Source organism: Helicobacter sp., assembly GCF_022770205.1.
Classification (GTDB): domain Bacteria; phylum Campylobacterota; class Campylobacteria; order Campylobacterales; family Helicobacteraceae; genus Helicobacter_D.
Genome location: NZ_JALEIK010000019.1, coordinates 1 through 57,671, shown reverse-complemented (window position 1 = coordinate 57,671; position 57,671 = coordinate 1). Strand labels below are relative to the sequence as shown.

53 protein-coding genes and 1 tRNA gene (1 of these 54 running past the window's edge) are annotated in these 57,671 nt (G+C 37.5%); 23 read left to right on the top strand and 31 right to left on the bottom strand.

Annotation, left to right across the window (positions count from 1 at the left end):
- The 3 genes in view from MRZ19_RS03975 to MRZ19_RS03965 are tightly spaced (each overlapping or abutting the next) and all read right to left on the bottom strand, a layout consistent with a single transcriptional unit that may run on beyond the window.
- Positions 1-268: the 5' end (the start) of a TlyA family RNA methyltransferase gene (locus MRZ19_RS03975; RefSeq protein ID WP_291030564.1), read on the bottom strand. It extends 476 nt beyond the left edge of the window; 268 of the gene's 744 nt are visible here — the first part of the coding sequence; it begins with the start codon at positions 266-268; the stop codon falls past the left edge of the window.
- Positions 268-801: a hypothetical protein gene (locus tag MRZ19_RS03970; RefSeq protein WP_291030562.1), complete on the bottom strand. Its 534-nt coding sequence runs from the start codon at positions 799-801 to the stop codon at positions 268-270. The genes MRZ19_RS03975 and MRZ19_RS03970 overlap by 1 nt, the downstream gene beginning before the upstream one ends.
- Positions 795-2,123: a UDP-glucose/GDP-mannose dehydrogenase family protein gene (locus MRZ19_RS03965; RefSeq protein WP_291030560.1), complete on the bottom strand. Its 1,329-nt coding sequence runs from the start codon at positions 2,121-2,123 to the stop codon at positions 795-797. The genes MRZ19_RS03970 and MRZ19_RS03965 overlap by 7 nt, the downstream gene beginning before the upstream one ends.
- Before the next feature lie 112 nt (positions 2,124-2,235).
- Between MRZ19_RS03965 and MRZ19_RS03960 the strand changes: the two genes are divergently transcribed.
- The 4 genes from MRZ19_RS03960 to murI all read left to right on the top strand — a co-directional run bounded on the left by MRZ19_RS03960 (position 2,236) and on the right by murI (position 6,081).
- Positions 2,236-3,159 (top strand): aspartate carbamoyltransferase catalytic subunit, encoded by a 924-nt coding sequence (locus MRZ19_RS03960; protein WP_291030558.1) that lies wholly within the window; start codon positions 2,236-2,238, stop codon positions 3,157-3,159.
- Between the two features lie 40 nt (positions 3,160-3,199).
- Complete coding sequence (locus tag MRZ19_RS03955; RefSeq protein ID WP_291030556.1) at positions 3,200-3,850, top strand: LysE family translocator; 651 nt, start codon at positions 3,200-3,202, stop codon at positions 3,848-3,850.
- Positions 3,851-3,998: 148 nt separating this feature from the next.
- Positions 3,999-5,324: a transcription termination factor Rho gene (rho, locus tag MRZ19_RS03950; RefSeq protein WP_291030554.1), complete on the top strand. Its 1,326-nt coding sequence runs from the start codon at positions 3,999-4,001 to the stop codon at positions 5,322-5,324.
- Positions 5,305-6,081, top strand: coding sequence for a glutamate racemase (murI, locus tag MRZ19_RS03945; protein ID WP_291030552.1), 777 nt, complete (start codon positions 5,305-5,307; stop codon positions 6,079-6,081). Before rho ends, murI begins: the two co-directional genes overlap by 20 nt.
- A gap of 154 nt (positions 6,082-6,235) precedes the next feature.
- Here murI and MRZ19_RS03940 read toward each other — a convergent pair whose 3' ends face one another.
- The 8 genes from MRZ19_RS03940 to MRZ19_RS03905 form a co-directional block, all read right to left on the bottom strand.
- A complete protein-coding gene (locus tag MRZ19_RS03940; RefSeq protein ID WP_291030551.1) occupies positions 6,236-6,826 on the bottom strand; it encodes a YigZ family protein in 591 nt (196 codons plus the stop codon).
- A complete protein-coding gene (locus tag MRZ19_RS03935; protein ID WP_291030550.1) occupies positions 6,826-7,485 on the bottom strand; it encodes a CheB methylesterase domain-containing protein in 660 nt (219 codons plus the stop codon). The genes MRZ19_RS03940 and MRZ19_RS03935 overlap by 1 nt, the downstream gene beginning before the upstream one ends.
- Before the next feature lies 1 nt (position 7,486).
- Positions 7,487-8,317: a CheR family methyltransferase gene (locus MRZ19_RS03930; protein WP_291030548.1), complete on the bottom strand. Its 831-nt coding sequence runs from the start codon at positions 8,315-8,317 to the stop codon at positions 7,487-7,489.
- Entirely contained in the window at positions 8,301-10,286 is a 1,986-nt protein-coding gene (ciaB, locus tag MRZ19_RS03925; RefSeq protein WP_291030546.1) for an invasion protein CiaB, read from the bottom strand. The genes MRZ19_RS03930 and ciaB overlap by 17 nt, the downstream gene beginning before the upstream one ends.
- Positions 10,273-11,109, bottom strand: coding sequence for a TerB family tellurite resistance protein (locus MRZ19_RS03920; RefSeq protein ID WP_291030544.1), 837 nt, complete (start codon positions 11,107-11,109; stop codon positions 10,273-10,275). The genes ciaB and MRZ19_RS03920 overlap by 14 nt, the downstream gene beginning before the upstream one ends.
- Before the next feature lie 5 nt (positions 11,110-11,114).
- Complete coding sequence (locus MRZ19_RS03915) at positions 11,115-11,342, bottom strand: heavy metal-associated domain-containing protein (RefSeq protein WP_291030542.1); 228 nt, start codon at positions 11,340-11,342, stop codon at positions 11,115-11,117.
- Positions 11,343-11,379: 37 nt separating this feature from the next.
- A tRNA-Ile gene (locus MRZ19_RS03910) sits at positions 11,380-11,456 on the bottom strand.
- Positions 11,434-12,561, bottom strand: coding sequence for an FtsW/RodA/SpoVE family cell cycle protein (locus MRZ19_RS03905; RefSeq protein ID WP_291030540.1), 1,128 nt, complete (start codon positions 12,559-12,561; stop codon positions 11,434-11,436). Before MRZ19_RS03905 ends, MRZ19_RS03910 begins: the two co-directional genes overlap by 23 nt.
- Positions 12,562-12,617: 56 nt before the next feature.
- On the opposite strand from MRZ19_RS03905, the gene MRZ19_RS03900 reads away from it, so the two are divergent.
- The 11 genes from MRZ19_RS03900 to MRZ19_RS03850 all read left to right on the top strand — a co-directional run bounded on the left by MRZ19_RS03900 (position 12,618) and on the right by MRZ19_RS03850 (position 23,119).
- Entirely contained in the window at positions 12,618-13,679 is a 1,062-nt protein-coding gene (locus tag MRZ19_RS03900; protein ID WP_291030538.1) for an RluA family pseudouridine synthase, read from the top strand.
- Between the two features lie 67 nt (positions 13,680-13,746).
- Positions 13,747-14,985 (top strand): hypothetical protein, encoded by a 1,239-nt coding sequence (locus tag MRZ19_RS03895; protein ID WP_291030536.1) that lies wholly within the window; start codon positions 13,747-13,749, stop codon positions 14,983-14,985.
- A 2-nt stretch (positions 14,986-14,987) separates the two neighbouring features.
- Positions 14,988-16,223: a tRNA (guanosine(46)-N7)-methyltransferase TrmB gene (trmB, locus tag MRZ19_RS03890; protein WP_291030534.1), complete on the top strand. Its 1,236-nt coding sequence runs from the start codon at positions 14,988-14,990 to the stop codon at positions 16,221-16,223.
- Entirely contained in the window at positions 16,220-16,888 is a 669-nt protein-coding gene (locus tag MRZ19_RS03885) for an ABC transporter ATP-binding protein (protein WP_291030532.1), read from the top strand. Before trmB ends, MRZ19_RS03885 begins: the two co-directional genes overlap by 4 nt.
- Complete coding sequence (locus tag MRZ19_RS03880) at positions 16,875-17,681, top strand: FtsX-like permease family protein (protein WP_291030530.1); 807 nt, start codon at positions 16,875-16,877, stop codon at positions 17,679-17,681. The genes MRZ19_RS03885 and MRZ19_RS03880 overlap by 14 nt, the downstream gene beginning before the upstream one ends.
- 10 nt (positions 17,682-17,691) lie before the next feature.
- Entirely contained in the window at positions 17,692-18,996 is a 1,305-nt protein-coding gene (locus MRZ19_RS03875; protein WP_291030528.1) for a peptidoglycan DD-metalloendopeptidase family protein, read from the top strand.
- Positions 18,997-19,099: 103 nt separating this feature from the next.
- Positions 19,100-19,465 carry a FlaG family protein gene (locus MRZ19_RS03870; protein WP_291030526.1) on the top strand — a complete coding sequence of 122 codons (366 nt, stop codon included), beginning with the start codon at positions 19,100-19,102 and terminating at the stop codon, positions 19,463-19,465.
- A 15-nt stretch (positions 19,466-19,480) separates the two neighbouring features.
- Positions 19,481-21,547 carry a flagellar filament capping protein FliD gene (gene fliD, locus MRZ19_RS03865; protein WP_291030524.1) on the top strand — a complete coding sequence of 689 codons (2,067 nt, stop codon included), beginning with the start codon at positions 19,481-19,483 and terminating at the stop codon, positions 21,545-21,547.
- 10 nt (positions 21,548-21,557) lie between these two features.
- Positions 21,558-21,935, top strand: coding sequence for a flagellar export chaperone FliS (gene fliS / locus MRZ19_RS03860; protein ID WP_291030522.1), 378 nt, complete (start codon positions 21,558-21,560; stop codon positions 21,933-21,935).
- Entirely contained in the window at positions 21,922-22,173 is a 252-nt protein-coding gene (locus MRZ19_RS03855; protein ID WP_291030520.1) for a hypothetical protein, read from the top strand. Before fliS ends, MRZ19_RS03855 begins: the two co-directional genes overlap by 14 nt.
- 40 nt (positions 22,174-22,213) lie before the next feature.
- Positions 22,214-23,119: a phosphatidylglycerol lysyltransferase domain-containing protein gene (locus MRZ19_RS03850; protein ID WP_291030518.1), complete on the top strand. Its 906-nt coding sequence runs from the start codon at positions 22,214-22,216 to the stop codon at positions 23,117-23,119.
- Here MRZ19_RS03850 and MRZ19_RS03845 read toward each other — a convergent pair.
- Entirely contained in the window at positions 23,111-25,147 is a 2,037-nt protein-coding gene (locus MRZ19_RS03845) for a hypothetical protein (RefSeq protein WP_291030516.1), read from the bottom strand. The genes MRZ19_RS03850 and MRZ19_RS03845 overlap by 9 nt on opposite strands.
- A 181-nt stretch (positions 25,148-25,328) precedes the next feature.
- Entirely contained in the window at positions 25,329-27,875 is a 2,547-nt protein-coding gene (gene acnB / locus MRZ19_RS03840; protein WP_291030514.1) for a bifunctional aconitate hydratase 2/2-methylisocitrate dehydratase, read from the bottom strand.
- A gap of 234 nt (positions 27,876-28,109) precedes the next feature.
- On the opposite strand from acnB, the gene cysK reads away from it, so the two are divergent.
- The 3 genes from cysK to MRZ19_RS03825 all read left to right on the top strand — a co-directional run bounded on the left by cysK (position 28,110) and on the right by MRZ19_RS03825 (position 31,569).
- Positions 28,110-29,027: a cysteine synthase A gene (cysK, locus tag MRZ19_RS03835; RefSeq protein WP_291030512.1), complete on the top strand. Its 918-nt coding sequence runs from the start codon at positions 28,110-28,112 to the stop codon at positions 29,025-29,027.
- Between the two features lie 83 nt (positions 29,028-29,110).
- The gene (thiC, locus tag MRZ19_RS03830; protein ID WP_291030509.1) at positions 29,111-30,457 is read left to right on the top strand and encodes a phosphomethylpyrimidine synthase ThiC; all 1,347 of its coding nucleotides are present in this window, start codon (positions 29,111-29,113) and stop codon (positions 30,455-30,457) included.
- Entirely contained in the window at positions 30,454-31,569 is a 1,116-nt protein-coding gene (locus tag MRZ19_RS03825; RefSeq protein WP_291030507.1) for an Mrp/NBP35 family ATP-binding protein, read from the top strand. The genes thiC and MRZ19_RS03825 overlap by 4 nt, the downstream gene beginning before the upstream one ends.
- A gap of 26 nt (positions 31,570-31,595) precedes the next feature.
- Here MRZ19_RS03825 and MRZ19_RS03820 read toward each other — a convergent pair whose 3' ends face one another.
- Genes MRZ19_RS03820 through MRZ19_RS03795 form a run of 6 tightly spaced genes read right to left on the bottom strand, consistent with a single transcriptional unit; the run spans position 31,596 to position 38,122 of the window.
- Complete coding sequence (locus MRZ19_RS03820; protein WP_291030505.1) at positions 31,596-32,075, bottom strand: low molecular weight protein-tyrosine-phosphatase; 480 nt, start codon at positions 32,073-32,075, stop codon at positions 31,596-31,598.
- On the bottom strand, positions 32,068-33,099 hold the full coding sequence (locus MRZ19_RS03815) for an aspartate-semialdehyde dehydrogenase (RefSeq protein ID WP_291030503.1): 1,032 nt from the start codon (positions 33,097-33,099) through the stop codon (positions 32,068-32,070). Before MRZ19_RS03815 ends, MRZ19_RS03820 begins: the two co-directional genes overlap by 8 nt.
- A 9-nt stretch (positions 33,100-33,108) precedes the next feature.
- Positions 33,109-34,410: a sigma-54 dependent transcriptional regulator gene (locus MRZ19_RS03810; protein WP_291030501.1), complete on the bottom strand. Its 1,302-nt coding sequence runs from the start codon at positions 34,408-34,410 to the stop codon at positions 33,109-33,111.
- Positions 34,407-34,844, bottom strand: a complete 438-nt coding sequence (locus MRZ19_RS03805) for a hypothetical protein (RefSeq protein WP_291030499.1) — start codon at positions 34,842-34,844, stop codon at positions 34,407-34,409. The genes MRZ19_RS03810 and MRZ19_RS03805 overlap by 4 nt, the downstream gene beginning before the upstream one ends.
- The gene (gyrA, locus tag MRZ19_RS03800) at positions 34,844-37,318 is read right to left on the bottom strand and encodes a DNA topoisomerase (ATP-hydrolyzing) subunit A (protein WP_291030497.1); all 2,475 of its coding nucleotides are present in this window, start codon (positions 37,316-37,318) and stop codon (positions 34,844-34,846) included. The genes MRZ19_RS03805 and gyrA overlap by 1 nt, the downstream gene beginning before the upstream one ends.
- 60 nt (positions 37,319-37,378) lie before the next feature.
- The gene (locus MRZ19_RS03795) at positions 37,379-38,122 is read right to left on the bottom strand and encodes a hypothetical protein (RefSeq protein ID WP_291030495.1); all 744 of its coding nucleotides are present in this window, start codon (positions 38,120-38,122) and stop codon (positions 37,379-37,381) included.
- 76 nt (positions 38,123-38,198) lie between these two features.
- On the opposite strand from MRZ19_RS03795, the gene MRZ19_RS03790 reads away from it, so the two are divergent.
- Genes MRZ19_RS03790 through MRZ19_RS03780 form a run of 3 tightly spaced genes read left to right on the top strand, consistent with a single transcriptional unit; the run spans position 38,199 to position 42,694 of the window.
- Positions 38,199-38,672 carry a peptidylprolyl isomerase gene (locus MRZ19_RS03790; protein ID WP_291030493.1) on the top strand — a complete coding sequence of 158 codons (474 nt, stop codon included), beginning with the start codon at positions 38,199-38,201 and terminating at the stop codon, positions 38,670-38,672.
- A 7-nt stretch (positions 38,673-38,679) separates the two neighbouring features.
- Positions 38,680-39,237, top strand: a complete 558-nt coding sequence (locus MRZ19_RS03785) for a DedA family protein (protein WP_291030491.1) — start codon at positions 38,680-38,682, stop codon at positions 39,235-39,237.
- A gap of 10 nt (positions 39,238-39,247) precedes the next feature.
- Positions 39,248-42,694, top strand: a complete 3,447-nt coding sequence (locus MRZ19_RS03780; RefSeq protein WP_291030489.1) for a homocysteine S-methyltransferase family protein — start codon at positions 39,248-39,250, stop codon at positions 42,692-42,694.
- On the opposite strand, the gene MRZ19_RS03775 is transcribed toward MRZ19_RS03780, so the two are convergent.
- The 12 genes from MRZ19_RS03775 to MRZ19_RS03720 form a co-directional block, all read right to left on the bottom strand.
- A complete protein-coding gene (locus MRZ19_RS03775; RefSeq protein WP_291030487.1) occupies positions 42,691-43,263 on the bottom strand; it encodes a flagellar FLiS export co-chaperone in 573 nt (190 codons plus the stop codon). The genes MRZ19_RS03780 and MRZ19_RS03775 overlap by 4 nt on opposite strands.
- 60 nt (positions 43,264-43,323) lie before the next feature.
- Complete coding sequence (lhgO, locus tag MRZ19_RS03770) at positions 43,324-44,526, bottom strand: L-2-hydroxyglutarate oxidase (RefSeq protein ID WP_291030485.1); 1,203 nt, start codon at positions 44,524-44,526, stop codon at positions 43,324-43,326.
- Positions 44,527-44,536: 10 nt separating this feature from the next.
- Positions 44,537-45,493 (bottom strand): glutarate dioxygenase GlaH, encoded by a 957-nt coding sequence (gene glaH / locus MRZ19_RS03765; protein WP_291030483.1) that lies wholly within the window; start codon positions 45,491-45,493, stop codon positions 44,537-44,539.
- Between the two features lie 60 nt (positions 45,494-45,553).
- The gene (locus tag MRZ19_RS03760) at positions 45,554-46,855 is read right to left on the bottom strand and encodes an aromatic amino acid transport family protein (RefSeq protein WP_291030481.1); all 1,302 of its coding nucleotides are present in this window, start codon (positions 46,853-46,855) and stop codon (positions 45,554-45,556) included.
- Positions 46,856-46,857: 2 nt separating this feature from the next.
- Entirely contained in the window at positions 46,858-48,207 is a 1,350-nt protein-coding gene (locus MRZ19_RS03755; RefSeq protein ID WP_291030479.1) for a hypothetical protein, read from the bottom strand.
- Between the two features lie 35 nt (positions 48,208-48,242).
- Positions 48,243-49,673 carry an NAD-dependent succinate-semialdehyde dehydrogenase gene (locus tag MRZ19_RS03750; RefSeq protein ID WP_291030477.1) on the bottom strand — a complete coding sequence of 477 codons (1,431 nt, stop codon included), beginning with the start codon at positions 49,671-49,673 and terminating at the stop codon, positions 48,243-48,245.
- Entirely contained in the window at positions 49,670-50,938 is a 1,269-nt protein-coding gene (gabT, locus tag MRZ19_RS03745; RefSeq protein WP_291030476.1) for a 4-aminobutyrate--2-oxoglutarate transaminase, read from the bottom strand. Before gabT ends, MRZ19_RS03750 begins: the two co-directional genes overlap by 4 nt.
- Positions 50,939-51,214: 276 nt before the next feature.
- Positions 51,215-52,330: a cytochrome d ubiquinol oxidase subunit II gene (gene cydB, locus MRZ19_RS03740; RefSeq protein WP_291030474.1), complete on the bottom strand. Its 1,116-nt coding sequence runs from the start codon at positions 52,328-52,330 to the stop codon at positions 51,215-51,217.
- A gap of 13 nt (positions 52,331-52,343) precedes the next feature.
- Complete coding sequence (locus MRZ19_RS03735) at positions 52,344-53,861, bottom strand: cytochrome ubiquinol oxidase subunit I (RefSeq protein WP_291030472.1); 1,518 nt, start codon at positions 53,859-53,861, stop codon at positions 52,344-52,346.
- 1 nt (position 53,862) lies between these two features.
- Positions 53,863-54,105, bottom strand: coding sequence for a DUF4492 domain-containing protein (locus MRZ19_RS03730; RefSeq protein WP_291030895.1), 243 nt, complete (start codon positions 54,103-54,105; stop codon positions 53,863-53,865).
- 33 nt (positions 54,106-54,138) lie between these two features.
- Positions 54,139-54,774: a disulfide bond formation protein B gene (locus MRZ19_RS03725; RefSeq protein WP_291030471.1), complete on the bottom strand. Its 636-nt coding sequence runs from the start codon at positions 54,772-54,774 to the stop codon at positions 54,139-54,141.
- A 15-nt stretch (positions 54,775-54,789) separates the two neighbouring features.
- A complete protein-coding gene (locus tag MRZ19_RS03720) occupies positions 54,790-55,695 on the bottom strand; it encodes a DMT family transporter (protein WP_291030469.1) in 906 nt (301 codons plus the stop codon).
- 139 nt (positions 55,696-55,834) lie between these two features.
- Between MRZ19_RS03720 and moaC the strand changes: the two genes are divergently transcribed.
- Positions 55,835-56,314 carry a cyclic pyranopterin monophosphate synthase MoaC gene (gene moaC / locus MRZ19_RS03715; RefSeq protein ID WP_291030467.1) on the top strand — a complete coding sequence of 160 codons (480 nt, stop codon included), beginning with the start codon at positions 55,835-55,837 and terminating at the stop codon, positions 56,312-56,314.
- 120 nt (positions 56,315-56,434) lie between these two features.
- Positions 56,435-57,502 (top strand): Cj0069 family protein, encoded by a 1,068-nt coding sequence (locus MRZ19_RS03710; protein ID WP_291030465.1) that lies wholly within the window; start codon positions 56,435-56,437, stop codon positions 57,500-57,502.
- The last annotated feature ends 169 nt before the right edge of the window (positions 57,503-57,671 follow it).

Below are 57,671 nucleotides of genomic sequence, written 5' to 3'. Positions count from 1 at the left end.
ATGCGTTTTTACCCTTAAAATCAAAAATAGGATTTGCCCTTAAAAAACAATGCAACTTCTCTCCTGCACGGCTTACAAACATTTTAGATTCCAACTTTGTGATTTTATCTTTTAATCCCAGCACATAAGCATTTTTCACACAAGGGATTCCATTGACACACACCCTACCCTTTTTAATTAAAGCGTGTGCTTTATTGCGCGTTGGTGCGATTTTAAGCTTCACACAAGCCAAATCTAAGCGCAAATTTGTAAGCTCTAAAATTTGCATTAGCGTTTATCCTTTAACGCTTCTTTATTTAAAGGCTTAAAGCCAAAGTTAAGAGAATTCTCTCCAAATTCCTTATGGCGCAAAAAAAGTTGCAAGGAATTTTGCGTGCGTTTATCCTGTGGCATAAACTCTACTAAATAATACTCCCCCCAAGGTGTCGCACTCTTGCGCATTAAGCCCTCCATTTGCTCTTTTTGAAGTGGCGTAATTTTTATTGGAGTTTCCCCATTGTCAAGCGTTAAATGGAATCCATTTTCAAAAAACCCCCTAGGATTCTCTACCCCGTGCTGAAAACTTTGATAAACATCCACAAAAAACACTTCACCTTTTTCTTGCGGATATTTTTCCCCATTAAAAGCATTTAAATGCGTGGCAATTAGCACCACTTGCACTCTATCTTGTGTGATTAATTCTGTCTTTCTTGTGGCTTGAATATAAGCTTCTTCTTGCTTTTGTGGAACAACCACAGACTTCACACTCTCACAGCCTAAAAAACACAGCAAAATCGCACTAAAAATGATTCCCTTTAGCATTGAACTCCAATTTGATAATAAGTAAAACCAAGCTCCTTAAGACGCTTTGGATTGTATTGATTGCGTCCATCAAAAATTATAGGTAGCTGCAAACGCTCTTTAATCTCTAAAAAATCCGGACTTCTAAACTCTTTCCACTCTGTTACCAACACCATTGCCACACAACCATTTAACGCATCGTATTTATTGCTAGCATAAGCAACATTTAACATTCCTTTAAGATAAAACTTTTGTGCTTCCTCCATAGCTTTAGGATCATACACGCTAACTTCCGCCCCACGCTCTAAAAGCTCTTGAATTAACACAAGCGAAGTTGCCTCACGCATATCATCTGTTCCGGGCTTAAAACTAAGCCCCCACACTCCAATACGCTTACCCTTTAAACTCTCCCCAAAATGCTGAAGGATTTTTTCCCCCAAAACCCTTTTTTGTTTCTCATTAACTTGCGCTGTGGCTTGCAACATTTTAGCTTCCACGCCATTATCTTGTGCGATTTTTTCTAACGCCTTAACATCTTTTGGAAAGCAACTCCCCCCATATCCACAGCCTGGATAAATAAAGCTATATCCAATGCGTTTATCACTTCCAATTCCAATCCTTACTTGATTCACATCAGCTCCTACAACTTCACAAATCCTTGCAATCTCATTAATAAAGCTAATCTTTGTCGCAAGCATAGCATTTGCCGCATATTTTGTCATCTCCGCACTTTTAATATCCATTACAATTAATCTATCATAACTCCGCAAAAATGGCGCATACACTTCCTTTAAAATCTCTTTTACCCACCCTTCTTCTATGCCAATCACCACCCTATCAGGTCTTAAAAAATTATTAATCGCATCGCCTTCTTTTAAAAACTCCGGATTGCTAGCCACACTAAAGGGAATTGCGACTTTGCGTTTTTGTAATTGCTCTTGTATCATCGCCTTAATCTTATATGCAGTGCCAACAGGTGCTGTGGATTTATTCACAATTAGCATTTTAGATTCCATTGTTTTGCCAATTTCTCTTGCTGCTTGTAACACATATTGCAAATCCGCACTTCCATCTTCTCCCATAGGTGTCCCAACAGCAATAAACACAATTTCAGCTTTTTGTAAAGCTTCCTTTAAAGAAGTCGTAAAGCGTAAATTTCCAACTCCCTTATTTCTCTCCACAATCTCTTGTAATCCGGGTTCAAAAATAGGAATCTCTCCTGCATTTAAACGCTCAATTTTAGATTCCATAATATCCACACAAGTTACAGCATTCCCCATATCCGCTAAACACGCACCACTCACTAGCCCAACATAACCCGTCCCAATCATTGCTATATTCATCACACAACCCTAATTTTTTTTGCAATTCTAACATATTCTCTAAACACAGAAAACAAAGCAAACTTAAAGAGAAATTAATCTATAATGTTGCTATTTTGTAATAAGGTTCAAAATGGCGCGACATTTACTAGAAACCAAGGATTTTAACAAAGAAGAAGTAGAGAAAATCTTAGAATTAGCCCAAAGCTATTTGGATTCCAAAAACACATTCAACGACAAAAATACACTTGCTGGACATACCATTATCACAATATTTTTTGAAAACTCCACACGCACACTCTCAAGCTTTGAAGTTGCCACCAAACGCTTAGGTGGCAATGTTGTGCGCCTAGATGTCTCAAAAAGCTCTACGGCAAAGGGAGAAACACTTTTTGATACTGCGACTAACTTAAATGCGATGCAACCAAGTGCAATTATTATGCGACACAAGAATTCTGGCGTGCCAAACATTCTTGCTAAATATGTTACCTGCTCCATCATAAATGGTGGTGATGGAGCGCACGCTCACCCCACACAAGCACTTTTAGACTTGCTAACTTTACGCAAACATTTAGGCAATGTTGAAGGTAAGAAAATTGCCATTGTAGGCGACATTCGCAACTCACGCGTGGCAAATAGCAACATTGAACTCTTAGGGCGTTTTGGAATGGAAGTGATTTTAGTTGGACCTCCGCATTTTATCCCAAAAACTAAATTGCGCCATTGTTTGCTTTTAAAGGAAGTGATTGACTCCGTAGATGCTGTTATGAGTTTGCGCACACAAACTGAACGGCACAATTATCCTATTTATTCAAGCTTAAAGGATTATGCAAGCGATTATTGCATCACAAAAGAGCTTTTTGGAAATCGTAATCTTATTTTGCTCCACCCCGGACCTGTGCATCGCAACATTGACATTAGCGATTCTATGCTAAAAGACCCTCGTTGCAAAGTTTTAGAACAAGTTACACACGGCGTTGCTATTAGGATGGCGGTTTTAGAAACACTCATCACCCATACCCAAAATCAGATTCCAAAAAACTTCCCTTACTTCTAGGGTTTGTTTGTAGGATTTGCTTAAAAGTTTTATTTAAAAGATGGAATCCAAAATCATTTTAGAGTTATTTGCACTCTTTTGTATCGGTTTTATCGGTGCTTTAACGCCCGGACCTGATATTTTATTTACCCTTAGAAACACTCTAAATTATGGAGCAAAAGCTGGCTTTTTAAGCTTATTTGGAATCTTTTTAGGATGGATTAGCTTTTTAAGCCTTGTGTATTTTGGGCTGACACATTTGCTAAATGGAGTGCTTATACAAGGGATTTTAAACGCAATAGGTGGAATCTATTTGTGCTACATTGCTTATTTGCTTCTTAAACCAAAGCCTATAAAATCAAAGCGTGCACAAGATTCCAAAATCCCCTTAACACAGCCCACACAGGCAGCTCAATCCCTTTATCGCTTAATTTTAAAAGGATATTTACTAAATCTCTCAAACCCTAAGGCAATTTTGTTTTTTGGACTAATCATCACACCCTTTACACAACACCACTTAACCCTAAGCCTATCTGTGTTGCTCTCAAGCCTATTAAGTGCCTTTGTGTTAGTGATTGTGCTAGCGGTGTTTTTTAGAAAATTTGTTAAAGATTCTTTGTTTGATAGAATAGATAAAATTTGTGGAATCGTCTTTTTATGCTTTGGATTTTTTTTGTTTTTAGCAAGTTATCGCAATTTTATAAACCTATAAGAAAATAGCATAAAATCTTGACAAGACAAGGCTTTTAGATTAAAATTCCGCTACTTCATTACAAAATGATTGACTTGCCAAACCCTACAAAACCTCTTTCGTATTTAAGTTTTTGCAAGGAATCTTTAAATCTTTCTTAAGGTAAAATATGAGCGAACAAACCCCAAACAGAAAAGAATATAAAATGCGCACGCATACGCCTGTTGAAGGACATACCATTGAAGAATTGCGTGCCAAATCCATCAATAAACTTGCTGAAATCGCTATCTCTCTTGGGATTGAAAATCCTCAAGAATTTTTGCGCCAAGATTTGATTTTTGAAATCTTAAAAACGCAGGTGAGCAAAGGCGGTTTTATCCTTTTTACAGGGATTTTAGAAATCACAAGTGAAGGCTATGGATTTTTAAGAGCAATTGATGAAAATTTCTCTGGCTCACAAAATGATGCCTATGTTAGTAGCACGCAAATCCGCCGTTTTGCGCTAAGAAATGGAGACATTGTAACAGGACAGGTTAGAAGCCCAAAGGACCAAGAAAGATATTACGCACTTTTAAAAGTAGAAGCAATCAATTATCAATCCCCAGAAGAGATGAAAAGCCGTCCGCTTTTTGATAATCTTACCCCTTTATTCCCAACAGAGCAAATTAAACTAGAATACAATAGCTTTAAAATCACGGGAAGAATGCTAGATTTATTTGCGCCCATTGGCAAGGGACAGCGCGCTTTAATCGTAGCACCACCAAGAACAGGTAAAACAGAGCTAATGAAAGAGCTAGCCTATGGAATTACTAAAAATCACCCTGAGATTAAACTCATTGTTTTGCTTGTTGATGAACGCCCAGAAGAAGTTACAGATATGGAGCGAAGCGTTAAGGGTGAAGTGTATAGCTCCACTTTTGATATGCCCGCAAGCAACCACACGCGCGTAGCTGAACTTGTGGTAGAAAAGGCAAAGAGAATGGTAGAGATGGGGAAGGATGTTGTGATTTTATTAGATTCCATCACACGCCTTGCAAGAGCTTATAATACCGCTACTCCAAGCAGTGGAAAAGTGCTAAGTGGGGGGGTTGATGCAAATGCACTGCATAAACCAAAACGCTTTTTTGGAGCAGCAAGAAATATTGAACAAGGTGGGAGTTTAACAATCATCGCCACAGCCCTTATTGAAACAGGCTCAAGAATGGATGAAGTAATTTTTGAAGAGTTTAAAGGCACAGGAAATAGCGAAATCGTGCTTGCTAGGAATATTGCAGAGCGCAGAATCTATCCTGCAATGGATATTTTAAAAAGTGGCACGCGCAAAGAAGAATTGCTTTTAGGACAGGATAAACTCCAAAAAGTCTGGGTGTTGCGCAATGCAATCCATCAAATGAATAATGAAATTGACGCTCTGACATTCCTTTACTCACAAATGCAAAAGAGTAAGGATAATGAAGAATTTTTAAATATGATGAATGATAGCGCAAAAGACTAAAACAACTCCGCAAAAAATCGGTGTTTTTGATAGCGGAGCGGGTGGAATTAGCGTTTTAAAAAACCTTGTAGAATCCCATAATTTTAAAGAAATCCTTTATTATGGCGACACAGCGCGCGTGCCTTATGGAATAAAAAGCAAAGAAACCATTAAGCAATACTCCCTAGAAGCCCTTGAATTTTTTGCTCCCTTCAAACTTGATTTACTAATCGTTGCTTGCAACACCGCTAGTGCGTATGGATTAAGCGCGATGCAAGAAGTTGCCCCCTATCCTGTTATTGGCGTGATTGAGCCAGGAATCCTAGCCTTGCAAAACGCAATCCAAGATAAAAACGCAAAGATTCTAATCCTAGGCACAAAGGCTACCATCTCTAGCAATCTTTATAGCACACTCCTTAAAGAAAAGGGCTATTCTAACACCTTTGGGCTTGCCACAAGCCTTTTTGTGCCGCTTGTGGAGGAAGGAATCTTTGAAGGCGCGATTTTGGATTCCACCATTGCGCATTATTTAAAGCAATATCCAAGCACCCCTGATGCAATCATTTTAGGTTGCACGCATTTTCCACTCCTTGCAAATTCTCTTGCAAACTTCTATTCTAACAAGCCCTTGCTCATCCACTCAGGTGAGGCGATTATGGAGTATTTGCAGCGTTTTTACACCTTGCAATCTTTTAAAGAAACTCCAAGGCTCAAGTTTTATGCAAGCGATTGTGTAGAAAACTTAGAAAAAATCGCTAGTCTTTGGCTTAAAAAATGATTTTATATTTCCATCTCAAAATCCCAATCTGATACAGATTACCTTTTACCTAATCACTCATAACCACTTCCAATTGTGCAATATTACTTTTTAGTTTTATAGGGGCATTTTGCGCGAAGCACAAAGAGAGAAAAAATGCAAATCCACAACAATTTCAATATTGCAACTCTTTGACTTTTTGTAAAAATTGCGCCAAATCTTCCTTTTTACCCTCCACTTTTAAACGCACGCCATCACTTAAAAACTCTTTTTTAACAATTTGGATTCCAACTTTTTTAGCCAAATACTCTACTTGCGTAAAAAGGGCGAAATCTATTGTAATTTGCGCATTTTCCTTTGGAATATACAAAGCAAGCCTATTAGAATCTCTTGCTGCTAATACCGCATCCTTTGCACCTTGTGTGTAAGCACGCACAAGCCCACCTGTGCCTAAAAGCGTGCCGCCAAAATAACGAAGGGTTAGCAACCCACACTCTATTAGCTTAAAACCTCGCAAAACCTTAAGCGTTGGCATTCCTGAAGTTCCTTTTGGTTCGCCATCGTCGCTAAAATTCTCTTCAATCTGCCCTTCAGCATTAAAAAAGCGCGAAGCAGTTACAAAATGCACCGCCTTTGGATGCTTTTGTCGCATTTTTAGATTCCAACTTTCCACTTCCATTTTTGGAATCACAAAGGAGATAAAAGTAGAACCCTTCACTGCAAAGCTAGATTCCACAATCTCTAAAGGATAATGTAAATCTTTCATTAATGATTGCGCTTAAGCTCCCCATTTGCATAAGCGATAATCTTTTGATGGAGGAAATCTAATCCTACAATATCACAAATTGCCCCCTTTGCAATCGCTTGTTTTGGCATTCCAAACACAACACAACTTGCCTCATCTTGCGCAATGGTATAAGCAGCATTATCATAAAGCTCTTTAATGCCAATGCTACCATCATCCCCCATCCCCGTCATAATAATCGCTAAAGCAGCCTTACCAGCGACATTATTCAAGCTTCTAAACATCACATCAACACTAGGACAATGGCGAGAAATTCTAATCCCTTCTTGTGGTTTTGCATAATAATCATTTGCATATCTATCAAGCAGCATATGTGCACCACCGGGTGCTAAATATGCACAAGAATTGCGCAAAACCATTGTTTGTCGCACTTCAAAAACATCAAGTTCAGAGTTTCTATTTAAACGATTTGCAAAAGAAGTAGAGAATCCATCAGGAATGTGTTGTGTGATGATAATAGGAGGTAAATTGCGTGGGAGTTGCTTTAAAATCTTAGCAATCGCATCCACTCCCCCAGTGCTTGCGCCAATGGCTATAATGCGTTTTCCTTCGCCCTTATAAGGCGTAGATTTTAGCAATTTATCCGGATGATGTTTTGCATTCACATTTGCTTTTAGCACACTAATCAGCCACCTTTAAAAAGATATTTTGCCCTAACCGCTCAACTTTTGGAGCAAGCCCTAAAATGCTTTCACTATGCCCTAAATACAGCGTCCCGCCAATTTTTAAATGTGAAAAGAGTTTTTGCAAAATCTGCTCTTGGTCTTCAATTTTAAAATAAATTAACACATTGCGACAAAAAACAATGTCAAATTCTCTTGCTCCAAAAGGATAGGAAGGCGAACAAAGATTACACTGCTTAAAATTTAGAATTTTTTTAAGATTATACTTTGCATTCATACTAATTTCACGCTCACTAAGCTCCTTAATCTCAAAATAATCTTTTAACTCTATCCAAGTTGGCAAAGGATTTAAGCGTGTATTCACAATATAATTTCCAGCTTTAGCCACTTCAAGCACAGAAGTGTCAATGTCAATAGCTTGCACACTCACTTGTGTTTGAGATTGATAAATCTCTTTAGCAAAAAGCAAAGTTGATGCAATAGAATAAGGCTCTTCCCCCGTAGAACTTGCAGAACAAAACACTTTAAAAGGCTCACTATCTTGCAAACGCTGAGGCAAAATTCTATCGATCATATCCTTAAAATGGAATCCTTCCCGAAAAAAATCCGTTTTATTTGTTGTGAATGCGTTAATAAAATCTTGCTTAAATTGTCCGCGTTTAAGTGCCGTGAAAAACACGGAATAATCCTGAATATCCAAATCTCTTGATAATTTATCAAGGCGATTTCTAATAGTAGCATCCTTGTTTTGTGGCATATGAATTCCAGCGATTTCATAAATCAGCTCTCTAGCTTGATTAATATCTTCTTGATTAATAATTGGTAGCATATTCTTTTCTTTCCTTTTTATAAATTTCTTTCCAAATTTGAGGCGTTAGTTTATCTTGCACCTGCCCTATTGCTTGATACTGCGCATAATAATCCTCTACAAAAGCGCAAACACTAGAATCCTTTGGCTTATAATTCCCTTTGGAATCTTTTTGCGCATAATCTTCTAAAAATTCCTTTGCGTCAGATTTATTGAGATACACAGCAATGAGTTTATCATAGACTTCTAAATAGTTTTTCTCTAAGGCTTCTAATGTGATTGGATTAAAAGCAAGCTCTAAAGCAATGCAATCAAAATTCCCTTTATAACGCAAAACTTTAGAGTCAAAAAGCACTTGCAAATGGATAAGCCCTTCACAATAATAAGGCAACACTTCACCCTCTTCCATCCAAGCAATCAAGCTTACAGCACGCGAAATCGTATTATAAACTAACTCTTTTAGAAGGGACTTATGCCGCCTTGTAAAATAATAAGCCAAACCACCCATTGTTGCTTTAAACTCTTCAATATTTTTAAACTGCCCACTAACATTCATCTGCAATTCACTATCTAAATCCACCCATAAAATATGTCCAAACTCGTGCCCTATGGTAGAAATCTCATAAACTTTATACCAATCTTGCTCCCTAAAATACAACAACTCTCTATTAAAATCCAAAAACTCTTTAGGGAAAGTCTTAGAAGAAAGTAGCATAAAAGGCTTTGCTAGAGATAACTCACGCACACGATCAGGAAAATAAAAAATCTTTTTGCCATATTTTGCGCTGACTTTTTCATCATTTGGCACAACTTGCGCACTAAAAAGTCCGTTTAACTCCGCTCCGTAAAATAGCAAGGGCATTCCACCATAGCTTTGCGTTTTTTTAAGTGCTTCTTGCACACAACAATCAATAGAATCCTTAAATTCTGATGGTTGAAATTTTACGCTATATTGCGTATAAAACTCTAGCATTGCCTCTTTTGAAATCTTAAAATCTGCATTTGCACTAGGCTCTAACAAATCCACACCATTGTAAATTCTAGCAATCCTCAAATCCCACTCTGGCGCAACAGCCTTTCTAAAATGATCCTCATAATACTCTAAAGGATGTCCAATTTGCAAAGGCGTAGAAATTTGCATCCAAGCCTTATCCACAAGCCTCCAAGATTCCAACAATAGGCTAGTATCCCTTTGCATTAGCGCACTCTGAAGTGTCTTTAAATACGCAATATACGCTTCTTTTTGCTCTAAGGGCTCACAAACTTCACTAACTCTCTCTAGCGATTCCAAACCCTGCACAAAGGCTTGGTTGATTGCTTCAAATTCTTTTTGAAAAAACTCCGCATAAGCCACTGCTTGGTAGATAGAATCCCTAAACACAGGCACAGAATAGCTTCTATCGCTAAATTCTCCTTGAGTGCTAAATCCCCCTTCACTTATAAAATCTTTTTGACAGCACTCAATGCTAGAGTCCAACGCCTTTAAAATTGCATCAAAATCGCCTTTAAAATGCGCATTTAAATCTTTATTAATCCCTAAAATCAACTCTTTTTGCCACACAAAGAAAAAGGCATTAAAAGCGATTCCAACTTTATGCACAAATTCTAAAAGCACACGCAAAAAGGGCGTTAAAAGCGCATTATCTTTTACAAACTTTAACAATTCTTTGTGTTTTTGTAGATAAAAATCGCGCGTGATTTCTAAAAGCATCATACGCAATTCCAAACTTTCTTGCTCGCTTATATTTAGTTTTTGCAGCACATTCAATAGCGCACCTTCTTTTAACCCCACAATGCGCTCTATACAAGCAAAGCGTGTTTCTCTACTATCTGGAATCCTTTCAAAAACAGGACGCAAAAACCCATTAACAACTTTGGATTCCATATTTTCATACAATACATTTATAAGTTGATTTTGGGATGCCAAATATTTATAAAGCGTAACTATATCGCTTAAAATCTTTTTCTGCATTGCATTATTTTTGTGCATTTTTATGTGCTTTTATGGCTTCATAAGCAACATTAATTTCTTGGAGCTTTTGTGTGTATTTTTCAACAATAGACTCATCTAAACCCTTATGGTGCAAAATATCAGGGTGATACTCCCTAACAAGCTTCTTATAAGCACTCTTAATATCCTCCATAGAATCCCCTTCATTAACACCTAAAATAGCATAAGACTCCTGCAAGCTTTTCTGCTGCATTTTATTTGCATAAAACTTCTCAAACGCATCATAAAGCGCATTAAAATCAGCATTTTCAATCTCTAAATATGCCGCCACATCTAAAATCATCTCCCGCTCATTTTCGCCTAGCTCCCCATCAGCATATGCAAGTGATAGCATATATTCTACAAGCTTTAAGCGGCTTTTATATTGCCCTTTAGTGCGTTCAGCATAACGCATTGTGAGTTCTTCAACGCTTTGTGTTGTGTTTTTAAAAATGCGATGCAAAATTTCTAAAAGCTCGTCTTTTTGATACATTGCACTTTGTAGTAACAGCGCATCGCTAATATCAAGAATAGTGTTTTCCATTAGTTCAGATTCTAGCTCACACACTTTTCCATCGCTTTGTGCAAGCTTTGCTAGCAATCCAACAATCAACCCATACTCACTCTCTCTAATTTTATATTCACGGCTTAACTCTTGGGGCTGTGGTTGATTTTTATAAGGATTTTGGTATTGATTAAATTCTTGTGCATCGCCTTGCGTATCAATCTGTGGGCGCTTATATGGATTCCTTAAATAATCCTTAAAATTAATAAATGCAATAGCTATAATAACAATTGTAATAAGCAGCAAAATCTCCATCATTTGCCCTACTTCCTATAAAAGCTCTTGAATTTATTAAAAATTCCATCCGATGCTAGAAAGCCCAACTCTCTTAGCTTTGCCCTAATTGCGTTTAACTCACTCTCCTTAGCCTCCACTTCCACAATCTGCGTTGTAATATTCACGCGTAAGCTTGGATATTGCCCTAAAAGCGCATCATTAATCTTTTTTACACAACCTTCACATTTGATATTTTGGCATTGAATTTTTTGCATTTTGGATTCCTAAGCTATTTCTATACATTACACATTGTGGTGGGCCCTATAGGACTTGAACCTATGACCAATCGGTTATGAGCCGAGTGCTCTAACCAGCTGAGCTAAGGGCCCTTTTTGAAAAAGAACTATGATTATACACAAATTTATACCTAAAGGCAAGCAAGTTTTCAAGAATAGCAAAGAGGATAACAAAAGTGATAAAACTGCTTCCACCATAGCTAAAAAGAGGCAGCGGAATCCCAACTACAGGAGCTAAACCAATCGTCATAGCAATATTCACACCCGAGTAAATAAAAACAAGCAATCCCACACAATAAGACACAACTTTTAAAAAATAATCTTTCTCATTGATATGACTCATTGAAAAAATATGAAAAATCAATGCACCATAGAGAATAAATAATCCAATCACGCCCACAAAACCAAACCTTTCTGCAAAATAAGGAAAGATAAAATCACTTGTCGCAATGGGTAAAAACTTATAGGCTGCTTGTGTAGCTTCTTTCTTTTCCTTGCCATAGATTCCACCAGAACCAATGGCAATAATGGATTGCTTCACTTGATAATCCGGTTCTTTTAACACAAAATCCATAATACGCTTTTTTTGATAATCGTGGAGATTTGCATACAAAATCGGCGATAAAAACATCACGCCTGCAAGCAAAGTTAGCCAAATTTTATAATTCACACCAATTAAAAATAACATTCCAAAACTCATAAGCAAAAGCACCAACGCCGTCCCTAAATCTGGCTGTTTTAGCACAAGCACAAAGGGTAATAAAACATAAAAACAAAGCTTTAGAAAATCTAAGAATTTATAACCATTTTTCTTTGGAGGATTTTTACTAATTAGATATGCCATCATTAAAATAAGTGCCGGTTTCATCGTTTCTGAAGGCTGAAAGGTAAAATGCACAAAAGGAATCTCAAGCCATCTTTGCGCTCCCAAACGCGTGTCTCCAAAAAATTCTACTGCCACAAGCAATAAAATATTCACCCAATAAAATCCAATAATAAGCCACGACATTTTACGCACAGGAATCAAAAACACAACTACAAAAATAAATAATCCCACAAAAATATAAATGAATACTTTATTTCCCAAAAACACATTGTTTTCATTAATTAAATACCAAGAAAGTAAAACAATGGGCGTGATTAGTAAAGGAAGAGTGAAATCAAAATATGCTAAAATTTTGCGATTAAACCCAAACACAAATCAACCTTAAGAATCCTAAAAATGTCCTAGAATTTTAACATAAAGAATCCCCGATGCAAAAAGATTTTAACCAAAATCTACAAATTTTAAACACTTTTACAATCACAGAGGAAAACCATAAAATCCGTGCAGATATTTTTCTCTCTTATACCCTAAACATCTCACGCTCTAAGGCACAAAATCTCATCAATAAAAAAGCAATCCTTTTAAACTCCAAACCCTTAAAAAAATATGGAATCGCACTAAATACCAATGACACTTTAACGCTAATCCCCCAAACAAACACAAAAAAGGATTCCAACTCTACGGCTCTTAATATCCCTATTTTATACGAGGATTCCAACCTTTTAATCCTAAACAAACCCGCAAATCTCCTTGTGCATAGAACCAATGAAAACGACACGCAATTTACCCTTGTAGATTATCTCAAGCAAAAGGGCTTTGCGCTTTCAAACTTAGGCGACTCCTACCGCTTAGGAATCGTGCATAGACTTGATAAAAACACGAGCGGCGCAATAGTCATTGCCAAAAACAACGCCACACACGCACATCTAAGCGCGCAAATTCAATCTAGGAAAATGGGGCGTTACTATCTTTGCATAATTAACCAGCCCTTAAGGGAATCACAAATCCTGCAATCCCCCATAACACGCCACCCAAAACATCGCTTAAAATACATTACTGCCCCAAATAACCCTAATGCAAAAACCGCAAAAACCGCCCTTTTTACAATTCCAACGCTTTTAGATTCCAACTTTTTAAAAACAGAAAATCCACAAAAAGAGATTCCAACTTTAATAGGTGCAAAGCTTTTTACAGGTAGAACCCACCAAATCCGCGTGCATTTAAGTGCAATCAATCGCCACATTTTAGGTGATAGCTTCTATGGTTATGGGGGTAATTACACAGGCAGAATCCTACTTCACGCCCATTTTTTACATCTCTTACACCCCAAAACGCATAAACCCTTAGAGCTTTACGCACCAATCCCTAGTGATATGCAAGATTTTATCCACGCGCATTTTAATGTGTCAGCCTATTACAATATTAAAAATCCAAAACTTCTTGAAATTCCGCTTGCAAAAATTTATCAACAGCAATTTAGTCCAATTTAATGCAAATTTTTTCCATTTTTATGTTAGAATTAGCGACTCTAATTCAAGCTTATAGGAATCTATTTATATGCACAGGAATCTTCTTTTAAAGACTTTAAGCGGAATCTTAAGCGCGTTATTTTTGCTTGGCGGTTGCACTAGTGCAGTTTTTAACACAAATCCAGCCCTTAATAACAACATCAATCCCCCAAGCGGTATCCGCACTTTAAGCGATGTGAACACCATTGCATTTGAATGGAAACTAGTCCAAGACCCAAGCGTAATGGGATACCACATTTATCGTAAAGAAGCAAATGAGCAAGACTTCAAAAGAATCGCCACGCTAGATTCTCGTTTTAACACACACTATGCAGATAATAATCTAAAAGCTAACACCCAATACATCTACCATTTCACCACTTTTGATAAAGACTACAATATTTCTTCATATTCACCCCCTGTGAGTGCTACAACGCTTTCTATTGCAGCAGTTACCTATGTAGAAGCCATTAGTAACTATCCGCGCAAAGTCAAAGTTATTTGGAGTCCGCACCAAGATCCACGGGTTATAGGCTATGTGATTCAACGCAAAGATAAAAATGACCAATGGAAAGAAATAGGCAATGTAAAAAGCCGCTTACTTGTAGAGTTTTTAGACACAAATTTAGAAGATGAAACAACTTATACTTATCAAGTTTTAGCCTATAATGCAAAAAACTCTCTCTCTATTCCTTCACCAATAGTCAGTGCCACAACAAAACCAAAGCCAACACCCATCACTAATTTTCACGCCACACTAGACCAACCAAAACAAATAACACTCCGTTGGGATTTACACCCAAACCAAGAAGTTACCTCCTATAAGATTCTACGCTCCGGCTTTATCTCTAGCGTATTTAGCACCATTGCTACACTCCCTAGCAACACAAATGTCTATCAAGATTCCATTAAAAAAGATGGCAAGCATTACCAATACAAAATCATCGCCACCGATAAAAATGGAATTGACAGCCTTGAGAGTGGACCAATTGCAGGAACAACACTTCCCATCCCAAGCACACCAAACATTACTTATGCGCGCATTGAAAATGGTTCTGTGATTATTAGATGGACACCAACAGATAATCGCACAAAAGAATACATTGTATATAAAAAGGATTCCCTTATTTTCGGAGAAACACTCCGTTATAACAAAGTCTTAACTCCAGAATTTATAGACAGAGAAATTAAAGCGGGAGAAAAATACTATTACCGCGTGAGTGCCATTGATGAGAATGGTTTAGAATCAAAGCCTTCTGAAGAAGTTGCACTCTCATTACCAAAATAAATATGCCACATTTCAAAACCCAAAAGCTAATCCTCCCAAACCTTCCCTATAAAGCATTAGATACTAATGGAGCATACGAGTTTTTAGAGCTTTTTACCTCTAAAAATCATCCAAATTTTTCCCTTTTGCAAATCCGCTTCACTCCCAAAAATAGCACGCAAACCAAAGAATTTTTCCTAGAAATTAAAAACAATCAAAAAGAAACTCTTATGCGCTTTGATAAATACTCACGCATTGCACCCATTGAAATCATCAAAAACGCCCTTGAAATCCTTATGCAAATGCAAGACTCCCTTCTTACACACAATCTAAACCGCCACACAATTACCCCAGAATTTAAACTCCCTTTCATTAAAGAAATCAACGATTTTTTAGACTTTCACGCTCTGTTTTTAAGCACTTGCCAAAAATCCAAATGCAACTTTAAAGAAATTTGGCTAGAAATTGGCTTTGGAAGTGGCAGACATTTACTCCATAACGCAAAAAATCACCCAAACACCTTGCACATTGGACTTGAAATCCACCACCCTTCCTTAGAACAAGTTGCGCGACAAATTGGAATCCAAAATTTAGAAAATATCCTTATTCTAGCCTTTGATGCACGGATTTTCTTAGAATTACTTCCTTCCAACACACTCCATAAAATTTTCGTGCATTTTCCAATGCCTTGGGAAAAAAAGCCCCATCGCAGAATCTTTAGCCAATCCTTTGTTGCACAATGCGCTAGAGTCTTAAAACCAAATGGGCATTTGCAACTACGCACCGATAGCTTAGAATACTTCGCTTTTGCAAAAGATTTAACGGAGCGTTTTAAAGATTCCTTTAGAATACAAACACACAAGAACGCACAAGAAGCAATCATTAGCAAATACGAAGCAAGATGGCTAAGGGAGCAAAAAGATATTTACAATCTTGAATGCTATGCACTTCAAACTTCCAAAAACCAAAGGCTAGACTTTGATTTTACATTTGATTCCGCACTTTTACCTAGCAATCTTAACCTTAAAAAAATGCGCCAAAACGATTATTTTTTAAACCTTGAAGACTTATTTTTAGGCAACAAAAACAATCTTTTAAGAATAGCCTTTGGGGATTTTAACCACCCAGAAACACGCTATGTTTTACAAGATTCCAACTTGCATTATTTTAAGAATAATCCCTTACCCACAGCAATAAACCACAAAGCGCACAATCTCTTAAATGCGTGCATTACCAAAGATTTCAAGGAATCCCTATGAATCCCATCATCCAAGCCAATGGTATGAATCTAGGCTATAAAAGCGAGATTATTATTAAAAATGCAAGTTTTAACATTTATCCTAAGGAATTTGTTTTTGTTAGCGGTCCAAGTGGGAGCGGAAAAAGCACCCTATTGCGCTCCATATACGGAGATTTGCCTTTAAAAAGCGGTTCGCTTGAAGTGTGTAGCGTAGAAATGTTTAAAGCAACCAAAAAAAACATAGAGATTTTGCGTCGCCACTTAGGAATCATCTTTCAAGATTACAAACTCATTAAAGATTTCAATGTAGAAAAAAATGTAATGCTGCCTATGATTATAGGTGGCTTCACTAAGGAATCCTGCCAAACCCAAACCGATAGACTCTTAGCACACATTAAGCTTTCACACAAAGGCAATAAATACCCAATGGAACTAAGCGGTGGCGAGCAACAGCGTGTTGCAATGGCGCGTGCTTTAGCACATAATCCGCTTTTAATTTTAGCAGATGAGCCCACAGGGAACCTAGACGACTACTCCTCTGAAGTCATATGGAATCTTTTAAGGGGCGTTAATGTGCAATTAGGAATCACCGTAGTTGTTGTAACACACAGAATCCCCGAAACACTAGGGATTAATTACAGGCATCTCCACATTGAAGAGGGAGTGATTTATGAACTCTCTTAAAAATCACTTAAGCTTAATCATTCCACTTATTGCCTTGCTTTTTGCATTAGAGAGCATTTTATTAGTCAATCGCACACTTAACGATTATGAAAGCAAGCTTGGAGAAAATTATGCAATCATTCTAGCAAGCAAAGAGGAATTATCTCTACAATCTTTGCGCAATAAAATCACAGAAGCCCAAACTCTAAGCCCAATTGATGCGCAAATTGTCTTAGAACGCCTAAAAAATAATATTAGCCAAGCAAATTTAATCCTGCTTAAAAACTCCCTGCCACATTTTTATTCTCTAACGCTTAATACCTACCCTAGTGATGCGCGCCTAATTGCTATCCAAAAAACATTAGAAGGTTTTGATGGCATCATACGCATTGAAACCTTCACCAAAAGCCACAATCAAATCTACCAACTTCTCCTTATCATCAATGGTAGCATTATGATTTTCTCAAGCCTTATCGCGCTCATTAGCCTGCTTTTAATGTTTAAGCAAATTGAAATTTGGAAATTTGAGCATTTAGAACGGATGGAGATAATGACGCTCTTTGGTGCGCCCTTATGGATGCGCTCACAAGTGCTATTCCGCTTAGCTTGCATAGACACAATTCTTGCAACTTTAATCGTTACCATAGGGCTATTTTATATCTCACAAAACGCATCATTGCGCATCTTTTTTCAAGAGCTAGGATTAAATCCAGAGATTTTCTCTCCCGTTTTAGATTCCATTGTTTTGCTCCTTACAGGACTTACACTCTCTTTAATCTCTGTGTGGATTGTAAGCTTACAGCAAAAAGATTAGTAGGATATTTATGCGCGCTTTTCTTATCTTATTTTTCTCTCTAGCACTCCTAAATGCTCAAACAGACATTCACAAAAAAATTTCACAAAACCAAACAGCACTAGAGAGTAAAAAGAAAAAGGAAGAGCAAATCAATGCTAAACTTCAAGAACTAGGCGAGGCAATCAATAAACAAGAAAAAGAAAGCAAGGATTTAGAACAAAGCATTCTTTTAAGCGAAGAGAATATTGCCAAAAACCAAAAAGAATACGACAGCAAACAAGCACGCATCAAAGATTTAACAAATAGCCAAGATTCCTTATTGCAAACGCGCAAAAAAATAGAATCAGAAATTACTAATCTCATCATAAAAGACATCTCTTTTATCATTTTATTAAACGACTTCCAGCCAGAATCCATTCAAGACTTAATCACAGAAGAAAGCTTTAAAACTCTAAGCGATGCTACAAAATCACATTTAAAAGAGTTAAGCATAAAGCAGAGCGAAACCATCGCCACCTTACAAAATCTCCAAAACGAAATTGCCACGCTAAAACACTTCATTGACACAGAAAACAAAAAACGCAACGCATTAAAAGCACTTCAAAACAAGCAAACAGCACTCATTGCAAACTACCAAAAAGAAATCACAAAATACAACAACGAACTCCAAACAATCACTAAAGAGCGCGAGGCGTTGCAAGATATTTTAGTCAATCTTAACATTCTAAAAAGCCAAGAAGAGCGCAAAAAGCGTGAAGCCCTAGCACAAGCCGCGCAAGCACAAAAGACAGAACAAGAAGAAAAGCAAAAGTTGGAATCCAAAACCGCCAGCACAAGCGATAAAACTAAAAATCCGATTCCAACTCCAGAAGCAAAATCTCCCGAAGGATTTGATGTGCGTCAAGTAGCAAGCTCCTACTACGCTATTAGCACCACTAAATATAAAGGCGCAAAAACAATTGCCCCCCTTGATAATTTTTCCATTGAAAAGCGTTTTGGACCTTATTTTGATCCTGTGTATAAAATAAAGGTTTTTAACGAATCCGTTACACTTACACCAAAAGGAGATGACAAGGTTAAAAGTGTGCTAGATGGTAAAGTTGTCTTTGCAAAAGACACGCCCATTTTAAAGCGTGTTGTCATCATTGAGCACAAAAACAATATGCACACCATTTACGCCCAACTTGACAAAATCGCTCCTACAATAAAACCCGGACGCGCAGTCAAAAAAGGCTACACCATAGGGCGTGTAGAAAATGCTTTAAAATTTGAAGTTACACTAAAAGACAAGCACATTGATCCCCTTGATTTAATCAGCACAAAAAATATCTAAACTTCATAATTTTCCGCTCCATCCCTTATGCTTTCAATAAAATATCCGATATTACTATAAAGCTATAAAGCTTGTAGGCTTGTAAATTTTGCAAGGAGATAATATGAATGTAAATGAAAGTGGAATGAATGTTGCTAGAGGGCAAAGTAATGCTTTGCATTCTCAAGGAACACAAGCTCCCACAAGGACAGAAACAATCCAAAATGCAATAGAGGATTCAAATAAAGAGCAGCAAATCCAAGAACAAAGAGAAAAGCTCAATGAGCTTGCACAGCAGTTAAACAAAGAATTAAACCCTCTAAACACGAACATTACATTTGGCTTTAATGAAGACATTGAAGGCTTATACATAACAGTGAGTGAAAGAGATACAAACCGCGTAATTAGAAAGATTCCAAGCGATGAAGCAATGGAATTAATGGCAAAAATGAAAGAAGTCGTTGGAATCATATTTAGCAAACAAGCATAAAGCAAGGAGATGATTATGGCTTTAGGAACTATGTCTGTATTAGGGATTGGAAGTAACCTAAGCTGGGACAACATTAACCAGATGAAAGACAACGAAGTGAAATGGAGAGTGCAGCCCATCACTAAAAAAATGGAAACAAACCTAGAAAAGCAAAAAGAGCTAACCGCTCTAAAAACACTAATGACTTCCTTAAATAGCGACTTTAAAAAACTCTCCGACTTTAGCACCTACCAAAAGCGTAGCACAAGCGTTGAAGGCAATGGCGTAAAAGCAACTGCTGGAGAAGGTTTAGCACTCCAAGACATTAAAGTCAATGTCAGCCAACTTGCACAAAACGATGTCAATCAAGTAGGATTGCAATACGCCTCAAGAGATAGTATTTTTACCAATAAAAACACTTCCATTGATTTTTATCACAATGGCACAAATTATAGCATTCCCATAAAAGCAGGCACAACACTCTCTGATGTCGCACAAAGCATTACAGACGCAACAAATGGCGCAGTTGCAGGCATCATTATGAAAACAGGGGGCGATGACCCTTATCGCCTTATGATTCAAAGTAAAGATTCTGGTAAAAACAATAAAATTCTTTTTGGAAGCACACTTGAAAGCGCCGCAACTCCGGGAGGACAAATCACAGAAGGAACACTTAAAGTAACAATTGGCGGACAAACTATTGAAGTAGCATTAAAAGATATTGGCAGTAAAATCGGCAATGAAGCAAAAGACAATGCAAAGCTTATTTTAGACAAAATCAATGAAAAAGTTGCAAGCAATCAAGATTTAAAAAAGAAAGTGGATAGTGGCGAAATCACCATTGATTTAAGCAGCAGTGGCAAAGGTTTATTGTTTAATGACGCAACAGGCGCACCTATTAAAGTAGAAACAAATGGAGTAAAAGTAAAAGTTGCAGAAGGAACAACTGAACAAGAATCCGACTTAGGCTTTGCTAAAAAAGAGTCAGACAAAAAAGATTTAGTAACAGGAAGCAAAAGTGTTGCAAGTGGGCAACTTAGTGGCAAAATCACTATTAATGACAAGGAAATTGATTTAAGTGGAATTAATGGGGATAGCACAAAAAATGCTGAAGAAGTGATGAAAAAAATCAATGACACTTTTACAAACCAAGAAGTTACAGCCACGATTAAAGATGGCAAACTGATTTTAAACAGCAAGGATGACAAAGAAATTAAAATAAGTGCGGAAGGTGGGAAAAATGAAGTTTTAGATTCCATAGGTTTGCGCTCTGGAACATTCACTTCCACAAAAGAGTTTTTAAAAGAGATGAACATCACAAACATCCAAAAAGGACAGAATGCAGAATTTACCTACAATGGAATCAAAATTGAACGCGATAAAAACAAAATTGACGATGTTGTCTCTGGATTATCCCTAGAGCTAACAGCAATCACTGAAAAGAATAAAGATGTGATTGTGCGCGTTTCACGCGATGACAAAGAAATCTCTAAGATAATGGAGGAATTTGTTAAAAACTATAATGAAATGTATAACAAAATCCAAGAGCTTGTCAAATACGACGAGGATACAGAAATCTCCGGAGTCTTCAATGGCAATAGTGAAATGCGTAGCATTGTAAGGCAGCTAAATGGTATCATCAATGCAAATGATGTCAATGGAAAAAACCTATTCCAATTTGGCATTAGTATGAACACAAGCACAGATAAAAATGGAAAAATCACAAGCAACGGAACGCTCAAATTTGATAAAGAAAAATTTGAAAAAGCATATAAAGAGGATCCTGAAGCTGCGATTTCATTTTTCAGAAGCACAACAAGCAGTGTCAATGGCGAAAGCAAAGAAGTAGATGGAATCTTTACAAAACTACGCAAAGTAATGGACGATCTCATCACAGGAGAAAAAGCTACTCTAAATGTGCTAGAAAAAAGCTTAAAAGACGAGCATAAAAAGCTTGATAAAGATAAGAAATCCACACAAGAATCCATTGACACACGCTATGAAACTATGGCTTCTAAGTGGTCAGCTTATGATCAACTCATTGCAAAAACGCAAAAGAAATCAGAAGTGGTTTCACAAATGATTCAAGCATCTATGAAATAAAGGCTAGACAATGAAGGGAAATTTAGCTTATAACTCTTATCAACAAAACTCCGTTGCAGTGGAATCCCCAGCAAGGCTTGTAGAAATGCTTTATGAAGGGATTTTACGCTTCTCCTCTATGGCAAAGCGTTGCATTGATTCACAAGATATTGAGAAAAAAATTTATTACATCAATCGCACCACAGATATTTTTGTAGAGCTATTAAACTCGCTAGACTATGAAAAAGGCGGGCAAGTTGCGCATTATTTAACAGGGCTTTACACACATCAAATTAAACTTTTAACACAGGCAAATATGGAAAATAGCAAAGAGAAAATTGATATTGTGATTAAAGTAACAAAGGGCTTGTTAGAGGCTTGGAGGGAGGTAAACCATGAATTGGCTTAACGAATTAAAAGTTGCATATCTCAATAAAAACGATAACAAAATAAACGAATTGTTAGATAATTTACCAACGCTAAAAACCCGTGATGAAATGTTTGAAGCACTAGCAATTATGGAACAAATCACAGAATACGCAAAAGAGCAAAAAGAACGACTAGGCATAGAAATGCGAAAACTTAAACAAACTAAGAATTTTCTTCCTAAAGAAGAAAAAGTTTCACGGCTTAATTTATCTTTTTAAAGTTTTGAGTTAAAATTTCTCTTTTTTTGGAGAGATTTTTATGCAGTGGAAGCCAATTGATATTGAAGATAAAGAATTGCTAACTAGCTTCTTTACTTCACACCCCATTTTAGTTTCAGACTTAACTTTTACCAATCTTTATCTCTGGCATTATGCAAGACATATTAGCTATGCTATTTTAAACGATTGCCTTGTTATTAAAACGCAATATCCCGATGAAAACCCCTTTATTTTCTATCCCATCCACAAAAACAATAATTTAGATTCCAAAAAACAGACACTGCTACAAATAATGGAATCCTGTAAGGGAAAGGGTTTAAAGTTTTCTATACACTCCCTAAGTCAAACAGATAAAGAAGAGCTAGAAAAGCTTATGCCAGATACATTTGATTTTATTTACAGAGAAGACAGAAGCGATTATATTTACTCTATCCCAGAGCTTATTGCACTCAAGGGTAAAAAATACCATAAGAAGAAAACGCATTTAAACCGCTTTACAGAACGCTACGCCTTTAGCTATGAAGCATTAAGCATACAAAATGTTTATGAGTTAATCAGCACTTATCAAGCTTGGTTTGGCAAAATCAGCGATGGCGCAAGCGATGGTTTGCGCAATGAATATGTAGGCATTATAGAGTCTTTAAAAGAATTTGAAAATCTTGACTTTCAAGGTGGAATCTTGCGCGTAGATGAGCAAATCATTGCCTTTAGCTTTGGTGAACCACTCAATCAAGACACAATTGTTATCCACATAGAAAAAGCAAATATTGAATTCCAAGGCGCATATCAAGCAATCAATAGAGAATTTTTAGCAAACGCTTGGAGTGATTATAAGCTTGTTAATCGTGAAGAAGATCTAGGAATAGAAGGCTTAAGAAAGGCAAAGCAATCTTACCAACCTCTATATTTACAGCACAAATTTGACGCAATCTTAAAATCAATCTAACCTATCCTCTTTAACTGCCACAAAAACCACAGCGTGCAAAGTCCTCCTTGCGCGTTCTGCAAATGCGCTTTCTTGCGCACCACAAACATCACTGCAAACAAGATAATGCCTATGTCCAATTTTCATAATCTGACTCATTTTTTTGAAGTTTTTAAAATCAATGTTATCGTTTTGCAAAAACTCATCAAAGCTAAAATCACTCTTTGAAGTTGCTAAAATATTCTTATTATCATCAAACACAACACTAAACATTTCACTCTCTTCTGAAACAATTTCAGATTTTTTAGGTAAGACTTGATTTAAAAAATCCTGAATCTTAGCAAAATCAAGCACAAACACAAGTCCACCAACTAAACGATGCATAGAATCTTTAAGATAGTAATACATTAAAAGCGTTGATTGATCGCCATACAAAAATGTTGGTTCAAAATTAGAAACAACAACCTCATTTAAACCTGTTTGCCCATAAAAATTGACTTTCTTTCTAGTAAGAGTCCCATCATCAAGTCCGTTTAATAAAATTGTGCCATCTTTATCAAAAAGAACCACATTATAAAAATAAGAAAAATCCTGCTCTAAAGAAGCCAAATGCGCTTTAATGCTAGAATCCACAACCCCTTCTTGACCCGCCTTACTAAGATACTCTACAAACTCTGCATTACTGCTAATTTGTTCCACATCTCTCATTGCTTTTGTAAAAAGCCTATCCGCAGCAAACACAAGATACTTGGAATAATACTCTACAATATTAAAAAGCGCATTATAAATCCCTTTTTGTAGCTCACCTGTGGATTGAATACATAGGGTATTCATCTCTTCACTTAAGATTCTAATGTTATTTAAAATCGGATTTAACGCATAAGAATGGCTTTTTGATGCAATGATTTCACCATTAATCACTACATCACCAAGCTCTTCATTAATGTTTTCACCCTCAGCAATCACACGATCAAGCTCCTCAGTAACAAGCAAGGAATCCTCCAAAAGACAATCATCTATATCCCTATTAATTTGGCGTTTTGCATCAAATGCAACATACAAAGGCACGATTCTACAAACATTGTAATGTTTCATTACACTCTCTAAATGCTCCAATCCGCTCACTTTGCTAATAGCTACCATACAAGTTTTAGAACGACTCTCCAAAAATATATGTTCTTCATACTTGCTTAATGTTAAAAGCTGTCCGATAGGAAATGTGCGCACATTATCTGAAAACATAATATTTTCTTTCTCATTCATCACAACAAAATTTGCTTGTGGTAAACGATAAGGAAACTGCTCTAAAATCCTTTTTACTTTATCTTGGATATTTACCACAAACACAACTGCGATACTAGCAACAGATTCCCTGCTTGCACGCAATGGAATCACAAAAAACAACTCTAAACTCTCCTCTTGTGCATCCCCAGCAGTGCGATAAAAATCCACTTTTTGGCAATATTCTGCATAAGATTCCACTTTACTACCATCTAATACGCTTTGAAGCTTAGTTCTTGCATTGCTCTCTTGACCACCAGCATATTTTAAATGCTTCAACAAGATTCCATCATTTTTAAAAAGAAAAATATCCTTATAAGATTCTTGAGATTTTTTACCAAAATCTTGTAAAATCTCTAATACTTTTTCCAAATGCTCTTGAGATTTTTCTTTCTCCAATGCGTCCATAAAATCTATTCCACAATTTCGCAGATTTGCATCTTTAGAAAGTTCTAAAATGCTCTCGTGGCAGCCTTTAATAAAAACTCCAATCATATCACCAATTAATCTTGCAGAAGCCAATGCCTCCTCATACACATTATGAAAATTCTGCTCCATAATTGTATGGATTAACTCATCTTGAAGATTTTCAAATTTTTCTTGAGTTTTTTCCATATAATCAAACAAATTTTCAGCAATATCAAGAGAACTGATTTTTCCCGTTAGAGTTGTTTTGCTCAATAAAGTATTTAACGATGAAAACTGCGATTGATAGCGTTGCACCATAGGAATATAATTATTTAGAATATTGATAACAGATTGCTCCATTTATTATCCTTGACTTGTTAATAAAATTTAGCAATTATAGCAACATAATCTGAAAATAATACCAATTTTTACTAAGACTTGACTTTTATTTTATAAAAACATTTAAAACGCAACACAAAATTAAAAGATAGAGATTTGTAGCATAACTCCAAAGGGATAAAATTTCTTTGGAGTAACAATATTAAAGCGTGTAGTCTTGTAAAAGATTAAAATTTAAGTAACGATAAATTTGCGCTTCCTTACCTTCAATCTTTTTAGGAATTAATTCTAAATATTCTTGCTTACTTGGAATCTTACCAAGCAATGCACAAGCTGCTGCAAGCTCCGCACTCCCTAAATACACTTGCGCACCTTTTCCCATACGATTATCAAAATTGCGCGTAGAAGTTGAAAAAACAACAGCATTATCTCTAACGCGCGCTTGATTTCCCATACACAAACTGCAACCCGGAGTTTCAATCCTAGCTCCAGCACCTCCAAAAAGCGAGTAATACCCCTCATCTGTAAGTTGCTTTGCATCCATTTTAGTAGGCGGTGCTACCCAAAGCGTTGTCGGCACCATTCCCTCACCACGTAATACTTCACCAAGTGCGCGATAATGTCCAATATTTGTCATACAGCTTCCTACAAACACTTCATCAACTTTATGTGGGCGTTTAGAATCGCTTAAGATTTCACTGAGTGTCGCCACATCATCAGGATCATTTGGACACGCTAAAATCGGCTCTGTAACTTCATTAAGGTTAATTTCAATAATAGCCGCATACTCTGCGTTAGAATCAGCCTTTAACAACACAGGATTATCAATCCACTCTTGCATTTTTTGCGCCCTTCTTTTAAGCGTTTTTACATCTTGATACCCCGCTGCAATCATTGCATTAATCAGTGTAATATTGGACTTTAAATACTCAATAATAGGTTCTTTATTAAGCGCAACACTACACGCCGCCGCACTTCTCTCCGCACTTGCATCACTAAGCTCAAAGGCTTGCTCCACTTTCAAATCCGGCAATCCCTCAATCTCTAAAATCCTACCGCTAAAAATATTCTTTTTACCCTTTTTCTCAACCGTTAGCAAACCCTGCTTAATCGCATAATATGGAATCGCATTAACTAAATCCCTAAGTGTAATACCCGGTTGCAACTCTCCACTAAAACGCACAAGCACAGATTCTGGCATATCAAGCGGCATAGAGCCTGTAACTGCTGCAAAGGCAACTAAACCACTTCCTGCTGGAAAACTAATTCCAATGGGAAATCTTGTGTGTGAATCCCCACCTGTTCCTACCGTATCAGGCAACACCATACGATTTAGCCACGAGTGAATCACGCCATCTCCAGGACGCAACGCAACACCCCCACGACTACTCATAAATTGTGGCAAAGTTGCGTGCAATTTCACATCAGCAGGCTTTGGATAAGCAGCAGTGTGGCAGAAGCTTTGTAGCACAAAATCTGCACTAAAACCAAGTGAAGCAAGCTCTTTAACTTCATCTCTAGTCATCGCCCCTGTGGTATCTTGACTTCCTACCGTGCTAACAAGTGGCTCACAATAAGTCCCGGGCAAAATCCCCTCCACTCCACAAGCACGCCCTACCATTTTTTGCGCCAAGCTAAAGCCCTTTACGCTAGAGTTTGGTTGTGCAGGTTTGGCAAAAATATCCTCTTTTGACATTCCAAGTGCCTCTCTAGCCTTTTGTGTAAGCCCACGCCCAATAATTAAATTAATACGCCCACCAGCACGGATTTCATCAGCAATTGTTGTTGGCTTTAAATCAAACTTAGAAACAACTGCGCTATTTTTGTGAATCTCCCCTTTAAAAGGATAAATCTCAATCACATCGCCTTCATTTAGCTCCGTTACAGGTGCGACAATGGGCAAACAGCCACTATCCTCACAAGTGTTAAAAAAAATCGGTGCAATCACTCCACCAATCACTAATCCACCGGCTTTTTTGTTTGGAATATACGGAATCTCACGCCCCATATGCCACACAAGAGAATTACAAGCTGACTTCCTAGAACTTCCCGTCCCTACAACATCACCCACATACACTAGCGGATAACCCTTTTGCTTAAGCTTTTCAATTCTTTCAAAAGCGTTTTGTGTCCTAGCTTTTAGCATTGCTTGTGCGTGCAGTGGAATATCACTCCTAGTAAAAGCATCTCCTGCTGGACTTAAATCATCTGTATTTGTTTCCCCATCAATCTTAAAAACAACTGCTGTAATTTTCTCCTCTAGCGCAGGCTTGCTTAAAAACCACTCCGCATTCGCCCAAGACTCTAGCACTTCCTTAGCATACGCATTATTTTTTGCCATTTCAACCACTACATTAAACGCATCATACACAAGTAAAGTGTGCTTCAAGGCTTCAGCAGCAGCCTTTGCAAGCATAGAATCGCTTGACTTTAATGCCCTAATCAAAGGATTAATGTTATACCCACCAAGCATTGTGCCAAGTAGCTTGATTGCTTCTACACTTGAGATTCCATTAATCTTTTCTTTACCTTCAACTATGGAATCCAAAAATTCCGCTTTCACTTGTGCTGCTTCATCAACGCCGGGGCTAACACGATTTGTCAATAAATCCACAAGCTCTTGTGTTCTTTCCCCTTTTCTTAAAAGCGCAATCACCTCTAGCGTTTGCTCCTTAGTTAATGGCAAAGGCGGAATATTCTGCTCTGCGCGCTCTTGCGCTTGTTTATCGTATTCCTCAAAGAAATTCATTGACTTACTCCTTAAGCAAATATTATTAAGTTTTCTCAAATGATACAAAAATTTCTACCCAATTTTCACAAATTAAAGTAAATATTTTTTAATCCTTTCTAAAAATGTGTAAATTTGTATTATTTTTATATTTCCTTAAAGGTTGCTTTAGGTTTTTAAATTTATTTTAAGTTTTAATATTTTAAAAAGCCCTTCATCATCTTTTAGAAATAATAAGCAAAAAGGAGTCATTTTATGAAAGTTATCCATTCCATCACAGAAGCTATTGGTAATACTCCACTTCTAAGACTAAAGAAGCTCTCTGAAGAATGCGGAGCAAACATTTACGCTAAATGCGAGTTCTTTAATCCTACAAGCTCTGTAAAAGATAGAATTGCACTAAGTATGATTGAAGATGCTTTGCAAAATGGGACAATCAATTGTGACACAACCTTAATTGAACCGACAAGCGGAAATACAGGAGTTGGGCTTGCTGCAGTCTGTGCCGCAAAAGGAATCAAACTGATTCTTACAATGCCAGAATCTATGAGTATAGAACGCCGTCGCCTTATGGCAGCACTTGGTGCAGAGCTTGTCTTAACGCCCAAGGAAAAAGGAATGAAAGGCGCAGTAGAAAAAGCCACAGAACTTCAAGCAAATACACCAAATTCCATTATCTTACAACAATTTCAAAACCCTTCAAACCCTAAAGTGCATAAAGAACACACTGCGCTTGAAATCTTAGATGCACTAGAAAATCAAGTGGATATTTTCATCTCAGCAGTTGGCACAGGTGGCACACTAAGTGGAGTTGGCTCTGTTTTAAAACAACGCAATCCAAATGCAAAAATCATTGCAGTAGAACCCATAAATTCTGCTGTGCTAAGCGGTGAAGCACCCGGACCACATAAAATACAAGGAATCGGAGCAGGATTTATTCCAGAAATACTAGACACAAATTTAATTGATACAATTTTAAAAGTTGATGTGGAATGGGCTTATAAAGAAGCGCGCGAAATTGCTAAAAATGAAGGCGTCCTAGTTGGAATCTCAAGCGGTGCAAATCTATGGGCAGCGCGCGAAATTGCTAAAAACAATCCGGGCAAAAACATCGTTACCATTCTTTGTGATACAGGCGAACGCTACCTAAGCACTGAACTTTATACAGAATAATTTATAAAATATGGAATCCAAAATGTGGTTTTTCATTTTAGATTCCAACTTTCAAAATTTTTACACAAAGAAAAGGAGTATTTATGCGAAGCAAATGGGTAGAATCCCGCAAAAATGACACAATAAAAACGCAGTTGCATTATGCAAAAAAGGGCATCATCACACAAGAGATGGAATATGTAGCAAACATAGAACATTTAAGTCCAGAAAATATACGCAAGGAAGTTGCTAAAGGACGATTAATCCTACCTGCAAACATCAACCACACAAACTTAGAACCAATGGGAATTGGAATCGCAACGCGCACAAAAATCAATGCAAACATCGGCAGCTCCGCACTTGCTAGCTCCATTGATGAAGAAGTGCAAAAAACGCTTGTTTCCATTAAATACGGCGCAGATACAATTATGGATTTAAGCACAGGAGGAGATTTGGATTCCATTAGAGAAGCTGTTATTAAGCATTCTAGCGTGCCAATAGGAACAGTGCCAATTTATCAAATCCTACACGATGTGAAAAACGACATTAACGCTCTTACCATTGATAAAATGCTTGAAGTTATGGAGCGTCAAGCAAAGCAGGGGGTTAGCTACTTTACAATCCATTGTGGATTTTTGCTAGAGCATATGCCGCGCCTTGCAAAGCGTAAAATGGGAATTGTTAGTCGTGGCGGAAGCTTAATGGCAGCTTGGATGATGCACTACCATAAACAGAATCCTTTTTATGAAGCCTTTGATGATATTTTGGCAATTTGCCAAAAATATGATGTGTCTTTAAGCCTTGGAGATTCCTTGCGACCAGGCTGTTTAGCGGATTCTAGCGATGCAGCGCAACTAGGAGAACTTAAAGTGCTAGGCGAACTCACACTTAGGGCTTGGGAAAAAGATGTGCAAGTAATGATTGAAGGTCCAGGACATGTGCCATTAAACGAAATTGAACGCAATGTGGAGTTACAAAAAGAACTCTGCTACGAAGCACCCTTTTATGTGTTAGGACCACTTGTTACAGACATAGCCGCTGGATATGATCACATCGCTTCTGCTATGGGAGCAGCAATTGCTGCTTGGAAGGGCGTTGCTATGCTATGTTATGTCACTCCAAAAGAACATTTAGGGTTGCCAAACGCAAAAGATGTGCGTGAAGGAATTATTGCCTATAAAATCGCGGCACACGCTGCTGATATTGCAAGGGGTAGAATCAATGCAAGAGTAAGGGATGATGCAATGAGTAATGCACGCTACAATTTTGATTGGAATAAACAATTTGAACTTGCCCTAGACCCTGAGAGAGCGCGTGAATACCACGATGAAAGCCTGCCACAAGAAGTTTTCAAAGAAGCGAAATTTTGCTCAATGTGTGGTCCTAAGTTTTGTAGCTACAAAATTTCACAAGATATTATAGAAAATACACAAGAAAAGGAAGCCGTATGAATCAAGAGCAGCTCATTAATCTTTTAAAAGAAGTGATTTACCCGAATTTTGAAAAAGACATTGTAACTTTTAATTTTGTTAAAGAAACACTCACACAAGGAGATTCCGTAGCAATCCGCTTAGAGATTCCATCAGCTTCAAGTGAAGTTGCAGATAAATTACGCGAAACCATTACACAAAAGCTAAATGCGCAAGGAATCACAAAAATCAATCTTGATATTAAACAGCCAAAACCCCAAGCGCAAACACAAAAGCCACAAGGCACGAAAAATCTAGCTCCACAGATTAAAAACTTCATAATGATAAGCAGCGGAAAAGGGGGCGTTGGTAAATCCACAACAAGCGTAAATCTCGCAATCGCCCTAGCACAACAAGGCAAAAAAGTAGGCTTGCTTGACGCAGATATTTATGGACCAAATGTGCCTAGAATGCTAGGTTTGCAAAAAGATAAACCAAAAATAGATGAAAAACTTAAAAAACTCATTCCTTTGCAAGCTTATGGAGTTGAAATGATTTCAATGGGGGTGCTCTATGATGAAGGACAGAGTCTAATTTGGCGCGGACCTATGATTATCCGCGCAATTGAGCAAATGTTGAGTGATGTTTTATGGAATGATTTAGATGTAATGGTAATTGATATGCCCCCAGGCACAGGTGATGCACAACTCACTCTTGCACAAAGCGTTCCTGTAACAGCAGGTGTTGCTGTATCCACACCACAAAAAGTCGCCCTTGATGATGGCGCAAGGGCTTTAGATATGTTTACAAAGCTTAAGATTCCGCTTGCTGGAATTGTAGAGAATATGAGCGGATTTATCTGTCCGGGTTGTAATGAAGAATATGATATTTTTGGAAAAGGCACAACAAGCGAAGTTGCAAATGCATTTAACACACAGGTGCTAGCACAGATTCCTATTGAGCCTATTGTGCGTGAAGGTGGCGATAACGGCAAGCCTATTGTGTATTTTAAACCAGAATCTAAATCAGCAAAAGAATATTTAAAGGCTGCAAAATTACTATGGGAATTTATTGAAGAAGTTAATGCTAAAAAGCTTGCTGATAATGCTGCAATTCAACCTATCAATACAGGTAAATCCGCCTGTTCCTCTTAACGCTCTATTAAGGGAATTTATCTCCCTTAAATATGGAATCTAAATTTCTGTATTAAAAGTTCTGCAATGGCTTTTTCTAGCATTGTGTAAATTTCCTCAAACCCATCTAAGTCCTTATAATAATAAGGATCTGGTATGTCTTTGCCTTGTAAGCCAAAATCTCCCATTAGCGCAAGTTTCTCTTTAGGAAATCCTAAACGCTTTAAATCCGCATAATTTTGCCCATCCATTGCCACCACTAAATCAAATTCTAAATCACTATACGCATTCACTTTTCTACCACGCAAAGCAGAAATATCAATGCCGTGCCTTTTGCCAATTATAATAGAACGCTCACAAGGCGGCTCATTAATATGCCAACCACTTGTCCCAGCAGAATCAATTTTAAGATTTAAACCCTTTTTACTAGCCAACTCCCTTGCGATTCCTTCTGCTAAAGGTGAGCGGCAAATATTTCCTAAACAAACAAAAAGAATAGATTGTATCACACCTATATTTCTATCCATTTCTTTGCATTTCTATCCATTTCTCTGCAATTCTAATAGCATTTGTTGCTGCTCCCACGCGGATTTGATCTGCCACGCACCAAAGATGCAAAATGCGCTTATCATAGTTATCCACACGGATTCTACCCACATAAGTTTCATCGGTATCTGTGGCAATCATAGGCATTGGATATTGTTTTTCTTGCGGATTGTCTAGTAGCACTACGGATTCCGCATTTTTAAGCACTTCTTGCGCCGCTTCTTTGCTTATTTTTTGCTTAAATTTAATCGTAATTGCTTCGCTATGACTACGCAAAATGGGCACACGCACACAAGTTGCACTCACTGCAAAATCACTATGCATAATTTTATTGGTTTCATTCACCATTTTCATCTCTTCTTTTGTATAGTCATTTTCTAAAAAGACATCAATTTGTGGAATCAAATTGAGCGCAATTCTGTGTGGAAATGCCTTTGGTTCACAAGCATCAAGGCTAAAGTCAAAAAATTTCTGCATTTGTAGCACAAGCTCTTCCATACCCTTTTTCCCAGCACCTGATACTGCTTGATAAGTGCTAACATCTACGCGTTCAATCCGAAATTTCTTATGCAAGGGTGCTAAAACTTGCACCATTTGGATTGTAGAGCAATTTGGATTTGCAATGATTCCTGTTTTTTTCCATAATGCAATATCGTTTGGATTAACTTCTGGCACGACTAAAGGCACATCTTTTTGCATTCTAAAATGGCTTGTGTTATCGATCACCACTGCCCCAGCTTTTGCCGCACTTGGTGCAAACTCTGCACTCACGCTTCCACCTGCTGAAAAAAATGCAATTGCAATTTCTTCTTCGCTAAACACTGAATGCGTAAGCTCCTTTACTTTATAAGTTTCCCCCTTAAAACGCATCTCCCTACCAACGCTCCTAGCACTAGCCAATGGCACGAGCTTATTAAGCGGCAAATCACGCTCTTCTAAGATTCTAAAAATCTCTTCCCCCACAGCACCTGTGGCACCTACAACTGCAATATTATTTTTTTTCATTCTCATCCCTTACAACTTGATACTATAACGCTCAATTTTATTTAACAATACATCTTTTGTAAAGCCCAATAATTCTGCTGCACCATCCACATCAGAATCGCAATTCTTTAAAGCTTCATAAATGAGCTCTTCTTCTAAATTTGCAATTTTTTTCTTACCACCACTCTCTCTTGAACTTAAGAATAAATCTTCTGGCATAATCACACCATCTTCGCATAAAATCGCCGCCCTCTCTATCACAGAAAGCAATTCCCTAATATTACCCGGCCAAGAATAAGCAAGCAGCTGTTCCTTTGCCCCATCGCCCCATTGTTTCATTCCGATTCCATATTGCACATCCACTTGTGCTAGTTTCCACTCACAAAGCGGAATAATCTCTTCTGTGCGCTCACGCAATGGGGGAATATTTACAGGAATTGTTTGCAATCTGAAAAATAAATCCTCTCTAAACTCCCCCTTTTTAATTTTTTTTTCAATATCCGCATTTGTTGCCGCAATAAAGCGAATGTCTATTTTAATGGGCTTACTACTTCCAAGCCGCACCACTTCCTTTTCTTGCAGCACACGCAAAAGCTTTGCTTGAAGTCCCATAGGCATCTCACCAATTTCATCTAAAAAAATACTTCCACCATTTGCTGCTTCAAACTTTCCAATCCTTCCTTCTGTTGCATCTGTAAAAGCCCCTTTTTCATAGCCAAAAAGTTCAGATTCCAATAAGTTTTCCGGGATTGCTGCCATATTTAACGCAATAAAAGGTGCGCTAGCCCTTAAAGAATTTGCGTGGACAAAATTTGCAAACAACTCCTTTCCCACTCCACTCTCCCCTAGCAAAAGCACCGAAGCATCAGTTTTAGCGGCTTTGTTAGCAAGCTTTAATACACCTTCAAGTGCTGGTGAGCTTGCAATAAACTGCTTGTTCTCTGCCATATTTTGTGGCTTTGCCTTGACTTTTGTTAGGACTTCTTTTGCTTTTTTTGCTCTGTGGATTGCTTCTACAAGCGTTTCAATTTCAAAAGGTTTGGTTAAAAAATCCTTAACGCCAAGACGAATGGAATCAATCGCCTTATTTAAAGTCGCATTGCCTGTAATGATTAACGCCTCATAACGCCCATTTAGCGTGCGCAAAAATTCTATTCCATCCATCTGTGGCATATTAATATCAGTAATCACTAAATCAAAGGAATCATCAAGTTTTTTTAGCGCATCCTTTGCACTTTTAAAGCTCACCACTTCAAATTCTTCATATTCCCCTAGTGCAATTTCTAGGGATTTACGCATATTAATATCATCTTCAACAACGGCTAATTTCATCTCTCCTCCTTTGCGCTCTTAAAATCTTCCGCTTTTTTTTCTTTAATGAGTGCATAAATCGTTGCGATTCCATTTTCATAGTCAATCTTAATGCGCGAAGGTGGAATCGCAAGCAAAGTTAAAGATTTACCCTGTAAATTTTGCACTTCACTGCGATCCTCTAAGCGCACACCCCAATGAAAAAAGCATTCCAAAATCTCTCCTTTATGGGTATAAATAAATTCCTTCTCATTCTTTGCATCGTGTGCAATCTCACATTTTCTATAAGGACTTCGGACTTTATCTAACATTTTAGCACTTACCATTGCGGGAGAAAAATTGTATTTTTCATTTAAAATGATTCCATTTTTAATTGCAACTCTATAAGAAAACAAATATTCTAAAGCCTCCAAAGATAGACTACAAAATACAATTCCCCATAGAATCCTAAGCATCACTCCAACAATCCAGACTCATTCTCATCAGCTTGCTCTTCTTCTTTAGGACACCTTGCGATAGATACCACCTTATCATCATCTACATTAACGATAATCACGCCACTTGTCGCACGCCCTGCTTTGCGAATGCTTTGCATATCCACGCGAATCATCTTACCGCTACTTGTTAGCACCATTAAATCCATATTTTCATCCACATTTACAATCCCTACAAGCTTACCTGTTTTTGGCGTAAGCTTCATTGCTATCACGCCTTTGCCTCCACGCTTTGTAATGCGATATTCATTGACTTCTGTGCGTTTTCCAATCCCTTTTTCACTCACACTTAAAATCTCTTCATTTGCATCAGCAATCACTGCTGCACCAATCACATAATCCTTTGGCATTTTAAATTTAATCGCTGTTACACCGCGCGCAGCACGCCCAATCTCACGCACATCATCCACGCCAAAGCGCACGCACATTCCTTCATAAGTTACCACTAAAATTTCTTTAATGTTAGAACTAATAATTTTTGCAGTAACTAGTGCGTCATTTTCATCCAAGTTAATCGCTCTAACGCCCAAACTTCTAATGTTTTTAAACTCACTTAAATTTGTGCGTTTAATGATTCCATTTTTTGTAAAGAATGCAAGCGATTTATCAGAATTAAAATCTTTTGTCGTGATTGTTGCCATAATCTTTTCATCAGGGGAGAGATTAATAAGATTGACAACTGCCTTACCAATTGCCGTCCTACTTGCTTCTGGTATCTTATACACCTTTAGCCAATACAACTGCCCCTTATCTGTGATAAATAAAATCGTATCGTGTGTATCTGAGACAAAAAAGCTTTCAATAAAGTCATCATCGTGCGTATTTGCTGAAATCTTACCCTTGCCGCCACGATTTTGCTTTTCATAAGTGCGCACCGGCACACGCTTCACATAACCCCTATGGCTCATTGTTACTACCACAGGTTCATTTGGGATTAAATCCTCCACATCAATGCTTTCATAATCCTCTTCAATAATTGTTAAACGCTTGGTAGAAAACTTCTCTTTAATCTCTAGCAACTCCTCTTTTATGATTCCATTTAGCAAACTCTCACTTTTTAAAACCGCACTTAAATGCTCAATCTCTTTTAACAACGCTTGGTATTCATTTTCAATTTTATCCCTCTCCAAGCCTGTTAAGCGTTGTAAGCGCATATCCAAAATTGCCTGTGCTTGTATCTCACTTAGGCTAAATTGCGTCATTAAGCCTTCTTTTGCAACTTTTGCATCACTACTTGCGCGAATTAGCGCAACGATTGCGTCAATATTTTCTAAGGCAATTCTTAAGCCTTCTAAAATATGCGCCCTAGCCTTTGCCTTTTCTAGCTCAAAAATGGTGCGGCGAATCACCACGCTTTTACGATGCGATAGGAATAAATCTAACAATTCTAAAAGTGTGAAAACCTTTGGTTCTTTATTATAAATTGCAAGTAAAATGATTCCAAATGTGCTCTCTATCGGCGTAGATTTAAAGAGATGATTTAGCACAATTTCACTCATTGCCTCACGCTTAAGTTCAATCACAACCCTAATCCCTTCTCTATCAGACTCATCGCGCACTTCAGCGATTCCCTCAATCGCCTTTTCTTTTGCAAGTTCGGCAATTTGCTCCACTAAACGCGCTTTATTAACTTGGTAAGGAATCTCATCAATCACAATAATATCTTTTGTTTTTGTTTTTTCAATATGCGTTTTTGCACGGATTTTAATGCGTCCTCTACCACTTGCATAAGCCTCACGGATTCCACCTTTGCCATAAATGATTCCACCTGTTGGGAAGTCTGGACCTTCAATGTGTTGCAAAATCTCATCTAAACTTGCTTTTGGATTGTCAATTAAATGCACAAGCGCATCAATAATTTCATCAGTTCTGTGTGGCGGAATGTTTGTTGCCATACCAACAGCAATTCCATTAGAGCCATTAATCAGTAAGTTTGGCAAGCGACTAGGCAGAATATCTGGCTCTTCTAAAGTATCATCATAATTTGGGAGAAAATCCACCGTGTCCTTATCAATATCACGCAAAACTTCCTCAGCCGCCTGTGTCATTCTAGCTTCTGTGTAACGCATAGCAGCAGCACTATCCCCATCAATGCTACCAAAGTTTCCTTGCCCATCAACAAGTTCTAAGCGCATAGAAAAATCTTGTGCCATCCTAACAAGCGCATCATAAACCGCCGTATCGCCGTGTGGATGGTATTTACCAATCACATCACCCACAATCCTAGCACTCTTTTTATACGCCACGCGCGAAGTTACACCAAGCTCATACATCGCATATAAAATCCGCCTATGCACAGGCTTTAACCCATCTCTTGCATCAGGCAATGCACGCCCAATAATGACGCTCATAGAATAATCAAGATAACTCTCTTTAATGGAATCTTCAATATTAACATTTTGAATGTCTTGATTTAAATTTAGCAAGTCAGACATTTATTCCCTTTTTAAAAAACTACTAAGGCGCAATTCTACTTAAAATTGGCTTTAATCTTGCTAAGGCGTGCTTTGCAAATCTAAGGGTGTATTGCAAAAAACATTAAAATCCTGCCTCCCCTTTAACACAGAAGTTTCCCGCTCTACTTCACACAAAAAGCCTAAAATCTCTCTATGTGTGAGGATTCCAACAGAATGCGTTTTGGATTCCTTTATTTTAAGCCCTAAAAATTCATTTTCTACAAACAAGGGCATTCCGCGCAATTTCTCTTTCTCTTTTTGTGATAATTCTAAAAAATCCCCAAACACAATCTTTTCTCTTAAAAATTGCGACCAATCGTGTTCTTTAAAATACGAAATTTCCAAGCGTTCATCCAAAGGCAAATCAATAGGCAATAAAAGAAGATTAAAATAGTTTTTTCCAAAACTCAATTCCCTAAAATTTGGCTCTGGCAAAACATTGCAATAAATATCTGTAAATCTCTCTGCTACAAGCACAGCCAAGTCTAAATTATCATTTACGGCTAAAATTCTAGCGTGCGACAAACAAGCAATAGGCTGCCCAAGTGCTTCTGTATGGTAGAGCGTAATATCCTTTGCTCTTTTACCTTCAAATACAATGCTAGCACTTGTTAGCACAAGCCCATCGTTGATAATTAGTCCATAGCCTTCATTGTATTGCTGGACACTCTTATTTGGCACATCAAACTCCGCAATAACTTTCACACCATATTGCAACCAATCTGGGTATTTTGCATTTGCACTAAGAAACACAAGCATTATTCCTAAAATTATCTTTGCCATTGGAATCCTTTTTTGGATTTTTTAAACCTTAAAATACTACAATAAAAGCCTTGATTTTACACAAAGGTTTTAAAATATGGAATTAAAAGCATTCAATCTCAAAAAAGAAGAATTAGAAAAATTACAATACGCACTCATCTACACAGAAAAAGGCAATATGAAAATCAAACTTTTCCCAGATGATGCCCCCAACACCGTGGCAAACTTCGCACATCTAGCACAAAGCGGCTTTTATAATGGCTTAATCTTTCATCGTGTAATTCCAGGATTCGTCGCACAAGGAGGATGCCCTGAAGGCAGTGGCAGGGGCGGACCGGGATATAAAATTGCTTGCGAGTTAGACAACAATCCACACAAGCACATAAAAGGCACACTCTCAATGGCACACGCTGGAAGAGATACAGGAGGAAGCCAATTTTTTATCTGTTTTGCACCCCAGCCCCATTTAGATGGTGAGCACACAATATTTGGGCAAATTGAAGATGAAGAAAGTCTAAAGGTTTTGGATTCTCTCAAACAAAATGATAAAATCCTAAAAATTATTGCTTAGAGTTTTTATGCAAGAAACAATTGATTTAATTGCAAAATATGGCTATGTGATTTTATTTCTATATTCGCTTGGTGGCGGATTTATCGCTCTTGTTGGTGCAAGCGTGTTAAGCTTTACTGGGAAAATGGACTTAAGCCTTAGCATTCTAGTAGCAGTGATTGCAAACTTTCTAGGGGATTGGCTACTTTTTTATCTTTCGCGCTACCAAAAAACTATGATGCGCCCTTATCTTACAAAACATCGGCGCAAACTTGCCTTAGTGCATATTCTAATGCGCAAATACGGCTCAATCATCATTGTGATGAAAAAATACATCTATGGCTTAAAAACACTTGTCCCACTTGCTATTGCTCTAACGCCCTACTCTTTAGCTAAATTTAATCTTTACAACGCCATTGGTGCAATCATTTGGGGAGTTAGCATTGGACTTTTAGGCTATTTTTCAGGCGGAATCCTAATTAAAAGCTTTGAAATGCTAGGGGAATATCCATTCCTTGCGCCGCTATTTATCGCTGTGTTATTAGGTAGTCTGTGGCTTTGGCTAAAACAAGCAACCAAAAAATAAGGAATCCAAAATGCACCCTATTCAAACATTAATCAAAGAACGCGTGCTAATCCTAGATGGCGCAATGGGAACAGAGATTCAAAAGCATACCATACAATCTTGGGAAACTAACACAAAGGGTGAAAAACTAGATGGCTGTTCAGAAGCCCTTAATCTCTTTGCGCCAAATGTGATTCAAAGCATTCATACAAGCTACTTGCAAGCTGGTGCAAATATTCTAAAAGCAAATACTTTTGGCGTGATGCCTTGGGTGCTTGCAGAATATGATTTACAAGAGAAATGCAAGGAGATTGCAAAAGTTGGAATCACATTAGCAAAGGAGTGCATAAAAGCGCATAAGCCCTTAGAAAATCAAAAGGACGCACTCTTTATCGCCGCTTCTTTAGGACCAGGAACAAAACTTCCAAGCCTAGGACATATCGATTATGACACAATGTTTAGCGGCTATTGTGTTTGTGTGGAAGGCTTTAAAGAAGCTAAAGCAGATATTATTTTGCTAGAAACCGCACAAGATCCTTTACAGATTAAAGCCGCTTTACACGCTTGCCAAGCTATTGCACCAGAGATTCCAATAATGGTTTCAGTTACCATTGAAACTACCGGAACAATGCTAATAGGCACAGATATTACAACGCTTTTTTACATTTTAGAACCCTTTAATCTTCTCTCTTTAGGAATTAATTGTGGCTTAGGACCAGACTTAGCACGCAAGCATTTACAAGATTTAAGTGTAGTTTGTAAATTTCCCATTTCCATCCACACCAATGCAGGATTGCCAGAAAATAGGGGCGGAATCACATATTATCCTATGCAAGCTGAAGAGTTTAGTGCCATAGAGCAAGGCTTTTTAGAAATAGAAGGAGTTGCGCTTTTAGGTGGCTGCTGTGGAACAACGCCAGAGCATATTAAAATGCTTGTGCAAAAAACAGCCAACCATAAACCACTTCCGCCCAAAAACTCTGTAACGCCTTGTATCACTTCACTTTTTGACTACAAAGAATTAAAGCAAAGCCCCGCCCCCTTGCTAATAGGCGAACGCTCTAATGCCACAGGTTCTAAAGCCTTTAGAGAATTGTTGCTCAAAGAAGATTATGAAGGGGCTTTAAGTGTGGGCAATGCACAAGTGCGAAGTGGCACACATTGCCTAGATCTTAGCGTAGCCTTTGCAGGGCGCAATGAAGAAAAGGATATGCAAGCATTAATTCCACTTTATGCAACAAAAATCACTCTCCCTTTAATGCCTGATTCTACACAAGTAAATGCACTAGAGATTGCACTAAAACACATCGGCGGACGCCCCATTATCAATTCAGCAAACCTAGAAGATGGAATCGGAAAATTTGATAAAGTCGCAAGTTTAGCCAAAAAATTTGGCACAGCCCTTGTGTGCTTAACCATTGATGAACAAGGAATGTGTAAAACTTATGCAAGAAAAATTGAATGCGCTAAAAGAATGATGGAACGTGCTAAAAGCGTGCATAACCTAAGAGAAGAAGACATCATTTTTGACCCATTAACCTTTACCATAGGAAGTGGCGATGCGGAGTATTTTACCGCCGGAATTGAAACGCTAGAAACCATTAAAACCTTAAGTGAGATTTTCCCAAAGGCTGGAACAACGCTAGGGCTATCTAATATCTCTTTTGGACTTAGCCAAGAAGGCAGAATCCGTCTTAATTCCGTCTTTTTGCACCACGCCATTAAACAAGGACTCACTTCAGCAATTGCAAATGTGGCACACATTATCCCCTATGCGCGCCTAGATGAAACAGATATTAAAATTTGTGAAGATTTGATTTTTAACCACACACAAACTAGCGATCCCTTGTATGCCTTCATTAAACATTTTGAAAACAAAGGCGCAATGGAACTTCAAAGCACAGAAGAGGACGGCACATTGCCCCTAGAAGATAGAATCCAAAAATACCTAATCAATGGTGATTTAAACGCAATGCAAAATCTCTTACCCCTAGCAAAGGATTCCATTAACCCAGAAATTATCATTAATGAAATTTTAATTGATGCAATGAAAATCGTAGGAGAACGCTTTGGCAATGGAGAAATGCAACTCCCCTTTGTTTTACAAAGTGCAGAAGTGATGAAAAAAAGCGTGGATTATCTCAATGCCTTTTTACCCAAAAAGCAAAGCACACACAAAACAACCATCGTCTTAGGCACGGTAAAAGGCGATGTGCACGATGTGGGCAAGAATCTTGTGGATATTATCCTAACAAACAATGGCTTTAGCGTGATTAACATAGGGATCAAAGCAGAGTTAGAGAAGTTTTTAGAAGTGCTAGAGAATCAAAAGGTGGATTGTATTGGTATGAGCGGACTTTTAGTAAAATCCACACTTGTGATGAAAGAAAACTTAGAAGAGCTAAAAAGGCGCGGCATTACGATTCCTATAATGCTAGGTGGAGCGGCACTTAATCGCAATTTTGTTGAGGAATATTGTCGTCCAAACTATGATGGTATTATTTTTTATTGTAAAGACGCCTTTGATAGCGTTGCAGCAATGCAGATTATCCAAAGTGGCGATTTTAGCGATTTAACACTCCCTAGTGATAAGGCAGGCAAAACACAAGAAAAACAAGCAAGGCAAGAAGCAAGGCTTGCAAAAAAGCTAGAACAAAACTTGCAAAAAGATTCCGCCCCAAAGCCCACAAAATGCGAGCTAGAGTTTGATTATATCCCACACACTCCTCCCTTTTTTGGCGCAACTTCACTAGAGCTTACCTTAAGCGAACTAGATTCCGTCTTTAGCTACATTGACAAAGACTTGCTTTTTAAGCACCGCTGGGGGTATAGCAAGCTTAAAAAAGAGGAATATTTGGAGTTAAAAACAAAAACACTAGAGCCCACCTTTCAAGCCTTAAAGCAAGAATTTATAGAAAAACAACTCTTTAAGCCCATAGTGCTTTATGGGTATTTTCACACACGCACCAAAGAGCCTAAAAACCTAGAAGATGGCTTGATTTTAGAGTTAAGCGCAAATGCAGATTTTAGCGATATGGAATCTTTTTTATTTCCACGCAGTAGCAAAAAGCCCTATTTATGCTTAAGCGATTATTTTAACCCAAAGGGAGATGTTTGCGCCTTGCATTTGGTTTCTAGCGGGCATAACTTCGCCCCTTATGAAGAAGCACTTTATAAAGACGGAGAGTATCACAAGTATTATTTAGCACACGCTTTGGGAATGGACTTAGCAGAAGCTTTAGCAGACTTTATCCACGCAAGAGTGCGTCAAGAGTTGAATTTAGATTCCAAAAGCGGACAACGCTATTCCTTTGGCTATCCCGCTTGCCCTGATTTATCTTTAAGTCTTGGACTTTTCAAACTTTTAAATCCAGAATCTTTTGGGATTACACTGAGTGAAACCTACCAAATGACTCCAGAAGCGACAACTTCAGCACTGATTGTGCCTTATAAAGATGCAAAATACTTTGCGATTTAACCAAAGATTCCTTTAAGCGAGCTAGGATCAAAGTTTTCAAAATCAAAGCTTTGACCATTTGGTGCACTAAATGGCAAGCTTGCCTTTTCAATCAATCCGCTAATTTGCCCCATTTTATCACTAATTTCTTGGTGCTTGTTTGCAAGATTTTCCCCCAAATCCCCTTCCATTTGGCTAGGAAGTGGCAAGGATAACGACACGCTCTCCCCTGCTAGAGAGATTGTAAGCTCTTTTCCAAAAAGTGCTTCTCCCTTAAATTGAGCCGCCTTTGCGCTTGTATCAAGGGCATTTAAATCACTTCCGCTGCTTTTGATTTGATTACTTAGCGCATTAAGCGTAATATCAGCAATTTGCATTGCACCTACCATTTCATTTGCACCTTTAACCCCATCAGTAAATTTGCGAATCTCTAATGCGTTTTGAGAGAGATTAGGAAGTTCTTGCGCTTCTTGCGTAGCTTGAGAAGCGACTTGTTCTTGTGTGGTTTTGGATTCCACATTTGCAGTTACATCTGCCTGTGGCTTTTGATAAACGCTCCCTAATCCGTAGGGATTTACTTTTGATAGCATCACAACTCCTTTTAAGATTTTCTAGGAATTATAAGCACTTTCTATTCCACTTTTTGTAGTCTAACTCTCCTGCACCATAGTAACCACTTTTTCTAAAATATGTCTTCCTATGGGAATTGCAGAAGTTGCTGCTGGACTTGGAGCATTACAAACATTAACACTTCTTTTTGTATTTACAAATAAAAAGTCTTCTATCAACTCTCCATCATTACTTACAGCCTGTGCCCTAACTCCTGAGGGATATGGAGTTAAGTCCTCTAAAGTCAAAGAGGGACAATATTTTTGCACTAAGGACAAATAACCCTTTTTATAAAAAGAGTTTTTGAACTCACTTAAACCTATTTTAAAGTTTTTAGCAATTACTCTTCTAATTCCCTTATGCATCAACATTTGTCCAATATCACTAAGGCTAATATCGCTTTTTTTATAACCTTCCCTTTTAAGAGCCAACACAGCATTAGGACCAACTGTAACACTGCCATCAATCATTCTTGTCAAATGCACTCCTAAAAAAGGCACTGCAGGATCTGGAATAGGATAAATCAAATGTTTGACAATAGCATTGTGTTTAGAGTTTAATTGAAAATATTCTCCCCTAAAAGGACAAATCACAAAAGGCAACTCAACATCTAACATTTTTACAATTTTATCAGAATGTAATCCGCAACAAGTGATCAAATAATTACTCTCAAAAACACCTTTTTTTGTTTGGATTTTCATTCCTCTTAAATGCTCGGTTAAAGATACCACTTCGCAATCATAAAAAACCTCTCCCCCTTTTTCCTTAAATTTTCTTGCCATAGCATTTGTAACTTCCACATAACTCACTATGGCACTTGTAGGAAAAAATATTCCCCCTAAACCAGTAATGTTAGATTCTTTATCTTTAAGCTCTTTAGCATCAAGCTTATATCTCTCAAGCCCATTCTCTTTAGTTCTTTCCCAAAGAGCATCCATTCTTTGCATTTCAAGATCATTCGTAGCCACAAGCAACTTTCCACACTCATCATATTTTATACCATTTTCTTGACAAAAAGCCTTAGTTACTCTATTTCCTTCATAGCAAAAATTTGCCTTTAGAGTGCCCGGAGTGTAATACACTCCAGCGTGAATGACTCCACTATTATGCCCGGTTTGGTGCAAAGCACTAGAATGCTCTTTTTCCAAAAGTGCAATTTTGCTATCTGGATATTTCTCAATCAGTTGCATAGCCACTGAATGCCCTAAAATGCCCCCTCCAACTACCACAAAATCATAAATCAATTTTTATCCTTTAAAAATTTTTAAAATGTTTATAACGGCTAAAAGGGTTAGTAGTAAAAGAAAAATATCCTCTTTGACGCATAAGTTCTCTTCTTAAATCAGGATGTGGCTGGAATTTATCACGCCCGTGCAGCCAAAAAAGATTATTGATTAATAAAAACTGCCCCACTGGAACTGGAAAAGATAATTTTGCCTTTGAATTCTCCAAAGAATCACCCAAATCCGCTAAATACACCCCTTCTTCATAGTCTTTAGGTTGTGCAAATTGATCAATATAAAGCATCACAGGTTTGGCGTGGCTATCCGCCTCAAAAACAGGATGATACACATCCTCAGTAACATTTTTGCTTGGCGGAGCTGACCAACGCATTACTCTTTTTGCAAGATGATGGTTATAAAACTTATCAAGCTCTTCCCAATCATCAAGGTGTAAAAGCTGTGAATCTCCCCCCTGCATATTTTGCTCATCAATCTTATACATCAAAACATAATCTGTTATTTCATTAACAAAAGTTCCATCACTATGAAGCTCAAGAGGTTTTTGTGGTTGTCTTAAATAGCTATCAGAATTATCTGTATTTACAACTGCCCATCTTGCATAAAACTTACCAGTCATTGAATCAAAATTTGAACAGCCAATTAAATGCACAAAAGCAGTCGCAATTTTTACCATTTCATCACCCTGCTCCACTTTATCTACTCCCAAAGGATTAACAAGCAAAGCTCCAGTCTCCCTATCGCTAAGTGCTTGCTCCAAAAATGGCTTAAGTTGATTCTCACAAAGATTATCTAAAATTTGTGCGATTCTAAAGCGTAAAAAAGCTTTATATTCCAAAGCCTGCACAGGATATATTGCTGTTTGCTTAAGAAATTCTTGTACAACTTTCTTGTCAAAAACAACTTGCAAAAGTCGCTTAGAATATTTCGTAGGTTCCACACTAAAAGTTTTTGTTGTCAAGTTTTTCATAATTTCTCCTTAAAAATAAAATGTTTTAATTCTAATTATAACCCAATGGTACAAACGCTCTTATGAAGCTCCCATAAGGCTTTGCATTCCTAAAAATTTTAATAAATACTCTGTTGCTTGTGTTAAAACTCCATAATGTTGCAAAATAGAGCCAAAAGTAGCTGCTAAATACACAATAATAATGAAAAATTTAACAATCCAACTCGTAAGAAATTTAGAACACACATAATCTGTTTTTTGCTCATTAAGTTTCCTTGCCTTATGTAAAATCAACATAGGAAACAAACTCAAAACTAAAGCTCCTACCACACCGGGATAATACAAAGCTTGATCCACGCTCTCAATCACACCCAAAAGCACAAGTGCTAAGGGAGGAATCACCACAAAAAGCAAAATAAAAAAACGATTCTTTAAGTTATTCTCTGCATCTGCATTAATATGGTTGGCAATATTTGTTAAAAACATACCCCCTAATGCCCAATAAGAAGTTAAAATGGCGCATAAGGCAAAAATATTAGCGACATAATAAGCCCATTCCCCAATAGCTTTTCCCCAAGAAAGAGTAACAACATCAGAAACATTTTGCAAACCTTCTATTGCTATAGCTGATAAAGGGATAAGGGTAAGCATACCAAAAGTAATGATATTTCCTAAAATAATAGCCTTAGGCAGTTTTTCAGGAGTATGCGCAAACCCTCTAGACATTTCAGGAACAATATATTGCGAAGAATACACAAAAACAACAACATTAAAAATCGGCACGCTTGCAACAATATAATTCTCACCAAGCTCTAAAAGATGGCCAAAATCTGTCTGTTGCTTAAAAAATGTAAAAATAACTAATGTGCAAAGGATTCCAAACATTATGCCAACAATCTGCTTCTCACCCCTACCAATCGCTTTTAGTCCAAGCCAAAGCACCAAAGAAGCAGGGATAAAAAACAAAATGCTGCCAAGATAATTTGGAATCCCTAGCAATTCATTTAAAATCCTTCCACTTGCCTTTTCATAAGCCATCAATGCACCAATAGAAGTTACAGCCACAGATAAAAACATTATCCACTTTGCAGGAGTTCCTAAATACTTCACACACAAACCTGTAAGCTGTAACTTCTCTTTGGTTCTCATATTTGCTTCTGCAATATAAAGCATCGTTACAGTGGATAAAAGACCTGCCACAATTAGCCAAAACAAAAGAGGCAAAAAACCAGCACTTTTAGAAGTGTGTGCTATGGATAAAATCCCTATACCAATATTTGTTCCAACTAGCATAGCCACACCTTCAAAAAACGTGAGTCTTTTATTGATAGGATGCCCTTTAAGTTCGGCAAAAAACTCTTCTCTAGCGTCTTTTAATTGCACTACTATCCTTTAAATTTAACTCTTAATAAAATAATATAGGCAAAAAAAGCAATAAAAAATGTGATGGTTGCATACCAATTCGCTCCCCAAGATGAATGATAAATTAACACACCAGCAATGCTTGATACAAACCAAGCAATTAGACCGCTAAACTCTAAAGCAGGCAACTTATCTGAACGCACTTCAGGTATGGTACCAAAATACTCCTCTCTTTTTGGATGGAGTATATGCGCTAAAGCAATCGCAACCCACGCAACAACAAAAATTCCCTGATAAGCTAAAGCCTGTAAAAGATAAGCAAACACATCAATAAGCATTAATAAAAATACAACGATACCAACAATCACTGCCCACACATATTTTGAAAAATCAAGCTTTAAAGTCTCTTGGAAAAAGGCTTGCATATTTGTCGTTGCAAGGAAAAAATTTGCAGTATTAATCCGCGTCTGTGTAATCCATACAAAAATTAAACCTAAAAAGCCCATTAAATCAATAAACGCAACTGCCGCTGCTGTTTCAGATAAAGCACCAGTTTCAGCAGGAACAATGCTTACCAAATAAATCCCAACAAGTGCCGCTAAAACAAAGGACACAAGATAAAAAGGGATTCCAAATGTAATCACAGAATGAAATGTGGAATCCTCTTTTTTACCAAAGCGTGCAAAATCAAAAGTGAACATCATCAGTATCCAAACACCCATATAATAAACTGCTGTATTCCACCAACCATACTCAGGGATCTCTTCAGGACCCATACTCAGCCAAGCATCATTATAGCCATATTCCATAGTTGCATAAACAACAGCACCCAGCAATCCTAAAAGATAAAGCGGAAGCAAAATACCATTAAATTTATCAAGCCAATGTTGCACAGAGCCAAAAATAAGTGGCACACTATATAAAACTACAATCAAAGCACCTATCCAATAAGCAACAGAAGGAAATTGATGGTTAAAAGCTGCTGCTATAACAGAACCTTCAAATACAGCATAATAAATAGCAGTTGCAAAGAAAATAAGAGTCGCTAAAGCTGCTCCTGTATGCCCAAATAAAACTCTTGAAAATAATGCGACAGAAAGCCCTGTTTTAATAGCATAACGCGAAATGATGCCGTTTAAAATTGCATAAGCCACCACAGTAATTAACAAACCAATGATAGCATTCTTTGTACCATAAGCTTGCGCCATAGCAACACCTACAACTATGTAGAACATCGCACTACACACCCCCCACCAAGCCATCATTAAAGAAAATCTTGAAGATTTCTGATTTTCACCAATGATGTGCGTTGACTCATCTGTCGTATGCTCATGCAACAAACCGTGATCTTGATTATTCTTCATCACTGCCATTCTCTATCCTTTTGTTTAAGATTAAAATTCTTTATTTAATCACTTAAGCTCATACACACATATTTAAGTTCTAAATAATCATCAATACCATATTTTGAACCTTCCCTGCCCAATCCGCTTTGTTTAACGCCTCCAAAAGGAGCAACTTCAGTGGATATAATGCCTGTATTAATTCCTACAATTCCATATTCCAAAGCTTCACTAACACGCCATTGTCTTGCTGCATTGTTGGTATAAAAATACGCTGCTAAACCAAACTCCGTATCATTTGCCATTGCAACCACCTCCTCTTCTGTTTCAAACTTAAATAAAGGAGCTAATGGACCAAAAGTCTCTTCACAAGCAACCAACATATTTTGAGTAACCCCTGTTAAAATAGTTGGCTCAAAAAAACTATGCCCCAAGTCGCTAGCCTTCCCTCCAACAAGCACTTCAGCACCTTTAGAAATTGCATCACTAATATGCTCTTTAACTTTCTGTACTGCCTTGTTGTCAATCAAAGGTCCTTGTGTTGTGTCCTTTTCTAACCCATCTCCAAGTTTTAAAGACTCAACTTTTTTCTTTAATGCCACACTCACTTTTTCATAGACACTACTTTGCACATAAATCCTGTTTGCACACACGCAAGTCTGCCCACTATTTCTAAATTTTGACATTAAGATTCCATCTACTGCCTTATCAATATCCGCATCATCAAAAACAATAAAAGGTGCATTCCCTCCAAGCTCTAAAGAAAGTTTTTTAATGGTAGGCGCACTTTGTTGCATCAATAAACGCCCAACTTCCGTAGAACCTGTAAAGGTGATTTTACGCACAATATCACTCTCACATAAAACTTTTGAAATCATACGCGAATCTCCTGTAACCACCTGTAAAACATCACTTGGAACACCCGCTTTTAAAGCTAAAACAAGCATAGCATAAGCACTTAGAGGAGTTTGCGTAGCAGGCTTAACAAGCATTGTGCAACCACAAGCTAATGCAGGAGCAACCTTTCTAGTAATCATCGCACAAGGAAAATTCCAAGGGGTTATTGCACCGCAAACACCAATAGGCTGTTTTAAAGCAAGAATTTTTTGATTTTTTGCCACAGGCTGAATAATATCCCCATCAACTCTACGACACTCCTCGGCAAACCATCGCAAAAAATTCGCTCCATAAACAATTTCCCCTCTAGCTTCATTTAAAGGCTTTCCCATCTCCTTTGTTAAAATCACTGCTAAATCTTCCTTGTGTTCTAACATCAAGTGATACCATTTAAGCAAAATATCAGCCCTTTCTAAAGCTAACATAGAAGCCCATTTCTTTTGAGCTTTTTCTGACTGGACAATCATTTCTTGTAAAGCATCGTAAGAAACATTTTTCACATAAGCAATCTCTTGAGAAGTTGCAGGATTGCACACGGGAATGTAATCCTCATTTTTTGTTTGGCTAACAAAACTATGGTTTAAAAGTTCAAAATTCATTGCACAGCCTTTTTAATAGATTCACAAACAATTTCCAATGCTTTATCAAATTGTTCTTGCGGAATCGTTAAAGGATATAAGAATCTAATAACATTCCCATAAGAACCACAAGTCAAAAGCAGTAAATTCCTATCCATCGCTTCTTTTTGGATAGCCTTAGCCAAATCTGCACTAGGCTCACCATTTCTAAAAAACTCTACACCCACCATAGAGCCAAGCCCTCTAATCTCAGCAATCTCTTGAATATTCTCCTCAGTCTTTAAACGCTTTAATCTAGTTTTTAGCTGATTACCCAATGTCTCAGCTTTCTGATTTAAATGCTCTTCCTCAATGATTTTCAACACTTCTAACGCAGCCGTTGTTGCAAGAGGACTTCCCGCATAAGTTCCTCCCATTCCACCGGGATTTTGTGCATCCATAATCCCTTCTTTACCAACAATACCAGAAATAGGAAATCCTCCACCTAAACTCTTAGCCATACAGATAATATCCGCACTCACACCAAAATGCTCCATTGCAAAAGTTTTTCCTGTTCTAGCAAAACCTGTTTGCACTTCATCAGCGATTAAAACAATGTTATGCGTATCGCAAAATTCTCTTAATGCTTGAACAAAATCCTTAGGAGCAGGATTAAACCCCCCCTCTCCTTGCACAGGCTCAAAAATAATCGCCGCAACATCATAAGGAGAAATGGAGCTTTTACAAATATGCTCTAAACTTTTAATTGCATCTTGCGTGCTTACATTATGGAGAGCATTAGGATAAAGAGCGTGATACACCCCGGGCATTCCAATCCCAATCTCTGCTTTATAAGGGACAACTTTACCTGTCATACTCACAGCCATAGATGTGCGTCCATGAAAAGACCCACCAAAAGCTATCACTCCATAGCGTTTCGTATATGCCTTTGCCACTTTAATCGCATTTTCTGTTGCCTCGCCACCTGTGGTAAAAAAGCAAGTCTTTTTCTTCCCATCAATAGGTGCAAGCTGATTAATCTTTTCTGCTAATTCCACATAACTTTCATAAGGACTAACCTGATAGGCAGTATGCGTAAATTTATCCAATTGCTTCTTCACTGCCTCTATTACTCTTGGATGCCTATGCCCCACATTTAAAACAGCAATACCAGAAGCAAAATCTATAATCTCCCTGCCATCTGTGCTTTTTAGTGTAGCATTATTTGCTTCCTCCACGAACCAATCACAAGCAATACCTATCGCCTTTGGTGTCGCTGCAATCCTTCTTTGCGTTAAACTTTCCATCAAGTTCTCCTTAGTCTCTTAAAATTTTCAAATATCGTATAACTTTTTCTATATAAAAATTATTAAAAAGTTTTAAAATAAGTGCTTACCTCAGGGAATAAAACTTAAGAAACGCCGATAATATAGGCGTTATTATCCTTCATTTTGATTGTTTGCATCACATTCTTGTGTGTTACTTTTTAGCTCATTTATGTTTAGAAATATAAATTTGTAACAGAGAAAAATCACCAAAGGCCACAACAAAATTAAAAAAAATGTATAAACCATAAACTCTCCTTAATAAGAATGGTCGTCTAAATCATCAGCAGAAAGTTTTTTAGAATCCATAACTCTCCAAACATACACAATATACCAAAGAACAAAAGGCACAAATAAGCTCACATATCCCATAACACTAAGCGTGTAATAACTAGAGCTTGCATTAGCAATTGTAAGTGAGCTTTGTAAATCCGTTGTTGAAGGATAAAATGCGCTATTCCCTAAGCCCACATTTAAGAAAACTGACATTACACTAAGCACCACGCCAACACCTAGTAGAAAAATCCCTTTTGTGCATTTTAGACTTCCATAGATTCCACCAAGCACTAGCACAACTCCTACAAGCAACATCGCCAAAAGAATAGGATTATCCCAAAAATTCTGCAAATACACATAAGGCTGCAAACTCACAACCCCAGCACTATCTACAAAAAACCCATCTTTTAAGCAAATCCAAGCAAGGAATCCTAAAAAGAAGGGCAAAAATAAAAGTGTATTCATTAACATATCTTTTCTAGCTCTCTCTACAATTTGCGCATTATCAATCGCATTTACAAAATAACTCTCTGCTAGAATTCTGCTTAAAAACACAAGTGCAATTCCTAAAAGATAGTTAAAAGGGTTAGCAAGCTGCTCTAAGCCCCTAAAAGCACCCTTCCATTCTACAAAACGATTTTCATCTAACACAAATTCTGAACCTGCAAAAAATGTGCTAACTGCCACACCAATCAAAAACACACCCAAAATTCCATTGATTTTTAAAAAAATCTCATAAGTTCTACTCCCTAAAAAATTGCCTTCTTTTTTTCTGTATTCATAACTCACAGCCTGCAAAATAAAACAAAATAAAATCGCAAGCCAAACCCAATAAGCCCCTCCAAAACTCGTGCTATAAAACAGCGGAAACGCCGCAAATGCAGCTCCACCAAAAACTACAAGCGTCGTAAAACCAAGCTCCCATTTTCTCCCTAAACAATTAATTAAAAGCGTTTTTTCTTCTGCATTGCTTGATAGTTTATCCATCAATCCCTGCCCGCCTTGCACAAAAAACATAAATACAAGCAATCCACCAAGCAAACTTAAGATAATCCACCAATACACCTGCAAGCTAGCGTGTTCTAATCCAAAAAACATCCATCCTCCTTTATTAATGGGCAAAGCCTTTTTTGATTTGTTTTGTCATAATCCCAAGCTCTGCAATCAGCAAAGCGGTAAATAACACAAGAAAAATAAAGAATGAAATTTGCACATCAATGTGTGAAAGCTTTGTTGCAGCAATATGCACTGGCATTAAATCTTGAATCGCCCAAGGTTGTCTGCCAACTTCCGCAACAATCCAACCTGCTTCTGCTGCAACATAACCTAGCGGAATCGCTATCACACAAAGCCAAAGAATTTTTCTAAATCTCTCTATGCGATTTGCCATTGCAAGATATAACACAACAATAAATAAGATAAAGAAAAAACTTCCAAGTGCTACCATTAAATGGAAGCTATAAAAGGTTAAAGCAACAGGGGGCACTGCTTGTTCTTTATTCTCCAAATATCCATAGCCAAAGTTATGCATATTTGCTTGTAAAATTGCGCGTGATTCTTGCATTAAAGCCGTGTTATTCTCCGCCTTTGCCGCCTTATAATCTTTCAATGCTTGCACGGCTAATTGTCCACTTTGAATCCTAGCATCCATTGGTGGAATCCCTTTTTCTTCATTTCCATAAAGCAAATCATCAATCCCTGCAATAAAGCCTTCTGTATCCCTTTGCCCTAGAATTGAAAGTGCATAAGGAATCGTAAAGTCAAATAAAAACACATTCTCATCATCACCGGGCTTTTTGTTAGGGTTTAAGATTCCAAACGCCACAAGCCCCGCTCTGTGTTCTCCTTCATAAATCCCTTCCATTGCTGCAAGCTTCATCGGCTGTTTTTGCGTCACTTGATAAGCACTCTCATCGCCACTAAAGAATAAGAAAATAGAAGTCAAAAGCCCAAAAGAAGCCCCCACAACCAAACTTTTTTTCGCCTCCATAAAATGCCTACCCCTTAGCAAATACCAAGCACTAATTCCCATTACAAAAAGGGCAGAAATCACATATCCGCTAGCAATTGTGTGCAAAAATTTAGACACCGCCACAGGAGAGAGTGCCACCTCTAAAAAGCTTGTCATTTCATTTCTTGCAGTATCCGGATTAAATAGCGTGCCAACAGGATATTGCATCCAACCATTTGCCACTAGAATCCAAAATGCACTGATATTACTTCCAATTGCCACAAGCCAAGTAGAGATTAAATGGAATCTTTTTGAAACGCGATTCCAACCAAAGAACATCACAGCAAAAAATGTTGCCTCTAAGAAAAAAGCAAAAATCCCTTCAACAGCTAGCGGTGCACCAAAAATATCTCCCACAAACCAACTATAATTTGCCCAATTTGTGCCAAACTCAAACTCCATAATAATGCCCGTTGCCACACCAATAGCAAAGTTAATCCCAAAAAGTGTGAGCCAAAACTTAGTAATTCTTTTCCACTCTTCATCACCCGTTTTAACATAAATGCTTTCCATAATCGCAATGATAAAAGAAAGCCCAAGCGTTAAAGGCACAAATAAAAAATGATAAATCGCAGTGAGTGCAAACTGCGCCCTGCTCCAATCCACACTTAATTCCATTTTACTCCTTTGTAAGATTTTCTAAAACAAAATCACTCTTTGCTTCTTGTGTCTCAAAATTTCGCAATGAAGTGTCATAAATAAAGACTTTAAGCACAGCAAACATCACAAAAAGTTTAATGAAAATTACAAGCCACAAGGTTTTACCAAGCTGCATATTTCTAAACCCATCCCTATAAAACAACACAATATTTTTAAGCAAATTCATAATTTTCCTTATCAAAAACAGCGATTTTAGGTAAATATAACTTGTTAAACGCTTAATAATAAATTTTGGTTAAATTTTATTTGACTTTTTATAGAAATTTGTCAAAAATAAAATTCCGATTCCAACTCCATAAACCACAAAAATAAACAATGCACACTCCGCCATTGTTCCAAACTTCAATGTTGGAATGAGATACCAACCATCTGCATACAAAGCAACAAACCACTCTTGCATAGGCGATAGCATTTGGATTCTATTTAGCATAGGCAAATCCATTCCACAAAAGCCACTAGGAGCAAAAAGAGTTGGAATCCAAACATCAAGCGGAAGATTAAAATCAAATTTTGGATTAAGCGAACAGCCTTTTAATCCAAAAACAAAAGTTTCACTCTGCAATGCGTTTTGGATTCCCTTTAGCATAAATGCCGCTAAAACTCCCCTAGCAAGCGCATAAGCACAAATGAAAATCCCAAAAAGCCCAAAAATACTTCTAGGAGAAAGCGCAATCACACAGCAACCAAGTCCTAGCACAATAAAGGCATAGCGGATATACACGCATTGCTCACAAGGCTGCAAAAACAAATATTCTTGCAACACAAAATGCGAAAACGCCACAATTAAAAACGCAAAAACAGCAAATGCAATCCAAACACAACGCTTTTGACTAAAACTTAAAATTTCCAAAAAACTCTTAGGATTCTGCATTCACTCACCTTTGATTTAAAGATTCCTAGATTGCTTAGGTTTATAAAGATTAATAAGATAAATCGCAAAAATTGCAATGCACCCACCTATTAGCGTTAAAACACTTGGAATCTCTCCTAAAATTAAAAAGCTAGTCACTAGTGCAAACACAGGCACTAAAAGCGGGTAAGAGCTTGCCTTTTGTGCGCCAACTTGTGCAATTCCCATATAATAAATGCTTGTTCCAATAGCAGTTGAAAGCACAGCAATGATTAAAAGCATACACCAAAAGCGCAAATCAAAGCTAAAAATCTCTAGCATTGCAGATTGCATCAAAAAAATAGGAGAAAACAACACCGCACTAAAAAGCGTAATGTAAAAATTTATTGCAACAGGATGGATTCTAACACGCTGGCACACCAATGTTAAAATTGCCCAATCCAACGCACACAGCACAAAAAAGACATTAAATTTGCTAAAAAGTGTCTGTAAATTTCCTAAATCTAATAAGCAAATTCCAGCCAACACGCCTAAAATTAATCCTAAAATCTCATTACCTCGCATCACTTTGCTGCTATCTTTTTGGGTTTTATAAAGCCAAAAGGTTAAAACATACACAAACACAGGGGTCATCGTTGTTACAAGCACACCACCCTTTCCTGCGCTACCATAATTTAATCCCACAAAAAACATTAAGGAATATAAACAATTTAACACCGTAGCAATGAGTAAAAATTTAAATGCCTTACCATCAATTTTAAGTGGAATCCTAAGGGCAATCACAAGGGGAATAGAAGCTAAAAGCGCAAAAAAGAAACGCCAAAATGTAATCACATCTGCACCAGTATAACCTACAAGAACCTTACTACTAGGCCAAGATGCTCCCCAAAACAACATCGCACAAACCAATAAAATAGAAAACACAACACTTTTAGACATCATTTCTCTTTTAAAGTCCAAAATAAAGGCGCATTATAGCAAATTGCCACCTAATTCTTAGCAATCCAAACCCTTAAACGCATTCCCAAAAATGCTAAAAAATGACAAAATTATGTTTTACAAACTTCTTGAAAGGATAAAAATGGAACTCACGCATTTAGATACACGCCAAAACCCAAAAATGGTAGATATTTCCACAAAGGATTCCACACAAAGAGAGGCAATTGCTAGTGGTAAAATCACAATGAACAAAGAAGCATTTAATGCGATTAAAGAACAAAATGTCAAAAAAGGAGCAGTGCTGCAAACTGCAATCATCGCTGCAATTATGGGCTCAAAACGCACTTCAGAGCTAATTCCTATGTGCCATCCGCTTTTTTTAAGCAGTGTGAAATGCAATATTACAGAGCTTGAAAGCGAAAATGCCTTTGTTTTAGAAGTGTGTGCTAAAACCTTTGGACAAACAGGCGTAGAAATGGAAGCGTTAATGGGCGTAAATATCGGACTTCTCACCATTTATGATATGGTAAAATCCCTTGATAAAACAATGGTTTTAAGCGAAATTTGCCTCTTAGAAAAAAAGGGAGGTAAAAATGGGAATTTTATGCGCAAAAACACTTAAAAGTGCAAATTTTTGTAACATAAAACTTAAAAATTACTTATAAATTATAATTTTTGTATGTCTATAAGCCAAATTTTACTATTATCAGAAACTCAAAGATTACAAAATTAGGAGTGTTTAATGAAAAAGAATATTATTTTCTTTGAAGCAGTTGGCGGAAGCGATAAAGGACCTGATGGATACAGAAGGGACACAATGCCTATGGTAAATGCGCTAAAGGACAAAGGCTGGAATGCAGAAGTTGTGTTTTTTAGCGATGATATTTTGCGCAATGAAAACGAACGCAATAAAATCTATCAGCGCGTAAGAGATACCGCAGATGGCTATGTTTCACGCGTGAATCCGGGAAATCTAAAAGAAGAAAAACTTTACTTTGAAGTATTGCGCAAACTTTGTGCTGATGGACTTGTGGGTATGCCTCACCCTGATGCAATGATTGGCTATGGCGCAAAAGATGCTTTAACAAAGCTTGCAGACACTCCACTTGTGCCAGATGACACCTATGCGTATTATGATATTGAAACTTTTAAAAAAACTTTCCCAAAAAGCCTAGCAAAGGGTGAGAGAGTGTTAAAGCAAAATCGTGGCTCCACAGGGGAAGGGATTTGGCGCGTGCGATTAGCAGAAGGTGCTTATAACACTTGTGATTCCTTGCCCCTTGATACAAAAATCATTTGCACAGAAGCCAAGGATAATCATAGCGAGGAACGCAAACTTGGAGAGTTTATGGATTTTTGTGAGCAATATATCATTGGCGATAATGGAATGCTTGTAGATATGACTTTCCTTCCGCGCATTAAAGAAGGAGAAATTAGAATCCTAATGCTTTATAAAACTCCTGTGTATGTCGTGCATAAAAAGCCTGCTGAAGGTGGCGATGCCTTTTCTGCAACTCTTTTTAGCGGTGCAAAATACCGCTATGATGAGCCAAAAGACTGGCAAGAGCTTGTAGATTGGTTCTTAGGGCAGCTTCCTTCTATTAAATCTAAGCTTGGAAACTATGATTTACCCTTAATTTGGACAGCAGATTTTATTTTAGACACTGATGAAAATGGCAAAGACCGCTACATTTTAGGTGAAATTAATTGCTCTTGCGTTGGCTTTACAAGCCCTGTGGAATATATGGCAAAAATCGCTGTAATGGTAGGCGATAATATCATTGATATTGTCAGTGAGAAAAAGGCATAACCCTAACAAAGGTGGGCAATTACGCCCACCCTACACACTAATCTCTAAACTTGTTTTTATTGCAGAATCCGTATAACCTGATGCATTAGAATACTTTGCATCTACACTTTTAGTAATATCTTGCACAATGCTAATAATATCATCTTCAAAGCTAGGATTATTCTCTAGG

Bases quoted from the DNA above. Each gene is read 5' to 3' on its own strand.
- thiC (WP_291030509.1), top strand. From the start codon at position 29,111: ATGCGAAGCAAATGGGTAGAATCCCGCAAAAATGACACAATAAAAACG.
- MRZ19_RS03920 (WP_291030544.1), bottom strand. From the start codon at position 11,109: ATGATGGAGATTTTGCTGCTTATTACAATTGTTATTATAGCTATTGCA.
- MRZ19_RS03960 (WP_291030558.1), top strand. From the start codon at position 2,236: ATGGCGCGACATTTACTAGAAACCAAGGATTTTAACAAAGAAGAAGTA.
- MRZ19_RS03805 (WP_291030499.1), bottom strand. From the start codon at position 34,844: ATGCTTAGGATTCTATGGGGAATTGTATTTTGTAGTCTATCTTTGGAG.
- MRZ19_RS03850 (WP_291030518.1), top strand. From the start codon at position 22,214: ATGCAGTGGAAGCCAATTGATATTGAAGATAAAGAATTGCTAACTAGC.
- MRZ19_RS03930 (WP_291030548.1), bottom strand. From the start codon at position 8,317: ATGCTACCAATTATTAATCAAGAAGATATTAATCAAGCTAGAGAGCTG.
- cysK (WP_291030512.1), top strand. From the start codon at position 28,110: ATGAAAGTTATCCATTCCATCACAGAAGCTATTGGTAATACTCCACTT.
- MRZ19_RS03900 (WP_291030538.1), top strand. From the start codon at position 12,618: ATGCAAAAAGATTTTAACCAAAATCTACAAATTTTAAACACTTTTACA.
- MRZ19_RS03810 (WP_291030501.1), bottom strand. From the start codon at position 34,410: ATGAAATTAGCCGTTGTTGAAGATGATATTAATATGCGTAAATCCCTA.
- MRZ19_RS03775 (WP_291030487.1), bottom strand. From the start codon at position 43,263: ATGCTATCAAAAGTAAATCCCTACGGATTAGGGAGCGTTTATCAAAAG.
- rho (WP_291030554.1), top strand. From the start codon at position 3,999: ATGAGCGAACAAACCCCAAACAGAAAAGAATATAAAATGCGCACGCAT.
- MRZ19_RS03720 (WP_291030469.1), bottom strand. From the start codon at position 55,695: ATGATGTCTAAAAGTGTTGTGTTTTCTATTTTATTGGTTTGTGCGATG.
- trmB (WP_291030534.1), top strand. From the start codon at position 14,988: ATGCCACATTTCAAAACCCAAAAGCTAATCCTCCCAAACCTTCCCTAT.
- acnB (WP_291030514.1), bottom strand. From the start codon at position 27,875: ATGAATTTCTTTGAGGAATACGATAAACAAGCGCAAGAGCGCGCAGAG.
- MRZ19_RS03870 (WP_291030526.1), top strand. From the start codon at position 19,100: ATGAATGTAAATGAAAGTGGAATGAATGTTGCTAGAGGGCAAAGTAAT.
- gabT (WP_291030476.1), bottom strand. From the start codon at position 50,938: ATGGAAAGTTTAACGCAAAGAAGGATTGCAGCGACACCAAAGGCGATA.
- MRZ19_RS03940 (WP_291030551.1), bottom strand. From the start codon at position 6,826: ATGAAAGATTTACATTATCCTTTAGAGATTGTGGAATCTAGCTTTGCA.
- fliS (WP_291030522.1), top strand. From the start codon at position 21,558: ATGAAGGGAAATTTAGCTTATAACTCTTATCAACAAAACTCCGTTGCA.
- MRZ19_RS03895 (WP_291030536.1), top strand. From the start codon at position 13,747: ATGCACAGGAATCTTCTTTTAAAGACTTTAAGCGGAATCTTAAGCGCG.
- MRZ19_RS03880 (WP_291030530.1), top strand. From the start codon at position 16,875: ATGAACTCTCTTAAAAATCACTTAAGCTTAATCATTCCACTTATTGCC.
- murI (WP_291030552.1), top strand. From the start codon at position 5,305: ATGATAGCGCAAAAGACTAAAACAACTCCGCAAAAAATCGGTGTTTTT.
- ciaB (WP_291030546.1), bottom strand. From the start codon at position 10,286: ATGCACAAAAATAATGCAATGCAGAAAAAGATTTTAAGCGATATAGTT.
- MRZ19_RS03845 (WP_291030516.1), bottom strand. From the start codon at position 25,147: ATGGAGCAATCTGTTATCAATATTCTAAATAATTATATTCCTATGGTG.
- MRZ19_RS03725 (WP_291030471.1), bottom strand. From the start codon at position 54,774: ATGCAGAATCCTAAGAGTTTTTTGGAAATTTTAAGTTTTAGTCAAAAG.
- cydB (WP_291030474.1), bottom strand. From the start codon at position 52,330: ATGTTTTTTGGATTAGAACACGCTAGCTTGCAGGTGTATTGGTGGATT.
- MRZ19_RS03750 (WP_291030477.1), bottom strand. From the start codon at position 49,673: ATGAATTTTGAACTTTTAAACCATAGTTTTGTTAGCCAAACAAAAAAT.
- MRZ19_RS03755 (WP_291030479.1), bottom strand. From the start codon at position 48,207: ATGGCAGTGATGAAGAATAATCAAGATCACGGTTTGTTGCATGAGCAT.
- MRZ19_RS03885 (WP_291030532.1), top strand. From the start codon at position 16,220: ATGAATCCCATCATCCAAGCCAATGGTATGAATCTAGGCTATAAAAGC.
- MRZ19_RS03965 (WP_291030560.1), bottom strand. From the start codon at position 2,123: ATGAATATAGCAATGATTGGGACGGGTTATGTTGGGCTAGTGAGTGGT.
- MRZ19_RS03820 (WP_291030505.1), bottom strand. From the start codon at position 32,075: ATGGATAGAAATATAGGTGTGATACAATCTATTCTTTTTGTTTGTTTA.
- gyrA (WP_291030497.1), bottom strand. From the start codon at position 37,318: ATGTCTGACTTGCTAAATTTAAATCAAGACATTCAAAATGTTAATATT.
- fliD (WP_291030524.1), top strand. From the start codon at position 19,481: ATGGCTTTAGGAACTATGTCTGTATTAGGGATTGGAAGTAACCTAAGC.
- glaH (WP_291030483.1), bottom strand. From the start codon at position 45,493: ATGAAAAACTTGACAACAAAAACTTTTAGTGTGGAACCTACGAAATAT.
- MRZ19_RS03735 (WP_291030472.1), bottom strand. From the start codon at position 53,861: ATGGAATTAAGTGTGGATTGGAGCAGGGCGCAGTTTGCACTCACTGCG.
- MRZ19_RS03855 (WP_291030520.1), top strand. From the start codon at position 21,922: ATGAATTGGCTTAACGAATTAAAAGTTGCATATCTCAATAAAAACGAT.
- MRZ19_RS03795 (WP_291030495.1), bottom strand. From the start codon at position 38,122: ATGGCAAAGATAATTTTAGGAATAATGCTTGTGTTTCTTAGTGCAAAT.
- MRZ19_RS03970 (WP_291030562.1), bottom strand. From the start codon at position 801: ATGCTAAAGGGAATCATTTTTAGTGCGATTTTGCTGTGTTTTTTAGGC.
- MRZ19_RS03825 (WP_291030507.1), top strand. From the start codon at position 30,454: ATGAATCAAGAGCAGCTCATTAATCTTTTAAAAGAAGTGATTTACCCG.
- MRZ19_RS03815 (WP_291030503.1), bottom strand. From the start codon at position 33,099: ATGAAAAAAAATAATATTGCAGTTGTAGGTGCCACAGGTGCTGTGGGG.
- MRZ19_RS03710 (WP_291030465.1), top strand. From the start codon at position 56,435: ATGAAAAAGAATATTATTTTCTTTGAAGCAGTTGGCGGAAGCGATAAA.
- MRZ19_RS03780 (WP_291030489.1), top strand. From the start codon at position 39,248: ATGCACCCTATTCAAACATTAATCAAAGAACGCGTGCTAATCCTAGAT.
- moaC (WP_291030467.1), top strand. From the start codon at position 55,835: ATGGAACTCACGCATTTAGATACACGCCAAAACCCAAAAATGGTAGAT.
- MRZ19_RS03915 (WP_291030542.1), bottom strand. From the start codon at position 11,342: ATGCAAAAAATTCAATGCCAAAATATCAAATGTGAAGGTTGTGTAAAA.
- MRZ19_RS03955 (WP_291030556.1), top strand. From the start codon at position 3,200: ATGGAATCCAAAATCATTTTAGAGTTATTTGCACTCTTTTGTATCGGT.
- MRZ19_RS03790 (WP_291030493.1), top strand. From the start codon at position 38,199: ATGGAATTAAAAGCATTCAATCTCAAAAAAGAAGAATTAGAAAAATTA.
- MRZ19_RS03785 (WP_291030491.1), top strand. From the start codon at position 38,680: ATGCAAGAAACAATTGATTTAATTGCAAAATATGGCTATGTGATTTTA.
- MRZ19_RS03875 (WP_291030528.1), top strand. From the start codon at position 17,692: ATGCGCGCTTTTCTTATCTTATTTTTCTCTCTAGCACTCCTAAATGCT.